Genomic DNA, 54,363 nt, shown 5'->3' on the forward strand with positions numbered 1-54,363 from the left:
AGGTCAAGGATGACAACCTCGGCGAAACCCGTGTAGGCTCCATACTGGTGCATCAGGACGAGATCATCCCGAACTAAAGCCCCAGCATCGCCCTTATCGTTTCGGGCGTCTCCCCGGCGTCCCGCAGCGCTGCAAGACCGGTGTCGCGTTGGCTTTTGGACAGCTTGCGGCCATCCGGCCCGGGCACCAGCCTGTGGTGGAAGTAGCTCGGCGCGGGCAGTCCCAGCGCCTCCTGCAGGAGACGCTGTACCGAGGTGGCGAAATAGAGATCCTTGCCACGCACGACGTGGCTGATGCCCTGCAGCGCGTCGTCGACCACCACCGACAGGTGATAGCTGGTGGGGATCTCCTTGCGGGCAATGATCACGTCGCCCCATTGCGCGGGCTCGGCCGCAATGTCCGCCGCTGCGGTCATCGCCTCGCTCGACCATTCGCGCCATGCCAGCTGATGTCCCAGTCGCTCGACTGCAGCCGTCGTGTCGAGCCGCCAGGCGAAGGGCACGCCGGCATCGATGCGTCGCTGGCGCTCGCGCTGCGACAGCGTCTTGTCCGTTCCGGGGTAGAGCGGCGCGCCGTCAGGGTCGCGCGGCCAGCTTTTTCCCTTTGCCTCATGCTCGACGATCACTGCCCGGATATCGCCGCGGCTCATGAAGGCGGGATAGACGAGTTCATCCTTTTTGAGGCGCTCGAGCGCTGCTTCATAGTCGCCGAAATGCTCCGACTGCCGGCGCACCGGCTCTTCCCAGCCAAACCCCAGCCAGGCCAGGTCGCGGAAAATGCCGGTTTCGTATTCGGGCGAACAGCGGGTGACGTCGATGTCCTCGATGCGCAGCAGCAACCGACCCCCGCTGCTTGCCGCCATAGACTGATTGGTCAGCGCGGAAAGCGCGTGGCCGAGATGCAGCTCGCCATTGGGGCTGGGCGCGAAACGAAAGACAGGAGCCGTCATGAGCGTTGCGGTTTCGGATTGAACGTTTGCTTTTCCGATTGCTACGTTGCCTGCCCGAAGCTCACAAGACATGCCATGCGCCGCATCTCCAACATCGACGACATCAACAGCGGTCTCGACGCCCTTGTCGCCCTCGATCCCCGGCTCGAGGCGGTGCGGGCCATCGCCGGCGAGGTGCCGCTCCGGCTGACCGAGCCAGGCTTCGCCAGCCTCGCCTCGATCATCGTTTCGCAGCAGGTGTCGACGGCGAGTGCAAAGGCGATCTTCGGCCGGTTCTCGACCCTGGTCGATCCGCTGACGCCGCAAGGCCTGCTTGCCGCAGGCGAGGGCGTGTTCCGTGAGGCCGGCCTGTCGCGCCCCAAGCAGAAGACCCTGCTTGCCGTCGCCAGGGCCGCCGCCGACGGGCTCGACCTCGACGACCTTTGCCGGCTCGACGCACGGGAGGCGATGGCAACCATGGTCGCCATATCAGGTATCGGGCCATGGACGGCCGAGGTCTATCTTCTGTTCGCCGCCGGCCACCCCGACATTTTCCCGGCTCGCGACGTGGCGCTGCAAAGCGCCGTCGGTCATGCGCTGGGCATCGATCCGCGCCCCGGCGAGAAGGCACTGATTCGGCTTGCCGAATCATGGGCGCCATGGCGGGGGGTCGCTTCGAGGCTGTTCTGGGCGTATTATCGGGAAACCCGGGGCCGGGATGCCGCGCCGCCGGCCGGAAATCCCGCCTGATTGCGCGAAATCGCGCATTTTTGACGGGCTTTGTGACCGACAAGCCGCTTCACATTCCTGTCACCTCGGGCTTACAGTATTCGTACCGTTAGGTTCGAGGACCAAGGAGGTAAACGAAGTGACGGTTGCCGTGTCTCCGGATGGGCTTCCAGCGCTGGTGCTGAACGCGGATTATCGCCCGCTCAGCTACTATCCCTTGTCGCTGTGGTCCTGGCAGGATGCGATCAAGGCGGTGTTCCTCGATCGGGTCAACATCGTTGCCGAATACGAGCACGCCGTTTCCTCGCCGACCTTCTCGATGAAGCTGCCCAGCGTGGTCAGCCTCAAGACCTATGTGAAGCCGTCGCGTTATCCGGCCTTCACCCGCTTCAACGTTTTCCTGCGCGACCGCTTTCAATGCCAATATTGCGGCACGCCAGAAGACCTGACTTTCGACCACGTCATCCCGCGCCACAGCGGCGGCGCTACGACGTGGGAAAATGTCGTCGCCGCCTGCTCGCCCTGCAATCTCAGGAAGGGCGGTATGATGCCGGCGCAGGCCAAGATGTGGCCGCTGCAGAAGCCGTTCCAGCCGACGGTGCACGACCTGCACAACAACGGCCGGCTGTTCCCGCCCAACCATCTGCACGAAAGCTGGATGGATTATCTCTACTGGGATGTCGAGCTGGAGCCGTAGAGTTCACCGACTATTCGCCGGATTGGCCGACTGACGCGGTTTTCTGCGCTTCCGGTGCTCAAGGACTTTATGTCCGCTGTGCTTCGGTTCTCGAAAACCATGCCATTCGACTCACCCTGTCGAATTCCTGGCGAACGCTGCGTCAGGTTTGTCTTGATCAAGCCTTCTTGAAAGCCGCACGTAGGGCCACCACCGCCAGAAACGCGCTGGCGAGCACGTTCCAGCCGGCGAAGGACAGGCCGAGCACGCGCAGGGCGGCGTCCTCGCAGCGAGGCGGCACGACGGTGTTGAGCACGTCAAGCAGGCCCTTGCCGCCGGTGTCGACGGTGCCCGAAACGGCCTGGCAGTCGGTCGGGCCGGCCCACCAGCGCCATTCGACACCGGCGTGGTAACCGCCAAGATAGAGGCCGTAGAGCATCAGCAAGCCGCCCAGCGCCAGCAGCGCGCGGGTCAGCCATGACGGCCAGTGCATCGCCGAGGACAGGGCCGCCAGCGCCATCAGCGGCACGCCGACATAGTAGGGCGTGCGCTGCTCGAGGCACAGCTTGCAGGGCATGTAGCCGCCGATGTGCTGGAAGCCGAGTGCGGTGCCGACGACGACTGCCATGGCGACGGCAAGGAAAAGCGCTGTCAGCGTCTGGCTGCGGCCGGTCGTTGAAGTGAGGGAGGTCATTCTTTGGTGCCCAGCTGTTGTTACAGGCAATTGCCGTTCAGTGGAGGTATCTGACGAGAAGATAGAGCAAAATGAGGGCAGCGGCAGCGATGCCGGCCAGCAGTCCCAGTCGCTTCTCGATGAATTCGCGGATCGGCTCGCCATAGGTCCTGAGCAGCCAGGCGAGGAACAGGAAGCGGGCGCCGCGGGCAATAATCGCCGAGACGATGAACCAGCCGAGCGGGAAGCTGACGACACCGGCGAGAATGGTCACCACCTTGATCGGCGGCAGATGCGACAGCCCCGACGTGACGAGCATCAACAGGATGATGCCGGCGCCTGATGACACCTTGAGCGCTTCGAATTCGTCATACTTGCCGTAGAATTCGAGCACGGGCTTGGCGACGGCCTCGAAGGCGTAGTGGCCGATGTACCAGCCGGCAATGCCGCCCAGCACCGAGGCGACCGTAGCGATAATGGCATAGCGGTATGCCTTGTCGGGCCGCGACAGAGCCATCGGCAGGTAAAGCACATCGGCTGGGACGAGGAAGACCGAGCTTTCGACGAAGGCGATGAAGGCCAGCCACCATTCGGCGGATTTCCTTGCCGCGAGTGACAAGGTCCAGTCGTAGAGTCGGCGAAGCATCTGGCCCCCTTGGATTACGCGCTGCCTGTTTAGGAAGAATTGCTGTAGCGCACAATGCGTGAGGCCTTCACGAATGCGAAACCGGCACAGCACGCACAATCTGTCGCACATTCACGCGTCGGGGCAGTTGACGGCAGGGTGCCTGACCGTATAGTCCGCCACCGTTCTGTCCATTTTAGGGCAGGCCCCTATGGCGGAATTGGTAGACGCGCTCGACTCAAAATCGAGTTCCGCAAGGAGTGCTGGTTCGATCCCGGCTAGGGGCACCATTTTATTCGCGGGAGGAGCGGAGACACTTGTCCATGCTCGAACGGCGCGACACCTACGACGCCCTCTATCGCGACTTCCACTGGCGTATCCCTGAGAAATTCAACATCGGCACCGCGGTTTCGGATCGCTGGGCCGCAGTCGATCCCGATCGTCCAGCGCTGCTCGGCTACCGCTCCGAGGGAACAGCCGACACACTGTCCTTCGGCGATCTCGCGCTCCGCTCCAACGCGCTGGCCCATGCCTTGAGGGCACGCGGCGTGCGCCGTGGCGACCGCGTCGCGCTGCTTTTGCCACAGAGCTTCGAGACGGCGATCGCCCATGTCGCCATCTATAAGCTCGGCGCCATCACTGTGCCGCTGGCACTGCTGTTCGGCGTTGAGGCGCTTGAATACCGGCTGCAGACTGCCGGTGTCCGGGCCATCGTCACCAACGGGGCGGGCTTTGCCAAGGTCGGCCTGATCAAGGGCCGCCTGCCGGAACTCGAAACCGTCGTCGTGGTCGACAGCGGCGATGCCAACGACTTCCATCGCCTCATTGCCGATCATTCGCCGGTCTTCGCCGCCGAGGACACGGGGCCCGACGATCCGGCGATGATGATCTTCACCTCGGGCACGACCGGACCGCCCAAGGGTGCGCTGCATGGCCACAGGGTGCTGCTCGGCCATCTGCCCGGCATCCAGATGGCGCAGGAGTTCTTCCCCCAGCCGGGCGACCTGACCTGGACACCCGCCGACTGGGCCTGGGCCGGCGGCCTGCTCAACCTGCTTTTGCCCAGCCTCTATTTCGGCTTGCCCGTGGTCGCTGCGCGTTTCGAAAAGTTCGATCCGGAGGCTGCCCTGTTGCTCGTCGAAAAGACGCGGGTTCGCAATGCCTTCATCCCGCCGACAGCACTGCGCATGCTCAAGACAGTGCCCGACATCCGCAGGCGCTTCCGTCTCGGCCTGCGCAGCATCGGCTCCGCCGGCGAGTCGCTCGGCCGCGAGACTTATGATTGGGCGGCTGCCGAACTCGGGCTCACGGTCAACGAGTTCTACGGCCAGACCGAATGCAACGCGGTGCTCGCCTCTTGCGCTGGCCTTGGCATCACCAAAGGCGGGGCCATCGGCAAGGCCGTGCCTGGCCACCGCGTCGCCATCATCGATGCCGAGGGCCGTCGTGTGCCAATGGGCGAACCCGGTCAGATCGCCATTGCCCGGCCCAACCCGGTGATGTTTCTCGAATATTGGCAGAACCCCGAGGCGACCGAGAAGAAGTTCATCGGCGAGTGGATGACGACGGGCGATCAGGGCATCGAGGACAGGGACGGCTACGTCACCTTCTTCGGTCGCGACGACGATGTCATCACCTCGGCCGGCTTCCGCATCGGCCCCGGCGAGATCGAGGATTGCCTGACCGGCCATCCGGCGGTGGCGCTCGCCGCTGCCGTCGGCAAGCCCGACGCGCTGCGCACCGAGATCGTCAAGGCTTATGTCGTGCTGAAGCCCGATGTCGAGCGCAGTGCTGCACTGGCCGAGGAGATCAAGCTCTGGGTGCGTGAGCGCCTGTCGGCGCACGAATATCCACGCGAGGTCGAGTTCGTCGATTCCATGCCGCTGACCACCACCGGCAAGGTCATCCGCCGGATCTTTCGCGAACGGGCAAAACGCGAGGCGAGGGACGGCGCGGCGCATCCTCTTGGACGCGCAAAGGACAGCGTCGCATCTTGATCTGGTGCATGGTCCTTTCCGAAAATCGAAGCCGATTTTCGGGGCCATGCACTAACGCCGCCTCAGCAGGCCGCGCATGCGGTCGCGCAGCTTGGCGGCGAGCCTGCGCGTCTGGCGATAGAGATGCAGTTGCGAGGCGGCCTGACGCGTGGCACGGTCGACGTCGGGCGTCAAACCGACCACGAAGGTGCCCATCGGCTTGCGCTCGCTCCACATCTTGCTGACCATCGGATGGTCGGGCACGGCGCAGGAATCGGTCATGACGATGTTGGGATCGTCGAGATGCTGGCCAGTCACGCCCATCATCAAGAGCACGCCCGGCGAAAAGGCCGACAGGCTTTCGTCATAGGCGATCTTCCAGGTGTAGGCGACGCCGGCCTCGATGAAGACCACCAGGCTCGCCACGGTGCGGCCATCCAGCGTCAGCGAGTGGACGCGGCAGAGGTCGAGCTCCGACATGCGGTGCACCGCCTCGCGCACAAAAGCGGCGCGATAGCGGTCGATCACCATAGCGGTGCGCTTGCGGCCCTTCCAGCCGGAGGCTTCCAGCGTCAGGAAGCGCTCGATGGCGTCGCGGACATCGTCTTCGCTGCGGGCGACCTGATGCTCGACCTCGCCCTGTTCGGCGAGGCGACGGCCGAGGCGGCGGAATTCCTTGAAGTGACGGTTGCCGAGCGAGGACTTGAGATAGTCGTCGCCCTCGAGGTCGCTTTCGAGGAACGGCCGCTCGAACGCGCCTGTCAGTACCAGCGGCAGGCCCCTGGTCTCGGCGACCGAGCGCAGCATGCGTGCGACCGCGCCGTCGAGGCGCATGTCGGGCAGCACGAACACCTTGGGCAGCTTGAGATGCGGTCGCGCCAGCATGGCGAAGAAATCCTCGATCACGCCTTCGGGGTCGTCGCGGTCGATCAGGGGCGTGCCTAGTGGCCCGAACGGGCTCGACCAGGTCCGCATGACCGGCACGCCCAGCGGGATCGCCGGTTTCTCGACCGAATAGGGCACCAGAAGGCGTAGCCGGCTGCGGTATTCGTTGCCGTCGCGGATGACGGCGAGCCTGACCTCGCGGTCCTCCAGCCTCGGCATGGCAGGTGCCAGGAAACGCGGGTTGAAGAAGACGTTGGGCTCGATGGTGCGGGCGCTGAGATGGTCCAGCTCTTCCACCAGGTCGAAGCCGGCAGAGGCCGGGTAGATGGCGAGCCGGCGCAGGGGCCTGTCGTTGGCGACCAGCTCCATATGGGCCGCATCGGACGCATTGGTGGCAGCACCGGCAAGGCCGGCAATCATGGTGCCGGCGGGGCCGCCGCTGGTCTCCTCGAGAAGCGGGATGGCAACCATCACACGGCCTCCGTCTTGTGCCTGGCGGGAATGAAGATGAGCATGACGATGCCGAGGCGGCGCCACACGGTAAATGACAGCGCGCTCGCTTCGAAGATCATCGCGGCCGACGTCGAGATCGCCGCACCCCAGAGGCCGAGCGTCGGGATCAGCACGACGTTGAGGCCGATGTTGATGGCGAGCGTTGCGGCATAGACGACGGCGCAGACATTCTGGTTGCCGCTCATGGTCAAAAGGCTTTCGCAGGGACCGACTGCCGAGCGCGCCACGACGGCTGCCACCAGCAGGAACAACAGCGGATAACCGGCGTCGAATTCCGGGCCGAACAGGAACAGCAGCGGCTTGCCGAGCAGCAGCACGAGAAGACCCATCAGCAGCGACGGCCAGAACGTCCACGACACGGTCTCGCGGGCGAAGCCAGCGAGCCTTGCCGTGTCGCCGTGGCTGAACTGGGCGTAACGCTGGGCAACGCCGGCCTTGACGGCGAAATAGACGAAATGAACCAGCGCCAGCGTCTTCACCGTGGCGAAGTAGACGGCCACCTTGTCCGGCTCCATGTAGAAGCCGACCATCAGCACGTCGGCATTGGTGAGCAGGAAGAAGAAGCTTTCGACCAGGAAGATCGGCAGCGAGATCTTCAGCCAGTAGCCCAGCTTGATGGTGCGTGGTCCGGCCGGGACACGCTTGTCGGTGCGGGCGGTGACGCGCACAAGCTGACTGACTGTTGTGATGTAGGAGGCGATGATCGAGGCGATCACAGCGTTGGCCGCGGTTGGCGCGTAGCCGAGCCAGATCATCATCGCCATGAACACAAGCATCAGTACCGGGCGAGTGATGTAGGTCGGCACCAGCGCGGCAAAGCCCCAGGAGTTGGCCCGCGCCAACCCTTGCAGCACGTCGGACAGCGCGATCATCGGCAGGCAGAACATGCCGAGCATGAAGGGGATGACATAGTAGCTCTCGATCATGCCCGAGGACAGCCAGACGCCGGCGATGCCGATCGCGGCGATGATGCTCGAGGCCACCAGTGTGAACAGGCGGCTGGCCAGAAGCACGCCGCGCAGTTCGGCCAGCATGCCTTTTTCACGGTATTCGGGGATGAAGCGGATGACGGAGGTGTGGAAGCCGAAGCAGGACAGCGAGCCGACGATCACCATCGCCACCCACACCAGCACGAAGATGCCGTATTCGAAGCTGCCCATCCAGCGCGCCAGGAGCACCTGGCTGACGAAGGCGATGGCGGCGCTGACGATGCGGACGGCGAAGGCAAACAGCGACATGCGTCCGGCTTCGCCGCGTTCGTCGGTGCTGAACAGCACCGCGTCGACACGGTGCAGGAGCGGCATTGCGCGCGAGGCAATCGGCCCCGGCAGCAACCGCTCCGCCGTCATCGCTGCGGAAAAACGCACTCCATACACTCCAGTTTCCGCTGTTTTCGCTGACGGGTCTAACCGAGAGCGATTAAGAAACGGTTGGGTGGAGCTGCGGGGGAGGGGCGGTTGATCTCGGAAGACGAACGCAAATCGATGCTGAGGGCCCATTCGATCGGTCCGACGATGATCCGCTATCTCGAGGAAATCGGCATCGAAAGACTGGCTGAGTTGCGCGGAGCCGATCCGCAGGAAATCGCCATGCGCATGAACATCGCGCTCGGCCGCCGGCATATCAACAGCATGGGTGTTGCGGCGCTGCGCAACCTGATCGAATTGGCCGACAGCGAGGCCGGCTGAGCCGCATGCCCAAAACAAAACGGCGGCCCAAGGGCCGCCGTCTCAAATCAGTGTCGTCGCTGCCGATCAGGCGAAGGTGCCGTGGCAGTGCTTGTACTTCTTGCCCGAACCGCAGGGGCAGGCCTCGTTGCGGCCGACGCGGCCCCAGGTCGAGGGATCGTTGGGGTTGCGGTCTTCGGCGGCGACCACGCGGCTGTCGGCAAGCACGGCCACCGAGCCTTCGCCGAAATCGTCCTCGCCGGTCGTGCCGTCGATGTGATGGCCGAACATCTCGGGCGCTTCCGGCGGCGGGGCGTCCGCGGCCTGGCGCACCAGTTCGACGCGCATCAACTGCTGGGTCACGGCCTGGCGGAGATTGCCGAGCATCGCCTGGAACAGCTCGAAGGCTTCGCCCTTGTACTCGTTCAGCGGGTCACGCTGGGCGTAGCCGCGGAAGCCGACGACCGAGCGCAGGTGGTCGAGATTGACCAGGTGCTCGCGCCACAGGTGGTCGAGCGTCTGCAGCACCACGGAGCGTTCGACATAGGTCATGACGTCGGGGCCGAAGCGCTCGGCGCGGTCGGCAGCTGCCTGGTTGGCGGCGGCGGTGATGCGCTCGTGCACCTCTTCCTCGGCGATGCCTTCTTCCTTGGCCCATTCGTCGACCGGCAGGTCGAGATTGAGGTTCTGAAGAACGCTTTCCTTGAGGCCGGCCACGTCCCACTGCTCGGCATAGGCGTTTTCGGGGATGTGCTTGGCGACCAGGTCGTCGATCACGTCGTTGCGCATTTCGGCAACGGTATCCGACAGGCTCGTCGCATCCATCAGCTCGATGCGCTGCTCGAACACCACCTTGCGCTGGTCGTTCTGCACGTCGTCATATTTGAGCAGGTTCTTGCGGATGTCGAAGTTGCGCGCCTCGACCTTCTTCTGGGCCTTTTCCAGTGCCTTGTTGATCCAGGGGTGGATGATGGCCTCGTCTTCCTTGAGGCCAAGTTTCTGCAGCATGCCGTCCATGCGCTCGGAGCCGAAGATGCGCATCAGGTCGTCCTGCAGAGACAGGAAGAACTTCGAGCGGCCCGGATCGCCCTGGCGGCCCGAACGGCCACGCAGCTGGTTGTCGATGCGGCGGCTTTCATGGCGTTCGGTGGCCAGCACGTAGAGGCCGCCTGCGGCCAGGGCCTTTTCCTTGAGACGGGCGACGTCTTCGCGGATCGCCTTTTCACGGGCGCTGCGCTCGGGGCCTTCAGGCAGGTCGGCGAGCTCCTCGGCGATGCGCATGTCGGCGTTGCCGCCGAGCTGGATGTCGGTGCCGCGGCCGGCCATGTTGGTGGCGATGGTGATCGCGCCGGGCTTGCCGGCCTGGGCGACGATCGAGGCTTCGCGCTCGTGGTGACGGGCGTTCAGCACCTCGAAGTTCTTGAAGCCGTCCTTGCGCAGGCGCTCGGCCAGCTGCTCGGACTTCTCGATCGAGGTGGTGCCGACGAGCGTCGGCTGGCCCTTGGCGTTGGCCTCGCGGATCTCGCGGACGATCGCCTTGTACTTCTCCTCGACGGTCCGGTAGACCTCGTCGTCCTCGTCGATACGGCTGACAGGCAGGTTGGTCGGAACCTCGGTCACGTCGAGATTGTAGATGTTGCCGAATTCTTCCGCTTCCGTCAGCGCCGTACCGGTCATGCCGGCGAGCTTTTCGTACATGCGGAAGTAGTTCTGGAAGGTAACCGAGGCCAGCGTCTGGTTTTCCGGCTGGATCGCCACGTGTTCCTTGGCTTCGAGTGCCTGGTGCAGGCCTTCCGAGAAACGGCGGCCCGGCATCATGCGGCCGGTGAACTCGTCGATGATGACGATTTCGCCGTCCTTGACGATGTAGTCCTTGTCCTTCTGGAACAGGCGATGGGCCTTCAGCGCGTTGTTGACGTGATGGACCATGGCGACGTTCTCGACGTCGTACAGCGACTCGCCCTTGAGCAGGCCGGCGGCGCGCAGCAGGTTCTCCATCTTCTCGGTGCCTTCTTCGGTGAAGATGGCAGTCTTCTGCTTCTCGTCGACCTCGTAGTCGGACGGAACCAGGTTGAGAAGGAAGGCGTCGACCGTGTTGTACATTTCCGAGCGGTCCTCGAGCGGACCGGAAATAATCAGCGGCGTGCGGGCCTCGTCGACCAGGATCGAGTCGACTTCGTCGACGATCGCAAAGAAGTGACCGCGCTGCACCATCTGGGCGCGCTCGTACTTCATGTTGTCGCGCAGGTAGTCGAAGCCGAGCTCGTTGTTGGTGGCGTAGGTGATGTCGCAGGCATAAGCTTCGCGGCGCTCCTCGTCGGACAGGCCGTGCACGATGATGCCGACCGACAGGCCGAGGAACTTGTAGAGACGGCCCATCCATTCGGCGTCGCGGCGGGCGAGGTAGTCGTTGACGGTGACGACGTGCACGCCCTTGCCGGTCAGGGCATTGAGGTAGACGGGCAGGGTGGCGACGAGCGTCTTGCCTTCACCGGTGCGCATCTCGGCGATGCCGCGGCCGTGCAACACCATGCCGCCGATCATCTGGACGTCGAAGGGACGCATGCCGAGCGCGCGCTTGGCGCCTTCGCGCACCGTGGCGAAGGCCGGGACCAGAAGGTCGTCGAGCGAGGCGCCGTTGGCGATGTCCTGGCGGAACTGCTCGGTCCGCGCCCGAAGCTGGTCGTCGGTCAGCGCCTGCAGTTCATTTTCCATTGCAGTGATCGCTTCCACCCGGGGCCGGGTCGACTTGACGCGGCGGTCGTTGGAGGAACCGAAAATCTTACGGGCGAGACCGCCGAGACTGACCATCAAGTGGTCCTTTCAATTCGAATGAAGCCGACTGTCCGCCGGCCGAACCTGCCTGGGAACATAGGGTGGCAGACTCAACACGAAAAGCGCCCGGAAAAACCCTTCTGGACGCGAAGACGATGGACAGATAAGAGGGGGCACAACTTATGTCAACGTTGCAGAGAGCCTGCCGGAGACGCCAAATTCCGCCACATTCGCGTTGATTTGGATGCGCGGTCATTACCCACCGGAGAGTCTAGATGTCTTTTTCGTTCCGTAGCGCCTCGCTTGCCCGTATCGGGCTCGCTGCCGGGCTCGTAGCGCTGTCGTCGCTTCCGCTCGCAGCGCAGGAGAGCGCTCCTGCTGCCCAGCCGGCGGCGCCTGCCGCGGCAGCGGTTGATCCGAACGCGGTCGTTGCGACCGTCAACGGCCAGCCGATCACCGAAGCCGACATCACGCTCGCCGAAGGCGACCTTGGCGCCCAGTTCGGCCGCCTGCCGCCCGAGCAGCGCCGTGCGGCGGCTCTTTCCTCGATCATCGAGATCCGCCTGATGGCAGCCCAGGCCGTCACCGAAGGCCTCGACAAGGCGCCTGAGTTCCAGCGTCAGATGGCGTTTCTGACCCAGCGCGCCCTGCATGGCGAACTGGTCGACAAGGATGTTGCCGGCAAGATCACCGACGAGGAGATCCGCGCACGCTACGACAAGGAAATCGCCGCCCAGACCCCGGTCAACGAGGTTCATGCCCGCCACATCCTGGTGAAGACCAAGGAAGAGGCCGACGCGATCATCAAGAAGCTGGACGGCGGCGAAGACTTCCAGAAGCTCGCCAACGAAAACACCACCGACCCCAGTGGCAAGACCTCGGGCGGCGATCTCGGCTTCTTCGGCCCTGGCCAGATGGTGCCGGAGTTCGAGAAGGCAGCGTTCGCTCTCGAAATCGGCGCCTACACCAAGGAGCCGGTGCAGAGCCAGTTCGGCTGGCACATCATCAAGGTCGAGGACAAGCGTACCCAGCAGCCGCCGGCATTCGAGGCGGTCAAGGAGCAGGTCAAGTCGCTGGTGATCCGCGAGAAGTATGTCGAGCTGGTCAAGAAGGTCCGCGGCGAAGCTAAGGTCGACGTCACCGACCCGGAACTCAAGAAGGCCATCGACGCCATCGACGCGCAGAAATAATCCAGCGTCGAACGGATTTCACAAAGGGCGGTGCCTCCGGGCGCCGCCCTTTTTCGTTGCGGGTTGCCGCAACTTGATCGGCCCGTCTGGCGTGTTCTCACCTTGCCGGTGGCCGAATGACCTCGGACATTGCCATTGGCAGAGTAAGCTTTCTCGGTTGTGCCGAGCCCGAACGCGCCGCTTGGAGGAATGTCGCATGCCGTCGGCCGAACTGATCCTCGCGTTCCTCGCCACCGCGGCGATCTTCGCCTTCATTCCCGGACCGGCGATGCTCTACGCCGCCGCCCAGACATTGGCTCGTGGACGACGCTCCGGCTTCATGGCGGCACTCGGCATCCATATCGGCGGCTATTTCCACGTCATTGCAGCTGCCGCCGGCCTGTCGTTCCTGTTCCATGCCGTTCCGTGGCTCTATCTGGCCGTCAAGCTCGCCGGTGCCGCCTATCTCGTCTGGCTGGGCATCTCGATGTTCCGTGGCCGCAAGCAGGGCGATTTCGATCCATCAGGCATCGGCCAGAAATCCGGTCGTCGCGCCTTCGTCGAAAGCGTCGCGGTCGAAGTGCTCAATCCCAAGACGGCCATCTTCTTCATGGCCTTCCTGCCGCAGTTCATCGACGCATCAGCCGCGTTCCCTGTCTGGGCTCAGTTCCTGATCTTCGGGATACTGGTCAACACCATGTTCACCGTCGCCGACATTGTCGGCGTGGTCTTGGCCGGCTTCCTGATAGGCCGCCTGCGGCGGTCGAGCCGGGCGCAAAGGCTGATGCAGCGCGCCGGCGGTGCCGTGCTCGTCGGCCTCGGCGTGCACGTCGCACTGCAACGGAGCTGACGCGCAGCCGGCAGGCCTCAGCGATATTTTGTCGAGGCCATGAAGTCCGCGTCGCTGCCGGCGGCCAACGCTCCGGCAAATTCCGGAACACGCAGCAGGACCATCATCGCCCAGAACAGTGGCCAGTCGGCCGGGCGGCAGAACTGGCTGCCCACCGCCTTGGCCGTCCGGCGGTTCTCGTTGAAGGATGCTGCCACCGCACTCAGCGCCGCGCTCAGCCTGTTGCGATCAGGCGCCTTGCGCAGCTTCATCCGCGCATGTTGGTAGCCCTTGTTGCGCCTGACGTCCCAGAGAAACGGCAGGCCCTCATAGGCATGGATCGACACGGCCCGGGCGTCCAGGTCCATAACGACGCCGTCGTGGATCATCGCATTCTGCCTCACATGAGCGCTGACGAATGGCCCGAGCTTGGCCTCGTATGGGTAACGCTCCAGCAGCGGCCGCTTGTAGAGTGCGCCATTGTTGCTGACATGGGCGATCCGGCCTTGCCCGTCCCGGCATTCGAGGAAGCCGCGGTCGAGCAGCGACATCACGCGCTTCATCATCGTCTCGTCGCCATAGGATGTGCGTCCGGAAATCGCCTCCACCTGGGGCCGTTGCACCAGTGACGTGTAGAGCGTGGCAAGCCAACCCGGTCTGGGCAGGCAGTCGGCCTCGACGACGGCGACGAGCTGATGGCTGCAGTGGCTAAGGCCTGCGTCCTTCAGCTGCGATGATTCATGGGAGTTGTGGGTGGCAATTGTGACGGACGTGCCCAGATGGCTGATCAGCGGGTCGTTTTCGATCCCGGATGCATGGCCGGTGGGTAGCATCACGACGATCTCTGCCGGGATGCCGTTCGCATCTCGTCCGTAGGCCCGAAACGCCCGTCGCAATTCGGCGTCGCCATCGTCGGTTAAATAGTCGGAAACGATGATCAGGCTGACAGGCAGCACGGGCGGCGTAAGCGATGTCATCTGGTCTCAGGCTTTGATGCCGTGCACGATCACGCGGATCGCCTTGCGCAGCGTGGCGTCGTCTTCGTCGAGGCGGCCGGTCAGGAGATGCACCCAGGCATAGGATGACACCATGTCGGCGATCTGGCTCGGCTCGATGTCGGCGGCCACTTCGCCACGCGCCTTGGCGCGCTCGATCAGCTTGCCGGTGTGGGCGCGGCGGCCGGCGGAGTATTCGGCGAGGGCCTCGGCGGCCGCAGGGTCCTGCTGGGCCTCGGCCACGAGCGAGCGGAAGATGTTGCCGGCTGGTGTGTCGCGCCACTGCGAAAACAGGCTTTTGGCGAAGATGAACAGGTCTTCCTCGATGGCGCCGGTGTCCGAATAGGTGATGTCGCGCTTCTGGCGCTGGTAGACCTCGAGCAGAAGCGCGGTCTTGCTCGACCACCAGCGATAGATCGTCGGCTTGCCGGCCCGGGCGCGGCGGGCGACGGCCTCGATGGAAAAGCCTGAATAGCCGTTTTCGATCAGCACCGCCTCTGCCGCCTCGAGGATGGCTTCGGCGCTTTCAAGGCTGCGGCGCGCGCCGATCGATTTCCGCGTGGCTTCCGGTTCAGTGGCCATCTGGGTCTCCGTTCGAGGACAATCCTTACACCACCTCTTGACGAAACGAAACGGCCCGTTTTATTTAACGAAACGTTTCGTTCCGATGGAGTTTGAAATGACCGCTTCCGCAACACGCTTCTCCCGTCCGCGCTTCGCCCTCATGGTGCTGCTCGGCGTCTATCCGCTGATCACGGCACTTCTCTACCTCGTCATGCCGCTGACCGAGGGCTGGTCGATCTGGCAGCGTACGCTCGTCATCGCGCCGATCATGGTCGGTTCAATGATCTGGGGCCTGATCCCCAGCGTCCAGCGCCTGTTCCGCCGCTTTCTCAATCCGGCGGTGAATTGAGGCTTGGACCACGTCTTCGTGAGGCAAAACGCCTTGCGAAGCCTCGCGCTATCGGGCAAACGGTGCCGATCTCAACCGTTTCCCGAGCCCGCAGAGGTTCCCTGATGTCGACAGCCGTTTCCCCGCTCGCCCCCAAGAAATACCCCAAGATGCCCGCCATCGAAGGCGTGCGCATCGCCACTGCCGAGGCGGGGATCAAGTACAAGGGCCGCACCGACGTGCTGGCCATGGTGTTCGACGAGGGCACGGCTGCTGCCGGCGTCTTCACCCGCTCCAAGTGCCCGTCGGCGCCTGTCGACTTCTGCCGCCAGAACCTCGCGGGCGGCAAGGCGCGCATCCTGGTGGTCAATTCCGGCAACGCCAATGCCTTCACCGGCAAGAAGGGCCGCGAAACGACCTCTCTGACCGGCCAGGCCGCGGCAAAGGCCGCCGGCTGCACCCCAGGTGATGTCTTCCTCGCTTCCACCGGCGTCATCGGCGAGCCGCTCGATGCCGGCAAGTTCAGCCACCTGCTGTCGGGCATGGTCAAGGATGCCAGGCCTGACCAGTGGACCGAGGCCGCCAAGGCGATCATGACCACCGACACCTATCCCAAAGTGGTCACCGCAACCGTCAAGCTTGGCGATGCCGACGTCACCATCAACGGCATCGCCAAGGGCGCCGGCATGATCGCGCCCGACATGGCGACCATGCTGTCCTTCGTCGCCACCGACGCGCCGATCGCGGCAGAGGTGCTGCAGGACATGCTGTCGCGCGGCACCGCCAAGACCTTCAATGCGGTCACCGTCGACAGCGACACCTCGACCTCCGACACGCTGATGCTGTTTGCCACCGGGGCTGCGGCCAAGCGCGGCGCGCCCAAGATCACCGATCCCAAGGATGCCCGCCTCGGCGCCTTCCGTCGGGCGCTCAACAAGATGCTGAAGACGCTCGCCATCCAGGTGGTGCGCGACGGCGAAGGCGCGCGCAAGCAGATCGAAGTCACTGTTACCGGCGCCAAGTCGGCACGCTCGGCCAAGCGCATTGCGCTGTCCATAGCCAATTCGCCGCTGGTCAAGACCGCCGTTGCCGGCGAGGATGCCAATTGGGGCCGCGTCGTCATGGCCGTCGGCAAGGCCGGCGAGCCGGCCGACCGCGATCTGCTGTCGATCTGGTTCGGCGACAACCGCCTCGCCCACAATGGCGAGCGCGACACGAACTATTCGGAAGAGGCGACATCGGCCTATATGAAGGGCGACAACGTCGTCATCCGTGCCGACATCGGTATCGGCCGTGGCAAGGCGACCGTGTGGACCTGCGACCTGACCAAGGAATATGTCGCCATCAATGGCGACTACCGGAGCTGACGTGAACCAGAACCACCCGTCGCACGAACTGGCGATCGTCCGCCGCTACGAGGCGGCGGGCTTCCGCGCCTGGCCGGCGGCGGCCGTCCACTATGACGGCACCTGGCTTGTGCGGCTGACGGCAGGCCACCCGGCCAAGCGGCTCAACTCCGTCAATCCGCTCGATCCGGCCGACATCCGCAACATTCCCGACCGCATTGCGCGCGCCGCCAGGCGCTTCGAGGCCTATGGCCGGCCGCTGACCTTCCGCATGTCGCCTTTGTCGGGGCCGATGATCGCTGCCCATCTCGACCGCGAGCGCTGGAGCGTATTTGCCGAATCCATGGTGATGCGCCTGTCGCTCGACGACGGTCTTGTCGACGGCGCCATGGACCAGATCCCGCTCAAGGACATCGGCCGCTTCGTCACGGCCTCGATGGCGGTCCACGGCCTTGATGCATCGCTCCGTCCCGGCCTGTCCGAGATCATCGGCGCCATCCAGCCGGAAGCCGGCATGTTCGTGCTCGAGCAGAACGAACAGCCGGTGACGTCGGCCATCTGCGTGCACGACAACGATCTGGCCGGCTTGTTCGAGATCGCCACGACAGAGGCCGAGCGCGGCAAGGGTTTTGGCCGCAGGCTCATCCTGTCGGCGCTGAAATGGGCCCGTCTGCGCGGCGCCCGCCAGGCCTGGCTGCAGGTCGAGGCTTCCAACGCGGAAGCGCTGCGCCTCTACACCAAGATGGGCTTCAAGGAAGTCTATCGCTATCACTATCGCCGCCCGCCGGAGGCCTGAAGTGTCTTACAAGCCAAAACGCATGCTGCTGGTCGCCGCCTGCGCGCTCGTCGATGCCGACGGCCGCGTGCTGCTGGCGCAGCGTCCCGAGGGCAAGCAGCTCGCTGGCCTGTGGGAATTTCCCGGTGGCAAGGTTGAACCGGGCGAGACGCCCGAAGAGACGATCATCCGTGAATTGCACGAAGAGATCGGCATCGAGACCAAGGCCGCCTGCCTCGCACCGCTGACCTTTGCCAGCCACAGCTATGACGACTTTCATCTGCTGATGCCGCTCTATGTCTGCCGGCGTTTCACCGGCACGCCCGAGCCCAGGGAAGGGCAGGCGTTGAAGTGGGTCAGGCCCAAGCAGATGCGCGACTATCCGATGCCGCCGGCCGACGAACCGCTGATCCCGTTCCTGATCGACCTGCTGTGAAACCGGCATATTAGCCAGCGTTAAGGCAAAGTTTATCCAATCGTGAAAAATTGAAGCGTGGCCGCTTGTCTCGGCTGCGCGTCGACATTCTTTCGCGGGGACTTTGCCGATGCAGGCCGATGAGGAGTGGGATCTGATCCGGCCCGAGCGCCAGTCCACTGCGGTCAGGGCGACTGCCGGCATCCTGCGCGTCACCTTGCTGTTCGGCTTTGTCGCCGTTGCAATGGCGCTCATCGTCACGCCGCTGCTCGAGGGCAGGACGCGGCCGCAGATCGGCCAGGCCCGCTTCGACGGCCTCGACTTCACCGCCACAGGCGCGATTGCCCGTTCGTCGAACTATACCTTGCGCCGCAGCGTCCTTCAGCAGTCGCCGCAGGCGCTGTGCGTCATCTACGAAAACGGCAGGCGTTCCGGCCAGTGCGGCTAGGCTTCTTGAATCGGACAGATGGCCTTCATCGCCCGTTAAGCCTGTGTCGTTAACCTTCCTTAATCAGTGGCCGCTATGGTCCAATAGCAACGAGACGGGTGGACGCGACCGATGATCTGGCGATTCCTGAAAGACGAGCGCGGTGCTACGGCCATCGAATATGGCTTGATCGCAAGCCTGATCGGTCTGGCGATCGTCGGCAGCTTTTCGCAGCTGGCCGATCAGCTCCAGGCGCTTTGGGGCGACAACAACGGGGAAATCCAGAAGGGCCTGAACAAGTACTAGGTCACTTGTTCCCGTCTTCGCCCAGCGCCTTGGCGAGCGACACCTGCGCCGATCCGGGCTTGAGCGGCTTCTGCTGCGACGGGTCGGGCGCCCAGCCCGAAAGCCACACAAAGGAAAAGCTCGCCCGCACCCGTCCGTCGGGGTCGGAAAAGCGCTCGGCATAGATCTCAGCCGCCCGATGGAACAGCCGCCGTGTCGAGGGCCTGCGCGGCCGGTCGGCGAGCGCGCTGGTCGCCCCCATTGCCCGGAGATCGGCCATCAGCCCGAACATGGTGTCGTAGCGCACAGTCACCGTCTCGACATCGGCGACAGGCAGGGCAAACCCCGCTCTCTGCAGCAGGCCGCCGGCATCGCGCACATCGGTGAAGGGGATGACGCGCGGGCTCGCACCGCCGGTCAGTTCGGTTTCTGCCGCAAGCAGGCTCTCGCGCAGCTCCACGAGTGTGCCCGCGCCGGCCAGGACACCGAGAAACAGCCCGTCCGGTTTCAGCGCACGCCGGATCTGGATCAGCTGGCCGGGAATGTCGTTGGCTTCCTGCAGCGCCAGCAGCGAAACCGCCAGATCGATGCTCGCCGGTTCGAGCGCAATCGTCTCAGGATCGGAAATTACGCCCGGGCCGCCGCCGAGAAACGCCGCGTCCGCCTCGACGCGCTGCACGTCCGCCACCTTGCCACTCGCGGCCAGAACGGCCGTCGCCGCCGGGCTGACGCCGAAGATCGCGGCCCCATGCTCGAACTTGCGCTCGACGGTCGCCAGCCTGTCGGCGAGGTCTTCCGCCGCGCGCGCCACCAGGAAGTCGGCACCGGCAACAGGGTGCGCCAGCGCCCGTCGGCGGTGCGCGATCACGAGACTGGCGTCGAAGATGGCTTGCACGTGCTGTCGTCCTTCGTTGCCGGTTTGCCGTCATGGCCGACCGGACTGCCGCGCATGCCTCCGGAGCCGGAATCGACTTTCGGATGGGATCATGCGCAAATTCAGCTGTCGCGCCCTTGCATCGAGGCGCGGCATTGCAGGTGAAGTGGCCGATCCTATGCCGGAGATCAAGAGCCTCGCCCACGCTGTCGCTGCCTGGCCGGCGCGGATGCTGTTTCCGCCGGTCTGTGCCGGCTGCCGTCGCCAGATCATCCAGCCCGGCGCGTTGTGCGGCGCCTGTTGGCCCAGCCTGCGTTTCCTCGAAAAGCCGTGGTGCGAGGTCATGGGAACGCCTTTTGCTCATGATTTCGGTGTCGGCTTCCTCTCCGCCGAGGCTATCGCCAACCCGCCGCCCTTCGCCCGCGCCCGTGCGGCGGTCGCCTATACCGGCGTCGCACGGCGCATGGTCCAGGGCCTCAAATTCCACGACCGCACCGATCTCGGGCCGTGGATGGCGCGCTGGATGGTGCGCTCAGGCGCTGAACTCGTCGCCGATGCCGAAGTCGTCGTGCCGGTGCCGCTGCACTGGCGCCGCTTTCTGTGGCGGCAGTTCAACCAGTCGGCGGAACTCGCCCGCAACGTCGCCAAGCTTGCCGGCCTGCCGTTCGCGCCGACTGCGGTCCGCCGGATCAGGCGCACGCGCCAGCAGGTCGGTCTCGGGCACCGCGAGCGTGAAGACAACGTGCGCGCTGCCTTTGTCGTTCCCTCCGAGGCCGAGATCGACGTCAGGGGGCGGCGGGTGCTGCTCGTCGACGACGTCTACACGACGGGCGCTACGGTGGCCGCAGTGACACGGGCTTTGAAGAAAAGCGGGGCGAGTGCCGTCGACGTGCTGACGTTTGCCCGCGTCCTGCCTGGGGACTTCCGGCCCGACGATCAGGACACTATATAGTCGACCAAGGACAACAGGGTTCTGCCATGGTCGACGTCACCATCTATACCCGCATGATGTGCGGCTACTGCACGGCGGCAAAGCGCCTTCTCGAACGGAAGGGCGTTGCATTCACCGAACATGACGCTAGCTTCTCGCCCGAGCTTCGGCAGGAAATGGTGACGCGCGCCAAGGGGCGGGCGACCTTTCCGCAGATTTTCGTGGGCAATGTGCATGTCGGCGGTTGCGACGACCTGCACGATCTCGACGCAGAGGGCCGTCTCGACGGACTTCTTGCAACCGGTTCGCTAGGCTGAGGACGAACGATGACGATTTTCAAGGCGGCTGCGGTTCAGATGCGTTCCGGCAAGGAGCCGGCGCGTAATGTCCGCGATTTCGAAGCGCTGGTGCGCGAGGCAGCAGGCCAGGGTGCGACCTATGTCCAGACGCCGGAGATGACAGGCGCCATCGTCGGCGACAAGGATGCCCGTGCCGCGGCGTTCACGTCGGAGGACAAGGACCTCGTCGTCGCCTCGGGCCGCAAGCTTGCGGCCGAACTTGGCATCCATCTCCATGTCGGCTCGACCGCGATCGTGCGTGCCGACGGCAAGCTCGCCAACCGCGCCTTCCTGTTCGGTCCTGACGGTGCGACGGTCGCCGTCTACGATAAGATCCACATGTTCGACGTCGATCTCGACAATGGCGAGAGCTGGCGTGAATCCTCGGCCTATGAGCCAGGCAGGGAAGCCGTCGTCGCCGACACGGCACTCGGCAAGTTCGGCTTCGCCATCTGCTACGATCTGCGCTTCCCGCAGCTGTTCCGCGCCGAGGCGCTGGCCGGCGCCGAAGTGCTGACTGCTCCTGCGGCCTTCACCCGCCAGACCGGCCTTGCCCATTGGCATGTGCTGCTGCGCGCACGGGCCATCGAAAACGGCGCTTTCGTCATAGCCTCCGCCCAAGGCGGCAAGCACGAGGACGGCCGCGAGACCTTCGGCCATTCGCTGATCATCGATCCCTGGGGGCGTATCCTCGCCGAGGCCGCGCATGACGAACCCGGTGTCATCATTGCCGAGATCGACACGCGCCATTCCTCCGATGCGCGCAAGAAGATCCCCAATCTCAAGAACGCGCGCGAATTCGGCGTGGCGCTCCGTCAGGCAGGTGAGGGGGCTTTGAGAGGCGCCGCATCTTGATCCGCTTTTCCCTTCATTGCGACCATGCACATGACTTCGAAGGATGGTTCCGCAGCAACGACGACTTCGAGACCCAGCTCAAGCGCGGCTTCGTCTCTTGCCCGGAATGTGGTTCGCAGAAGGTCGAAAAGGCGCTGATGGCGCCTGCGGTCTCGACTTCGCGCAAGCAGGAGAAGATCGCACTCGCTCTGGGCGACGAACAGCGCAAGGCGATGGCGGCCCTGAAGGAGCTGTCCGAAAAGGTGCGCCAGAACGCCGAGAATGTCGGCGACAAGTTTGCCGAGGAGGCGCGCAAGATTCATTTCGGCGAGACCGAAGCCCGCGGCATCTACGGTGCTGCAACGCTCGACGAGGCAAGGGGCCTCGCCGAAGACGGCATCGACTTCATGCCGCTGCCGGTTTTTCCCGACGACCGGAACTAAGCCTTCTCCCCTTGTGGGAGAAGGTGCCGCGCAGGGGCGGATGAGGGTGCTGGACGGAGCGCGGCCTTCCACGTTCAGAAATACCGTATTGCAGACTATCCTTACCCCTTCATACCAATTGCTAACTCGAGATGATGCTGGAGGGTACAAAGCCCTTAGCTATTTTCGCACACGAACGCGTCGAGGGTTCGAGAAGTGCGATGCGCTGGCCGGTTGCAGGAGCCCAACTCGCGCCGGGAATTCGCGACCTCACCCACCCGCCAGATCAAACGCCTTGCGCAATGTGATCGGCGCCGAGTTGCGCCAGGCGGTCGTCAATGCGCTGCGCAACGTCTTCTCGTCGGTCTCGGCCAGCATCACCCGCGTCCAGCCCTGCTTGCCCCAACCGCCGTCCACCGGCCGGAAGATTGCCGGTTCGGCCGCGCACATCATCTCCTGCTGGTCGCGCGTCAGCTTGATCACCGCGTTGCCGTCCTCGGGCAGGGTGGCGAAGACGCGGTCGCGGACGCGGAAGTCGGGCTTGTCGAAATGCGATTTCTCGGCCGCCCCGGGCAGTTCCAGGGCGATCCGTCTGACATCCTGAAATGTCATGGCTATCGATCCGGTCATGGCAACCCTAATGTTGAGGATCGCAGTGGGCGACGCAAGTCGGCGCGGCCCATCTGCCGTTACACCCGCGACCAAGGCGCGGCACAAAAACTAGATATCAGTCGCGTTCGCCCGCAGGATCAAGCTGCGGATGGCGGCGGCGATGGGTGGCGGCGGCGCGCGCTGCTTGCTCGTAGATGCCTGTCACAAGTTCCAACGTGTGCGCTGCGTCCGCCAGCTTGGCAGCCAGGTCGGGCACGCGGGTCACCGCATCGATGAGCAGGACCGAGCGGATGTCAGCATAGCGTTCTGTGACGCGATGGCCGAGCGGGGTTACCTCATAAGTGACGCCGGTCCGACCGCTGCCGGTGCGCTTGACGAAGCCGCCCTTGATCAGCTTGCGCAGGCTGTACTGGATGTTGGGAATGTCCTCGCGATTGGTCATATGGGCGAGGTCGTGGATTGTCTTGGGCCGGTCGTTCATCCTGATGACGTGCAGCAAGGCATTCTCCGCGCCGGTCGCCGAGAATTCGATCACGGTGGCAAGGCATTCCGCCTGCCAGCGGCCGAACGCCTCGTAGGAACGCATCAGCGCATATTCCACTTCGGTGACGTCGATTTCGAGCGGCGTCCGGGCAAGGTGCCAGCCGCGGTCGAGCAGCTCGGAGCCCGGCGCCGGTTTGTTTTCCTTGCTCATCCATCCCCTCCCGAACGCTCGGACCATGCCTCGGCGCGGCGCATTGCGTCCACATGAATTTATGATAGACTTTCTATCATAAAGTTCATTTTATGGGGAGGAGACCCAAATATGAGCATGCTCAGTGCCACTGCAGCTGCAGTGCAACCCTTCTTTCTCGGCACCTTCGCGTCTAATTGTTCCAGCGGCATGACCGTCACCCGGATCCCGGATCGCTGGGACAATTCCTGGGGCAACAATCTGCGCCTCGCAAAACTTCTCGACGATGCCGGCATCGACTTCATGCTGCCGATCGCCCGCTGGATCGGTTATGGCGGGAGGACCAACTTCCACGGCAATGTGCTGGAGACGATGACCTGGGCGACCGGTCTTCTTGCCCATACGCGCAACATCACCGTCTTTGCCACCATCCACACCGTCGCCAATCATCCTGTGGTCGTTGCCAAGCAACTGGCAACGATCGACCAGATCAGCGGCGGACGTGTCGGCCTCAACATCGTCGCGGGCTGGAATAAGCCTGAATACGAGGCGCTTGGCCTAAATCTACCCGACGATCATCTCACCCGATATGGCTATGCCCAGGAATGGTTCGACGTGGTCAGGGCATTGTGGAGCCGCACCGAGGCCTTCGATTGGGACGGCACCTATTTCAAGCTCAAGCAGGTCCTTGGCGATCCCAGGCCTTCGACGCGCCTGCCGATCCTCAACGCCGCCGGTTCCGATCATGGCCGCAAGTTCGCGATCCAGAATGCCGATTTCCTCTTCACCCCGGCGATCGATCTTGCCCGCTCGAAAGACGAGATCGCCGCGCTGAAGGCGCAGTCCAAGGAGGCCGGCCGCGCCGTCGATGTGCTGACCTTCTCGCATGTCGTCTGCCGCCCGACCGAAAAGGAAGCGCTGGACTTCCTCAACTATTCGGCCCGCGAAAATGCCGATTGGGACGCCGTCGACAATCTGGTAAAGCTCCAGTTTGCGCACGCCCAGTCCTTCCCGCACGATCTGCTTGCGCTCATTCGCGATCGCATGGCCGCCGGTCATGGCGGTTTCCCACTCGTCGGCACGCCCGAGCAGGTGGCGGACGGCATCACCGAGCTTCATGAAACAGGCTTCCGCGGAACCACCCTGTCGTTTGTCGATTACGCCGAGGAGTTCCCCTATTTCCGCGATAACGTCCTGCCGATCCTCGAGGCTCGGGGCGTGCGTATCGCGCCTGCGGCGCAGCGTTCGGCTGCCTGAACGGAGACGAGATCATGACGACACCCGTCTCCGTACCCCCCGTTCCCGTGGGGGCTGCCGATTTCCGCGCCGCCATGCGTCTCATCGTCGGCAATGTCAGCGTCATCACGGCCGGTACTGGCGATGACCGATCCGGACTGGTGGTGATTTCCGTCGTTTCGCTGTCGGCCGAACCGCCCAAGGTCATCGCCTGTGTCAACCGGTCGTCGTCGACCTGGTCAGTCATCGAGCGTCATGGCCATTTCGCCGTCAATTCGCTCGGGCCGCAGCACCAGAAAGTCGCCGAGCGCTTCTCCGGCTTCGGCGGCATCAAGGGCAATGAACGTTACGAAGGTGCTGACTGGCTCACGCTGAAGACCGGAGCCTCGGTGCTGTCGGATGCGGTCGCCGCTTTCGACTGCAGCCTCGACGAGATGATCGATCGCGGCACGCATTCGATCATCATCGGCTCCGTCGAGGCGGTCAGGACGCAGGATGCCGGTCAGGCGCTGCTCTACTGGCGCGGCGGCTACCGGCCGCTTGACGCCTGATATCGGACTGACGGGAAAGGCGGCCTCAGGCCGCCTTTTCTGCCAGCACCATGTAGTTGACGTCCATGTCGCGCGATTTCTGCCAGCGGTCGGCCAGCGGATTGTAGATCACGCCGGTGCGGTCGATGGTCGAAAGGCCGGCGCCGACAAGTGCCTTGTCCAGCTCCTCGGGGCGGACCAGCTTGCCATACTGGTGGGTGCCGCGCGGCAGCCAGCGCAACACATATTCGGCGCCGACAATGGCAAGTCCCAGCGCCTTGAAGGTACGGTTGATGGTGGCGACGAACATGATGCCGCCGGGCTTCACCATCTCGCCACACTTCTTCACGAACAGCTCGACGTCGGCGACGTGCTCGACCACCTCCATGTTGAGGATGACGTCGAATTTTTCGCCCGCATCCGCAAGGTCTTCGGCTGTCGTGGCGCGGTAGTCCACCTTCACGCCAGATTCAGCCGCGTGCAGCTTCGCCACCTCGATATTGGTCACCGAGGCGTCGGCGCCGACCACGTCCGCGCCGAGGCGCGACATCGGCTCGCACAAAAGGCCGCCGCCGCAGCCGATATCGAGAATGCGCAGGCCCTCGAAGGGGCGTGCCGCATGAGTGTCGCGGCCGAAGCGCTGGGCGACCTGGTCGCGGACATAGCCCAGGCGCACGGGATTGAACTTGTGCAGCGGGCGGAACTTGCCGTTCGGGTTCCACCATTCGGCTGAGAGCGCCGAGAACCGCTCGACTTCTCCGGCATCGATTGTCGATGGGCGGGGATCTGGCATTGCTGTGGTCTCCTTCGAGCGCAAGGAAGTCGGGTCTTGGGCCCGGATTGTCAAGGCAAGTTTTCGGCGCGGCCCGTTCTCGGAGCCTTGCTGAAACCGCCGGCAGATGGTCTGCCGGCGGCCCGTCGATCCGGATTTTCCGCTGGGTTCGCTCTTCAGGCCGTGACGGCGACAGCCGCGTGCGACATGTCGATGCTGGCGGGGTCTATCTCCTGCATCGCCGCGCAGTCGCCGATTTCGCCCAGCAATCGGTCGGCGGCGGCAATCGCCTGCGCACGGCTTTGCCAGCGCACAAGGTCTATCCGGCTGCCGTCGCCATTGACGGCAAGCTGGCGGCCAACAAAACCGGGCTGCCGCTTCAGCCACTCGCTGACCTCCGCGTTCGCTGCGGCAAAGCCAGCCTCCTTGCCAACTTCAGTCTGAATCCGACGATTTCCAGTGCTTCGCTCATGTCCATACTCCTGATTGAGACGGGCAGGCGCTGTTCATCGCATGATTGCGCAGCAAAACCTGTCAGGAGAGTTTGCACGTCGGCAAAGCAGGCGCGGTGATTTGTCTGGCAAGGCGTCCTTGCGGAAACCGCATGTTTTGGATATTGAGGCCGCGCATTCTGCACCGCACCATCTTGCGGTGTTTTCATTCATTTTCCGGCCTTTCCGGGGTCGGCGCATAGGCAAGGGCATTTCGCTTCCATGGCGCGCATCGTGATGAAGTTCGGCGGGACGTCCGTCGCCGACCTTGACCGCATCCACAACGTGGCGCGGCACGTCAAACGCGAGGTCGATGCCGGCCATGAGGTCGCCGTCGTGGTTTCGGCCATGTCGGGCAAGACCAACGAGCTCGTCGGCTGGGTGCAGGGCATGCCCAAGGCAACCGGCGCCAACAGCCCGTTCTTCGACGCGCGCGAATACGATGCCATCGTCGCCTCGGGCGAACAGGTGACATCGGGCCTGCTGGCGATCGCCCTGCAGTCGATCGGCGTCAACGCCCGCTCCTGGCAGGGCTGGCAGATCCCGATCAAGACCGACGGCGCGCATGGCGCGGCTCGTATCCTCGACATCGATGGCTCGTTCCTGATCAAGCGCTTCCAGGAAGGCCAGGTCGCCGTCATCGCCGGCTTCCAGGGTATCGCGCCCGACAACCGCATCGCCACGCTCGGCCGCGGCGGCTCCGACACCAGTGCTGTGGCGATTGCCGCTGCCGTGAAGGCTGACCGCTGCGACATCTACACCGATGTCGACGGCGTCTACACTACCGATCCGCGCATCGAGCCCAAGGCGCGCCGGCTGTCCAAGATTTCCTTCGAGGAAATGCTTGAGATGGCCTCGCTTGGTGCCAAGGTATTGCAGGTGCGTTCGGTCGAACTCGCCATGGTGCACAAGGTCCGCACCTTCGTGCGCTCTTCCTTCGAGGATCCGGATGCGCCCGGCATGGGCGATTTCCTCAACCCGCCTGGTACTCTCATTTGTGACGAGGATGAAATCGTGGAACAGCAGGTCGTCACCGGAATCGCCTACGCCAAGGACGAAGCCCAGGTTTCGCTGCGCCGGGTCGCCGACCGGCCGGGCGTGGCAGGCGGCATCTTCGGACCACTGGCTGAGGCCAACATCAACGTCGACATGATCGTCCAGAACATCTCCGAGGACGGCAAGTTCACCGACATGACCTTTACGGTGCCGTCGGGCGACGTCACTAAGGCGCTGGCCGTGCTCGAGAAGATCCGCCCCGACATCGGCTATGACGCTGTCCAGCACGACGAGGGCATGTCCAAGGTGTCGGTTATCGGCGTCGGCATGCGCAGCCATGCGGGCGTTGCGGCAACTGCTTTCCAGGCGCTCGCCTCCAAGGGCATCAACATCCGCGCCATCACGACCTCCGAGATCAAGATTTCGATATTGATCGACGGCCCGTACACCGAACTTGCTGTTCGGACTTTGCATTCCGTCTACGGTCTCGATAAGCAGTAGTACAAGGAATCGAGCGTCACCGCGTTGCCGGCGTGCAGCATGTGCCGCGCCGGTTCCAAAGCATTGGAGACGGTGAATGATGCGTGACATGGCCGCAGGGCCTCGCGTGCTTCTGAAACGGCTCCGCGAGTTGATGGCGGAGCCCCTCGAGCCACAGGAACGGCTCGACAGGATCGTGCGCGATATTGCCGCCAACATGGTGGCCGAAGTCTGCTCGCTCTACGTGCTTCGCGCCGACTCCGTCCTCGAACTCTATGCCACCGTCGGTCTGAACCCCAATGCGGTTCACCTGGCCCAGCTGCGTCTCGGACAGGGTCTGGTCGGTACCATCGCTGCGAGCGCGCGTGCGCTCAACCTGTCCAACGCGCAGGAACACCCTGCTTTCGCTTACCTGCCGGAAACGGGTGAGGAGATTTATCACTCCTTCCTCGGCGTGCCGGTGCTCAGAGCAGGGCGCACGCTTGGCGTTCTGGTCGTGCAAAACAAGACCATGCGCCACTATCGCGACGACGAGGTCGAGGCGCTCGAAACCACCGCGATGGTCATTGCCGAGATGATCGCGTCCGGCGACATCGCCCGGCTCAGCCGACCCGGCCTCGAACTCGATCTGACGCGCCCAGCGTCGTTCACCGGCAGTTCCTTCAACGAAGGTGTCGGCCTCGGCCATGTCGTGCTGCACGAGCCGCGCATCGTCGTCACCAATCTGTTCAACGAGGACAGCGACGAGGAACTGCGCCGGCTCGAGGATTCGCTCGGTTCGCTCCGGCTCTCCATTGACGACATGCTGTCGCGCCGCGACGTCGCCTTCGAGGGCGAGCATCGCGAGGTTCTCGAAGCCTACCGGATGTTTGCCAACGATCGCGGCTGGGTGCGCCGCCTTGAAGAGGCGATCCGCAACGGCCTGACGGCGGAAGCAGCGGTCGAGAAGGTGCAGAGCGATATGCGCGCGCGCATGCTGCACATGACCGACCCCTATCTGCGCGAGCGGATGAGCGATTTCGACGATCTCGCCAACCGTCTGCTGCGCCAGCTCATGGGCCGCGGCCCCGAGACCATCGCCGCCTCGCTTCCCAAGGATGCCATCATCGTCGCCCGCTCGATGGGGGCTGCCGAACTGCTCGACTATCCGCGTGACCGCCTGCGCGGCCTTATCCTTGAGGAAGGCGCGCCTACCAGCCACGTGGTCATCGTGGCGCGCGCCATGGGCATTCCCGTCGCCGGCCAGATGAAGGGTGCCGTTTCCATGTCGGAAAACGGCGATCCGATCATCGTCGACGGCGATGAGGGGACGATCCATCTCAGACCTCAGCCCGACCTCGAAGCTGCCTATGCCGAGAAGGTGCGTTTCCGTGCCCGCAGGCAGGAGCTCTACCGCGAGCTGCGCAAGAAGCCGTCGCAGACCAGGGACGGCATCAAGGTCGACCTGTTGATGAATGCCGGCCTCGCCGTCGACCTGCCGCAGCTTGCCGAAGCGGGTGCCGCCGGCATCGGCCTGTTCCGCACCGAGCTGCAGTTCATGGTGGCGTCGACCTTCCCGCGCGCCGAAGCGCAGGAGAAGCTCTATCGCGACGTGCTCGACACGGCCAAGGGCCGTCCCGTCACCTTCCGCACCATCGATATCGGCGGCGACAAGGTGCTGCCCTATTTCAAGGGCTCGGCGCAGGAAGAAGAGAACCCCGCGCTCGGCTGGCGCGCCATCCGCCTGACGCTCGACCGTCCCGGCCTGCTGCGCACCCAGGTCCGCGCGCTGCTCAAGGCTGCCGGCGGGCGTGAGCTCAAGGTCATGCTGCCGATGGTCACCGAACTCTCGGAGATCGCCCAGGCGCGCGAAATCATCGACCGCGAGGTGCGCCACCTGTCGCGCTTCGCCCACCATCTGCCGACCAGCCTGAAGCTCGGCGCCATGATCGAGGTGCCGGCGCTGCTGTGGCAGCTCGACGAGCTGATGCAGACGGTCGACTTCGTCTCGGTCGGCTCCAATGATCTGTTCCAGTTCGTCATGGCTGCCGACCGCGGCAACACCCAGCTCGCCGACCGCTTCGACCCACTGTCGGTGCCGTTCATGCGGGTGCTCAAGCAGATTGCGGACGCAGGCGTGCGCAACCACACGCCCGTCACGCTGTGCGGCGAACTCGCCGGCAAGCCGATTTCGGCCATGGCCCTGCTCGGCCTCGGGTTCCGCTCCATTTCCATGTCGCCGGCCTCCATCGGCCCGGTCAAGGCGATGCTCACCGAACTCCCGCTTGGGGAACTCAAGTCGTTCCTCGACGATAATCTTTCCGGACCTGCGGCCAACCTGCCGATGCGCGCGTTGCTCCAGGCCTTTGCGGACGACCGTTCCATACCCCTATGATCAGCCTGCCTCGCGACCGAATGGACCAAGTCGTCAAGCGCTTCGACATGCTCGAAGCCCAGATGGCTGTCGGCCCCGACCCTGACGCCTATGTGAAGATGGCGTCCGAATATTCCGACCTCCAGGACCTCGTCGGCAAGATCCGCGCCCTGCGCGGCGCCGAGCAGGAGCTGGCCGACCTCGACGTCATGCTCAATGACAAGAGCACTGACGCCGAGATGCGGGCGCTTGCCGAAACGGACAAGCCCGAGGTCGAGGAACGAATCGAGCAACTGCAGCACGACATCCAGATCCTGCTGCTGCCCAAGGACGCTGCCGACGACAAGAACGCCATCCTCGAAATCCGCGCCGGCACCGGCGGCGACGAGGCGGCCCTTTTTGCCGGCGACCTCTACCGCATGTACGAACGCTACGCCGCCTCGCGCGGCTGGCGCTTCGAGGTGGTCTCGGCCAGCGACGGCGATGCCGGCGGCTTCAAGGAAATCATCGCCGGCGTCTCCGGCAAGGGCGTGTTCGCGCATCTGAAATTTGAATCGGGCGTGCACCGCGTCCAGCGCGTGCCGGCAACCGAGGGCAGCGGTCGCATCCACACGTCAGCCGCAACCGTCGCCGTGTTGCCGGAGGCCGAGGAAGTCGACATCGAAATCCGTGCCGAAGATATCCGCATCGACACCATGCGCGCCTCGGGTTCGGGCGGGCAGCACGTCAACACCACAGACTCTGCCGTGCGCATCACCCACCTGCCCACCGGCATCATGGTGGTGCAGGCCGAGAAGTCGCAGCACCAGAACCGGGCGCGGGCCATGCAGATCCTGCGCGCCCGCCTCTACGACATGGAGCGCAGCCGCGCCGACGAGGAGCGTTCGTCGTCGCGCAAGTCGCAGGTCGGCTCGGGCGATCGTTCCGAGCGCATCCGCACCTACAATTTCCCGCAAGGGCGGCTGACCGACCACCGCATCAACCTGACGCTCTACAAGCTCGACCGCGTCATGATGGGCGAACTCGACGAGGTCGTCGATGCGCTGATATCCGACCACCAGTCGAAGCTCCTGGCCGACATGGGCTCGGATGCCTGAGGCGGCACGGCCGCTCGGTGAGTTGCTGCGCCATGCGCGGGCGCGGCTTGCGGGTGCTGGCATAACGGACGCCGCATTCGACGCCCGGCTGATCGTCGAGCATTTCTCCGGCACCACGCGCACGGACGCGATTTCCACGCCCGACCGGATCGTCACGCAGTTGGCCGAGATCGAGGCCGCGCTCGACCGTCGTATATCGGGCGAACCGGTGCACCGCATCCTTGGTTTCCGCGAGTTCTATGGCATGCGGCTAGGTCTCTCGGCCGAGACGCTCGAACCGCGCCCCGACACAGAAACGCTGGTCGACGCCGTCCTGCCTTTTGTGCGCGAGACGGCTGCGCGCGTGGGCACCTGCCGCATCCTCGACCTCGGCACCGGCACCGGCGCAATCGCGCTTTCCTTCCTGGTACAGGAGCCGCTTGCGGTGGCAACCGGCGTCGATGTCTCCGACGACGCGCTGGCAACCGCTGCGGCCAATGCCGCCGACCTTGGGGTTTCGAACCGTTTTTCGGCAAAAAAATCCGACTGGTTCGCGGAAATTACTGGCCGCTACCATTTAATCGTCTCAAATCCACCCTATATTGCCTCATCAGAGATCGAGGATTTGCAGGACGAGGTTCGCAACTTTGATCCGCGGCGCGCGCTGGACGGCGGCCCGGACGGTCTCGGAGCATACAGAGCCATAGCATCGGACGCCGCGCCCCACCTCGAACAAGGTGGGCTCGTCGGTCTGGAAATAGGACATGACCAGCGGCGCGACGTGACCGAGCTATTCGAGCAAGCCGGCTACAGGTTGATCACCCAGCATAAGGATCTGGGTGGAAACGACCGTGCGCTCGTGTTCGGAAAGTGACTTGCGGACGGGATGTCCGGGCCTTTTCGGCAGCGCAAAAAACCGCTTGGCAAGGAAAGTGAATGCCGCTAGGTTCCGGCAACCGGATGAGACGAAGCAGGCAGTACTGTAAACGTTCGGTTTCCCTAGGAAACTTGCTGCCTTCTTGCGTAGACGACGCTCTAGCTTCGTGCGGGGATCGTTCGGCAGACATGTAACCGACAAAGGACGGCATGTGGCGCCAGCGCAATTATTGCGGGCGAACACCAGCGGAAGAACACGGATCGACCTGCTCGTGAGGGGCAGCGGTCCTGAGCAAGATTTCAACACGAAGAGAATCTGATGAGGCCACAACAGCAGAACAGGCGCATGCGCGGTCGGAATAACAACAATAATAATAACAATAACAACAATAATAATAATAACAACAACCGCAAGGGTCCCAACCCGCTGACGCGCAACTACGAGAGCAATGGTCCGGATGTGAAGATCCGGGGCTCCGCGCAGCAGATCGCCGAAAAATATGCCACGCTTGCCCGCGACGCACAAAGCTCAGGCGACCGCGTTATGGCCGAGAACTATCTGCAGCATGCAGAGCACTATAACCGCATCATTGCCGCCGCCCTGGCGCAGATGCCCATCCAGCACCAGCAACAGGCCCGCGACGATCTCGACGCCGATATGGACGACGAGCGCGACGAGGATTCGGTCGGCAACGCCGAAACGCAGCCGGTTCACCAGCACGCGCAGCCGCAGCCGGTCGTCAATGGCACCGGCCCGCAGCCAGAGATCGAAGGCACGCCGGCCGAAGTCGCGCTGAACCCGGAAGCCGCAGGCGAAGGCCAGCCGCGCGAGGGTCGCCGCGAGCGCGGTCGTGGCCGTCACGAAGGTCGTCGCGAGCGCCGTCCTGCCGAACAGCAGGCCGAAGCGCCTCAGGCCGAGGCTCCGCAGGTCGAGGCCGCTGTCGTCGAGCAGCCGCAGGCGGTCGCAGTCGAGGCGGCACCTGCTGCCGAAGCCGCCGAGGGCGAAGTCGCTGCGGCACCGCGCCGTGGCCGTCGTCCGCGTCGTGGCGAGCGCGCCGCGACCGAGGCGCAGGGCGAAGGCGAAACGCCGGCAGCCGAGCCTGCGGTCGTCGAGGGCTGATCGCCTTCCACGAACAGGGCTTTGAAGCCATTTCAAACGGCGGGATAAAATCTCGCCGTTTTTGTTTTTTGACTTCGGTGACGCGCATCGGCCCGAAAATCGGAATTGATTTTCGGAAAGCACGATGCGCAGACTCAGGAAATGCCGGAGCGTCCTTTGCGCGTCAAAAAATGACGCGCGGCGCTCCAGGCTCCTTGAGGGATATCGTCCTACTACCCATATCACGCCCAACAGGGTCCGGCCCAAACGGGCGGACTCGTCACCTTGGACCAGACCGGTGCCGCAAAGCGGGCCGGCGACGGAGTGGAGACAGATATGAATCTTGAGAAGTATTCCGAACGCGTACGCGGCTTCATCCAGTCCGCGCAGACTTACGCCCTTTCCAACAATCACCAGCAGTTCACGCCCGAGCACATCCTCAAGGTGCTGATCGACGACGACGAGGGGCTTGCCTCTTCGCTGATCGAGCGCGCCGGCGGCAATGCCCGCGATGTCAGGCTCGCTGTCGAGGCGGCGCTCAAGGCCATGCCCAAGGTCGAGGGCGCCAACGGCCAGCTTTACCTGGCGCAGCCGCTCGCCAAGGTCTTGTCGACCGCCGAGGAACTGGCCAAGAAGGCCGGCGACAGTTTCGTCACGGTCGAGCGCCTTTTGACGGCGCTTGCCGTCGAGAAGTCGGCCAAGACCTCCGAAATCCTGGCCAAGGCCGGTGTCACCGCGCAGGGCCTCAACAAGGCCATCAACGAAATCCGCAAGGGCCGCACCGCAGATTCGGCGAGTGCGGAGCAGGGCTACGACGCATTGAAGAAATACGCACGCGACCTCACGGCTGATGCCCGTGCCGGCAAGCTCGATCCGGTCATCGGCCGCGACGACGAAATCCGCCGCACCATCCAGGTGCTGTCGCGGCGCACCAAGAACAATCCGGTGCTGATCGGCGAGCCCGGCGTCGGCAAGACGGCCATCGCCGAAGGCCTTGCACTGCGCATCGTCAATGGCGACGTGCCCGAGAGCCTCAAGGACAAGCAACTGATGGCGCTCGACATGGGCGCGCTGATTGCGGGTGCCAAGTATCGCGGCGAGTTCGAGGAGCGGCTGAAGGCCGTTCTGTCCGAGGTTACCGCGGCTGCCGGCGGCATCATCCTGTTCATCGATGAAATGCACACGCTCGTCGGCGCCGGCAAGGCCGATGGCGCGATGGATGCCTCCAACCTGCTCAAGCCGGCGCTCGCCCGCGGTGAGCTTCATTGCGTCGGCGCCACCACGCTCGACGAGTACCGCAAACATGTCGAAAAGGATGCGGCCCTTGCCCGCCGCTTCCAGCCGGTCTTCGTTTCCGAGCCGACCGTCGAGGACACCATCTCGATCCTGCGCGGCCTGAAGGAGAAGTACGAGCAGCACCACAAGGTGCGCATTTCGGACTCCGCACTGGTGGCGGCTGCGACGCTGTCGAATCGCTACATCACCGACCGCTTCCTGCCCGACAAGGCCATCGACCTGGTCGACGAGGCCGGCTCGCGGCTGCGCATGCAGATCGATTCCAAGCCCGAAGCCCTCGACGAGATCGACCGCCGCATCATGCAGCTCAAGATCGAGCGCGAGGCGCTGAAGCTGGAAACCGACGACGCCTCGCGCGACCGTCTCGAAAGGCTCGAGAAGGAGCTGGCCGGGCTCGAGGAAGAGTCGACCCGGGTGACCAGCCAGTGGATGGCCGAGAAGGAAAAGCTCGGCCTTGCCGCCGACCTCAAGGGCCAGCTCGAAGAAGCCCGCAACGAACTCGCCATCGCCCAGCGCAAGGGCGAGTTCCAGAAGGCGGGCGAGCTCGCCTATGGCCGCATCCCCGAACTCGAAAAGAAGCTCGTCGAGGCCGAGGCCCAGGAAAGCCGGGGCTCGATGGTCGAGGAAACCGTCACGCCTGATCACGTCGCCCATGTCGTCGAGCGCTGGACCGGCATTCCGGTCGACAAGATGCTCGAAGGCCAGCGCGAGAAGCTGTTGCGCATGGAAGACGAACTCGGTGTCCGCGTCGTCGGCCAGGGCGAGGCCGTGCAGGCCGTGTCCAAGGCCGTCAGGCGCGCCCGCGCCGGTCTGCAGGATCCGAACCGGCCGATCGGCTCGTTCATGTTTCTGGGCCCGACCGGCGTTGGCAAGACCGAGCTCACCAAGGCGCTCGCCGACTACCTGTTCGACGACGAGCATGCGCTGGTCCGCATCGACATGTCCGAGTTCATGGAGAAGCACTCCGTGGCCCGGCTGATCGGCGCGCCTCCCGGCTATGTCGGCTACGAGGAAGGCGGCACACTGACCGAAGCCGTGCGGCGCCGGCCCTATCAGGTCGTGCTGTTCGACGAGGTCGAGAAGGCTCATCCGGACGTCTTCAACGTGCTCCTGCAGGTGCTGGACGATGGCCGCCTGACCGATGGTCAGGGCCGCACCGTCGACTTCCGCAACACGCTGATCATCATGACGTCCAACCTCGGCGCCGAATATCTGGTGGCGCTGGGCGAGAACGAGGATGTCGACCAGGTCCGCGACGACGTCATGGGCGCGGTCAAGGCGGCGTTCCGGCCGGAGTTCCTGAACCGCATCGATGAGATCGTCCTGTTCCACCGGCTGCGCCAGCAGGACATGGGCAAGATCGTGGCGATCCAGCTCAAGCGACTCGAAAAGCTGCTCGCCGACCGCAAGATTACGCTCGACCTCGCGCCCGACGCGATCGAGTGGCTGGCGCATAAGGGCTACGACCCCGCCTATGGCGCCCGTCCGCTCAAGCGCGTCATGCAGAAGGAACTGCAGGATCCGCTGGCCGAGCGCATCCTCGGCGGCGAGATCCTCGACGGCTCGACCGTCAAGATCACCGCAGGCTCGGATCGGCTCAACTTCCGGTCCAAGCAGGGCGTGGTGAGCGAGGAAGCGGCGGCGTAATCGCAACTGCTGTCCGTTGCATGGACAAAAGTGCCCCGTCATCGACGGGGCATTCTTTTTACCGATCTCTACCAGGACTTTTCTGGTTGGCGTTGTTCAAGCCTGACGGACGATGACGCCGATGGCATTGACGAGAAGACGCGCCGCGGTGGCGGCCGTCAGGCCGTCGATGTCGGCGGGCGGATAAAATTCGACCAGGTCGAAACCTACGATCCTCGCCCGCTTGCCGACGCCGGCGATCAGGTCGATCGTTTGCGTGTAGGTGAGGCCACCGGGTGTACGCGCCGCGACTCCCGGCATGATGCTTGGATCGAGGCCGTCGCAGTCGAGCGTGATGACGACCTGCGCGCCCTCGGGGATATGCCGGAGGGCAGCCTCGACGCCTTCGGCATGAACCTCGCGAGCGGTGACCAAGTGGCTGCCGTAGTGCTGTGCTGCCTCGATCTCGGCGAGGCGCGCGCTGCCGACGCTGCGGATCCCGACCTGCACGATGCCGGCGACATGCGCCATCTCGCTCGCCCGCCGCATCGGGTTCGAATAGCCGTAGCGTTCGCCAAGCACCTCGTCGCGCCAGTCGATATGGGCATCGATCTGCAGGACCCATATCGGGCCGTGACCGGCGAAGCCGGCGATAAAGGGAATGGGTACCGAATCGTCGCCGCCGAGCAGGATCGGCACGGCCAACAGCGCCAGCACCTCGCGCGTCTTCTCCTCGATACGGGCCCGGTTGTCTGTATTGGCATGCATCGTGGTGGAGATGTCGCCGGCGTCGATGCAGCAGACCGGCTTGCCGTCGAACAAGGGGCCGCCGAGATCGAAATCCCAATGGCCTACCAGCGGGGCGTCGTCCTGGCTCGCGGCGCGGATGGCGTCGGCAGCGAGGGCGTAGCCGCTGCTGTCCTTGCCAGGATAGGTGGTGCCGTGGCCGGCACCGAAGATCACAACACGCGGGTTACGGCCATCTGCAAGGCGATCAGGAAGGCCAAGAAAGCGGGGCGAGGCGGTCATGTGTCGAGGCCTTGTCAGGTTTAGAGGGGCGCGGGTCCATGTGCGTGGAGCGGGGAAATCCTACGCAGAGCCTGCCGGCTTGCAAGGCCGTCTGTCCCGAAGTCTTCGGAACTATTTGGCAGGGCCCACGCGGGTGCAGGCGCTCAATGCGCCGGTTGGGATTTCCTGTCATGTGGAGTACAGGTTCAGTGATTTGCGACGGAACGTTCCCCATGACGCTCGACGAATACAACGGCTTTTGCGCCTCGCTGCCGCATACGACCCATGTCGTGCAGTGGGGCGGGGCGCATGTCTGGAAGGTCGGCGGCAAGGTCTTTGCCATTGGCGGCTGGAACGAAGGGGCGGGGCTCTCCGTCACCTTCAAGGTTTCCGATATGGCCTTCGACATCCTCAAGGAGCAACCCGGGTTGAGGCCCGCGCCCTATCTCGCTTCGCGCGGCATGAAGTGGATTCAGCGCATTTCGGGCGAGACCATGGACGCCGGAGGCTTGCGCGACTACATCCGCGAAAGCCACAGGCTGATCGCAGCCAAGCTCACCAGGGCCGTGCGCAAAGACCTGGGCCTGCCCGCATAGGCTGCGGCCATTTTCATGCCCTGTTCATGTTGGAAGGGTTAGCAGTTGGTTGATTTCGCCGGGCGTAATGTGCCCGGATCGCCATGGGGGCGATCGACCCGATATCGGAGAAGACTGGCGACCATGCTGCGCAGGATCATCGTGCTTTCGGCTTTGGCCACCGGCCTGTCCGTATTGCAGGCGGCGGCTGCGGTCGGGCCTGGCGACAGCCAGGCCGGACAGCGCCCTGTTCAGCCGGACAAGCTGATCCGCCTCGCGCAGGACAGCGACGTGGAGATCTTTTACGATGGCCGTGGCAACCGCGTGCTGGTCGATCCCTACACCGGCAAGGTCATCGCCGTTCAGCCGCCGGGAACCAGTTCCAACCGCCAGGCGCTTCGCCGTGAACTGCGCCGCCAGGAGCTGCGCCGCGAGTACCGCCAGGGTGATGTCCTGCTCGGCCCGGCCGACAATGGCGACTATTATTCCGACGACTATCCTGCCCAGCCGTCCGACCCCTATGACGACGGTTATGGCAACGATCCCAATGCGTTCCCCAGCGCGCCCGGCCAGCGCTCGGTGACGCGTGAACCCATACCAGGCCCGGACGACCAGGTCGCCGTCGGTGAGACCACGCCGACCATCGTCGAAAAGCCGTTGGAGCCATCGATCGCGGTCAAAGGCCGTGAGGATGTCGCTGGCCTGCAGATTCTGCTCGACCGCGCCGGCGCCTCGCCCGGTGTCATCGATGGCCGTTTCGGCTCCAATGTCGACAAGGCGCTGGCCGCCTATCACGAGATCACCGGCACCAGCCTGAAGTCGACCGACGCCGAAGGCATCAAGAAGGCGCTGGCCGAGACGGGTGGCGATGCGTTCGCCAACTACGTCATCACATCAGAGGACGCCGCCGGCCCCTACATCGCCTCGGTTCCGACCGATTACAGCGAAAAGGCGCAGCTCGAGCGCATGTCCTTCACCTCGGTCACCGAGATGCTGGCCGAGCGTTTCCACATGGATGAGGCCTATCTCAAGGCGCTCAATCCTGAAGCCAATTTCAACCGTCCCGGCACCATCGTCAGGGTCGCCAATTTCGGCAAGCAGATCACCACGCCCGTGGCCCGCATCATCGCCGACAAGGGGCTGAAGCAGGTCCGCGCTTATGACGAGGCCGGCAAGCTGGTCGTCGCCTATCCGGCGACCATCGGTTCGACCGACACGCCGTCGCCGACCGGCATCCATGCGGTGTCGCGGATCGCGCTCGACCCCAACTACACCTACAATCCAAATCTCAACTTCAAGCAGGGCAACAACGACAAGATCCTGACCATTCCGCCGGGGCCGAACGGTCCTGTTGGTTCGGTGTGGATCGCGCTCGACAAGCCCACCTATGGCATCCACGGCACGCCCGATCCGTCCAAGATCGGCAAGACCGAGAGCCATGGCTGTGTACGCCTGACCAATTGGGATGCGCGCGAACTGGCCAAGCTGGTCAAACCCGGCGTGCCGGTCGAGTTCATCGAGTAAAACAGGCCTGCGACCGTGGATTGTCGTCCACGGGCGCAACTTCATTGCCCGCTGCTGCGGGCATTCACGCCGGTTTTTTCGGCAGCGCCATCACAAACACCAGGCTGACCGCCACGCCTGCCGCGGCGAGCCAGAAGGCCACCTGGATGCCGTCGGTCACGGCCAGCTTCAGCGTATCGCCGGACACGTCGCCGACATGGCTGTTGGCAACCGCGATGAGCGCTGCCATGCCGATGGCGTTGCCGACATTGAGCGTCGTCGAAGCCATGCCCGAAGCGACGCCCTGTTCGTCGTGGTGGACGCCGGAGGCGGCCGCGATCCACATCGCCGTCCAGACGATGCCCTGTCCGATGCCGGAGACAACAAGGCCCGGTGCAATCGAGAGATAGCTGCTGTCGGCGGTGGTGCCGAGCGCCATAAATGCAGTGCCGACAGCGCCGATGATCATGCCGGTGACCAGCGTCGAGCGGGTCGAGAAACGTGTAGCCAGCCGCTCGCCGACCTGCGTGCCGGTAGCGATGGCTATCGAGGGGACGAGGAAGGCGAGGCCGGTCTGCAGCGCGGTGAAGCCATACACCGTCTGCAACAGCACGGTAAGGAAGTAGGGCAGCGCCCCGAAGGTGGCCATGAACATGAAGGTGATCGTCATGCTGCTGACCAGGCTGCGGTTGCGGAACAGGCGCAGCGGCATCAGCGGATCGGCGCTGCGGGCTTCGATCACGCCAAAGGCGATCAGGAAGATGGCCGCCAGGGCCGTGCTCGCGACAATCGGCGTCGAGCTCCAGCCATATTCGGGTCCCTGCACCAGCGCGAAAACCAGAAGCGTCGCACCCGCGGTCACCGTCAGCGCGCCCGGCAGGTCGAAGCTGCGTTTTGCCTGCGGCTTGGGATCACGCGGAATGACGGCGAAGGCGGCGATGATGGCGAGCCCGGCCAAGAGCACGTTGACGTAGAACACCGATGGCCAGCCGAAGGCACTGGTCAGAAAACCACCGGCCAGCGAGCCGAGCGTCAGGCCGCTGGCGCCGGCGCCGCCCCAGACGGCGAGCGCCCGGTTACGTTCCTGCCCCTCGGCAAACAGCCGATTGATCAGCGACAGCGTTGCCGGAAACAGGAAGGCGCCGCCGATGCCCTGTACCGCGCGTGCCGCGATGATGACTTCCGGTGACCAGGCAAGACCGCCGACAACCGACGACAGCGCATAGAGCCAGAGCGCGAAGATGAAGACGCGGCGCTGGCCGATCAGGTCCGCCGCGCGGCCGCCGAACAACAGGAAACCGCCGGTGAAGACGGTGTAGGCGCTGACCACCCACTGCAATGTCTGGCCGGAAAAGCCGAGGCTCGTGCCGATCTCCGGCAGCGCCACGAAAACGATGTTGAGGTCGAGGGCGATGATCAACTGCGCGAAGGCCAGCAACGCCAGCGTGGCGCCGCGCTTTGTGCCGGTGCCTCCTGCCATCGTTGCCGCTCCGAGCGGCGGCGCCTCCTGGTCGATTGAACTCATGCTGTTCTCCATAATGTTGATTCTTTGTTGATCAGCAAAGAATTGAGATTTGCAATCCGGAGTCAAGCGTATTATTTGTTGACCGATAAAGAATGGAGGCTGCGATGGCGGGAAGGCCGCGGGAGTTCGATCGCGACAAGGCGCTGGCAAATGCGCGCGACGCCTTTTGGGCACGCGGTTATGAAGGCACGTCGATGGCCGATCTGGTCGCAGCCCTCGGCATCGCTTCGGCGCGAATCTACGCCGCCTTCGGCTCCAAGCGGGATCTGTTTCGGGAGGCGGTCGGCCTCTATCAGGCCGGCGACGGCGGCGTCGCCACGCGAGCCCTGGGCGAGGCGCAGACGGCCCGGCAGGCGATCGAAAAGATGCTGTTCGAAGCCATAGAAAACTGCACCAGGCCGGGGCGACCACAGGGCTGCATGATTGTTTCCGCTGCCACCAATTGCACCGCCGAAAATGACGAAGTGCTGGACTGGCTGGCCGAGCGCCGCATGGAGCAGACCGAGCGCATCATCGCGCGGCTGGAGCAGGGCGTCGCCGAGGGGGAACTGAAACCGGACACCGACACGCAGATGCTGGGCGACTATTTCGCCACCATCATGCGCGGCCTCTCGGTGCAGGCGCGCGACGGCGTGGCGAGCGCGCGGCTGCTGGGGTTCGTCCCCGTGGCGATGCAGGCGGTCGAAGCTGCACTTGCCAGCCAGCCGGCTGCGACCGGCAAAGCGTGATGATCCGGCCGGCATCCAGGGAAATCGCCGAGGCACTGGGCCAGCCCGAACTCCTTTCCGCAACCGTCATCGACGGCGGGCAGAACAACAGCATCCTCGACACGGGCAAGCTCATCGTACGGATACCCCGGCATGACGAGGCGCGGTCCGACCTTGTCCGCGAAGCGGCCGTCCTGGCCGTTCTGGCGCAAAGGCTGCCTTTGCCGGTGCCCGCGCCGGAACTGCGAGATGTCGGTCCGCTTGTCGTGGCCGTCCACCGCAAGCTGCCGGGCGAGCCGCTGCTGTCGCTCGATGGAATGGATGACGCGCAAAGCCGGGAACTGGCCCGTGACCTTGCGCTGTTCCTGCGCGCCCTTCATGCGCTGCCGGGCGAAATCCTGCCGGTGCCCGCGCCTGATGACCCCATGGCCGAATGGCGCGATCTCCTAGGGCAGGTCGAGGCGAGGGTTTTCCCGTTGGTGCCGCACGATGTTGGCGCATCAATCGCAGCGCAATTCGGCCGGTTTTTCGCCAACGGCCCTTATCCACGCACCGTCATCCATGGCGATTTCGGCACAGGCAACATCCTGGTGCATGACGACAGGGCATCCGGGGTCATCGACTTCTCGGGATGCGGCATCGGCGATCCGGCCTATGATCTTGCCAGCCTGTCCGCCGGTCTTGGCGACGGCTTTCTCGACCTGATGCGTGACTATCCCGGCATCGCCGGCATGGCGGGGCGCATCCAGTTCTATCGCAGTACCTTCCCGCTGCTCGACGTGCTGTTCGGGCTGGCGCATGGCGATGCGCATGCGCTCGAAGCCGGTTTGCAGGCATTGCGGCACCAGCCGCGCCGCTGACGGCGGCCTTCAAAGGTTGCGATGGCCTGCCATACGGGGCATGTGTGCGCCCGATAAGCACATTGCCACGAGTGAGTTCCAGAGATGCCCCATCAAGAAGCCCGCAAACACTGGTCGATCGTCGAGTACCTGGCCGAAACGGTCAAGAACCCGAACATTCATATCCGCGGCCGCAACAGCTATTACAGCAATGCCTGGACCGGCTCATTCGAGGACAGCGTTGTCCGTTATCTCTATGGCGACGAGTACAGCTTGGCTGCGTGGGAATCCCAGTGGCCGGTCGATCAGCTCCATATCGGCGACTATGTCTGCATCGGCGCCGAAGCCGTGATCCTGATGGGCGGCAACCACACCCACCGGACCGACTGGTTCAGCCTCTACCCCTTCGTCGAAACCATCGCCGAGGCCTATGTCGGCAAGGGCGACACCGTCATTGGCGACGGCGCCTGGATCGGCATGCGCGCCATGATCATGCCCGGCCTGACCATCGGCGAAGGCGCTGTCATCGCGTCGGGCGCCATCGTCACCAAGGATGTAGCGCCCTACACCATCGTCGCCGGCAACCCGGCGAAGCCGGTCCGGCAGCGCTTTCCCTCGGCGACCGTCGAAGCCGTGCTCGCGCTTGAGATCTACCAGTGGGACAAGGCCAAGTTCGACGCGCTCAAACCGCAATTGTGCGGCGACGATTTCGATGCGCTGGCCACTGCCGCACGGCAATACGACGCCCGCTGAGCAGTCATCTTCAGGTCTATGAAGCTCGCCCTCCGGTTCTGTCGGAGGGCGTTTTCATTGGCTGCGGCCGGCAGTGCGACCGGCCTTTTTCGCATTTGCCCGCATTTCCGCTGAGACAACTGGTTCGCCTGGAAAGCAAACTTTAACCATATTTGTCCATCCTTTGGAGGTCACTCGGTCAAGTTGGGGACAATCCGGAAGTCGTGAAGCTTTGGTCGCCTGTCGACCCGAGGCCCTTTGCTGGCTTGCTGGTTTGGTATGCGTTTTGAGTAAAATCGTTCCTGCACGTAAATTGCGCCGCCTGTTGCGTCCATTGCTGATCACCTCCCTGGGCACCGCTTTTGCGGGCGCTGCGGTATGGTCGGTGGCAGGCATGGTGGCACTGGGCAGCACCACGGCCTTCGTGCCCGGCCAGCTCGCGCCCAAGCCTCATCCGCAGACGCTGAAGCAGGCCGCAGTGCACGCGCCGGTCGCCTATGTCAGCACCGACAAGAGCGCCCGCCCGGTCATCTCCAGGCTGGCTCCCGTCGTTTCCGCCAGCATTACCGGCAGCATCGGGAAATCCGCACGCCACGCCCAGGTCGCTGCCGTGGTCGCCAAGCCGACGCGTTTCGACACCGTCGTCAAGCAGGCTGCGCTCACGCCCGAAAAGCTCGCGAGCCTGTTCCAGCAAACCGATCCCGCCAGATCGCAGGACGTGGCCGCCGCCGGTCCGGCGCAGCCAGCCCAGCACCAGACCTTGCTCGCCTATGCCGATCCGACGCCCGGTGGCGCAAGCGATGCGGCGGGTACCGCGCTGTCGACGCTTCTGGTTGGCCCGCATGGCGAAGACCTGACCGCCCCGGCCCCTGAGGTCGAGGTCAATTCCGCCGCGATCGTTCCCGTTCCCGATTTCGAAGACACGCCGTCGGCAGCGCCGCTGCCGCAGCTGCGGCCAAGCGTCGAGCAGGCCGAAGCGAAGCCGGAGGCCCCTGTGGAAGCCAAGTCGGAGCCCGCCAAGGTAGAAGAGGTCGTGCCGGCCAAGCCACAGGTCGTCGCCTATGCCCGACCGGATACGCCTGCCGAAAAGAAGAGCAGCGGCACCATCGGCCAGACCCTACGCAACCTGTTCGGCGGCAACAGCGGCGGCACTGTTCGCGCCGGTGGCGGCGTCGCCGTCTACGACATCTCTGCGGCCAAGGTCTACATGCCCGACGGCAGTGTGCTCGAGGCGCATTCGGGCATCGGCAACATGGCCGACAACCCCCGCTACGTGAACGTCAAGATGAACGGCCCGACCCCGCCGCACACCTATAATCTCAAGATGCGCGAAAGCCGTTTTCACGGCGTCGAGGCCATCCGCATGCTGCCGGTCGACGGCAAGAACAAATATGGCCGCGACGGCTTCCTCACCCACAGCTACCTGCTGCGCGGCGGCCGCGAGGAGTCGCATGGCTGTGTCGCCTTCGCCGACTACCCGCGCTTCCTCGCCGCCTTCAAGGCCGGCAAGGTCAAGCAGATGGTGGTCGTGCCGAGCGGCGGGCGCGAAACCTTCCGCCTGGCATCCAACGGCAAGACGATCTGATCTCGCCGCCGGTTCGCGGGCGGTGACTGTACTCCGACCCTAGCCAGCCGCCGCCCCTTGCCGCTATGAGGCAGGGGCAAATGCATTCCGGCCGGGGATTTCAAGTGAACACCGCCTTCCGATCGATCCTGCTCGCATCCTGCCTCGCCACCGTCCCTGCGCATGCCCAATGGAAGCCGGTCGAGAAGATCGAGGCCTATGCGGTCTCCGGCACGTCGGGGCCTGAGCTCTATGCATCGATCGGCGAGCGCGGGCCCCAGGCCTCCACCGGCACACGCGCCATTGCCCATACCGACTTCAAGCTCACCTGGCAGCGCAAATACGAGCCGCAGCCCGACGGCGCCTGCACGCTGGTGTCGGCCAAGCCCAAGCTCATCATCACCTACAGGCTGCCCAAGCCGGCGGGCAAGCTGCCGCCCCACATCAAGCAGAACTGGGATGTCTTCGCCGCGGGCGTCGAAAAGCACGAGCGCGTTCATGGCGACCACATCGTCGACATGGTCAAGGCCATCGAGGCGCTCAGCGTCGGCTTTTCGGCGCCGGCTGATCCGAAATGCCAGAAGGTGCGTACCGAACTGACCAAGCGGCTCGCCGAACTGTCGCTGGCCCAGCGCCAGAAAAGCCGCGACTTCGACCGCGTCGAACTGAGCGACGGTGGCAACGTCCACCAGCTGATCCTCAACCTTGTCAACGGCGGCTGACGCCTCGCACTCCAGCAGCGGTTCGCCATGCACAGCTTCGACGGCCAGGAGCCGTCTTTGCGCGTGGCATCAGCGGCCTTCCTGCACTAACATTCCCTTGCGTCGCGCCCATTGCGCGCAACAACGTGTCGGATGCTGCGGAGGAATATGATGGAAGAAGCCGATCGGTGGCGCCACATGGCCAGTGCGCCGAGGGACGGCAGCCGCATCCTGGTGACGGTGAGGCCGGTGGAGCAGGGGCCGGCCGAAGTCGACGTGGCCTACTGGGCCCGCGCCGACCAGTTCGGCATCGAAGGCTGGCGCGCCGGCGATTCCTATCCCGGCTGCATCATCGGCTACGCCGAGCCGGAGTTGAAAAGCTGGATGCCGCTGCCACAGGCCAATCTCGGCAAGAAGCCCTCAGGCCCCGAATTGCCGGTGCCGTGGGAAGGCGACGAGATCGAGCTCGACGGCTCGGGCATCTGATCCCTCGTTCGTTCCGTTCGCTTGGCTTCCCCTGCGTCAGGTTGTAGCCTGAGCACCGGCGATCGGAATGGAGGGCGGGCCATGCATCTTCCTGCGAACCGTTGCAGCCGGCTTGCTCGGGCATTGCTGCTTGCCCCTGTGGTCGCGCTGGCTCCGGAGACTGGTGCGGCGCAAACTCTCGAGCCCGAACAGGTCACAGCGGCCCTGCCCGGGCTCGAGCAGATGGCTGAAAAGATCGTCGCCGAGGGCGGTGTGCCGGGGCTGGCCATAGGCGTCGTGCACGACGACAAGGTCGTTTACCTCAAGGGCTTCGGCCACCGCGTCGCGGGCAAGCCCGAAACCGTCGACGCCGATACGGTGTTCCAGATTGCCTCGCTGTCCAAGCCGGTGTCGTCGACCGTCGTCGCGGCACTGGTAAGCGAGGGGCTCGTGTCCTGGGATTCCAGGATCGCCGATATCGATCCGGCGTTCCGCCTCTCTCAGGCCTATCCGAGTGCCGAACTCACCGTCCGCGACCTGTTTGCGCATCGCAGCGGCCTGCCGGGCACCGCCGGCGACGACCTTGAGGATATCGGCTACGACCGCACGGAGATACTGAAGCGCCTGCGCTTCGTTTCGCCGTCGTCCAGTTTCCGTGCCGGCTACTCCTACAGCAATTTCGGGCTCACCGAAGGCGGTGTCGCCGCTGCCCGGGCGGCAGGGCTCGGCTGGGAGAATGCTGCCGAGCAAAAGCTCTACCGGCCGCTCGGCATGACCTCGACAAGTTCCAGGCATGCCGATTTCCTCGCTCATGCCAACCGCGCCTCGCTGCATGTGAGGATCGGTGGCAGCTGGACCGCGGCAGTCGAACGCAACCCCGATGCCCAGGCGCCCGCCGGCGGCGTCAGCGCGACAGTGGGCGATCTCGCGCAATGGATGCGCCTCGAACTCGGCAACGGCGTCTATCAGGGCAAGACATTGATTGCGCCGGAGGTGTTGGCGCAGACGCATGTACCGCTGATGGCGCGCGGGCGTAACCCGGTGACAGGGGCAGCGTCCTTTTATGGGCTTGGCTGGAATGTCGAATTTGGCCGCCACGGTCTGAGTTGGGGCCACGCCGGCGCTTTCAGCGTCGGTGCGCGCAGCTTGGTGACGCTGTATCCAGATGCCGGGCTTGGCATCGTCATCCTCGCCAACGCCTTCCCCACCGGCGTGCCCGAAGGTCTGTCCGACAGCTTCGCCGACCTCGTCTTCGACAAAAAGGCCGGAAAGGAGTGGCTTCAGCCGTGGAACGCTGCCTATTCCGGCATGTTCGATCCGGCCATCGAGGCAGCCAAGGCGACCTATGCGACGCCGCCATCTCCCGCGTCGCCGGCACGACCGGACGACGCGTATGCGGGAAACTACGCCAATGATTTCGTCGGCGACGCGGTTGTCTCGACCGATGATGGTGGCCTAGTCCTCAAGCTTGGCCCCAATGGCAAGCGCGCCTATCCCTTGCGCCATTTCGATCGGGACCTGTTTCTCACCAACCCGTCTCCCGAATTGCCCGACATGCCTGTTGCGGTGAGGTTCGTCATCGGCGCCGACGGCAAGGCCAGCGCGATGACGGTCGGCTTCCTCGACGATCACGGGCTTGGCACGCTGACGCGCAAGGCCGATTGAGCCGCGCCGATTGAGCTGTTCGGCGCTCAGTGTATCCCGGCGAATTCACGCGCCATCATTTCGACCAGCCGGTCGAAGCCTTCGCCGGTGCCGGCGATGCGGGCGGCCATGGCGTCGGCGCTGCCCAGGAACGCCAGTTGCTCGGTGAACTTCATCCGGGTCGCCTTGCCATCGGCGAGGAATTCGACCGTCGCCAGCGAGGCCGAGATGCGTTGTCCGCCCATGCTCATCTCGAAGCCGTAGATGATGCGCCTTGCCGCCTCGATGTCGAAATAGTCTGCGCGGAAGGTCAGTTCGTTGCCATCGGGCATGCGCCAGCGCTTGGCCTCGATGCCGCCGACGCGGAAGTCGAAGGCATCCTCAAGCACGATCCAATCGAGGTGGCAGTCGTTCCAGGCGCGCTTGAGCTCCTTGTCCGACCAGAAGCGGAAGGCATGTTTCGGGCTTGCCGGCAGGTCGCGCTCGATGACGAAGGTGGTGTGCTGGACCGCGTTCATTCCTGGTCGTCCTCTTCAGGCAGTGCCGACATCGCTTGCGCCAGCCGATCAAAGGCGGCATTCATCGCAGTCTTGCGCGCCCGCACCCATTCGTCCATGTCCCTGAAGGCGTCGGGCAAAATGGAATAGGTGCGAATGCGCCCGACCTTGCTCGAGACGACGATGCCGCCGTCCTCGAGCACCCGCAGATGCTTGAGCGCCGAAGGCAGTCCCATGCCCCTGGGGTTGGCCAGTTGTTTCACCGTCGCCGGTCCACGGCTCAGCCGCTCCACCATGTCACGACGCCCGGCATCGGCAAGGGCCACGAACATCCGGTCGAGCCGTTGCGCTTCCATCATCATGTTGCAACCTCGTCGTGGAGAAATCGCTCGGGCATCGCCTCGCGATAGGGGAAGAACGAGAAGTAAGGCCTGGCCTCGGCCAATGTCCGACGCACTGACGGCCGCGCCATCAGGCGCTCGAAATAGGCTTTTAGATTGTGCTGGTCGGAACCGAAAGGATGCACGATCGAAGCGTAGAACAGCGCTGGCGTTGCCGAACATTCCGATATGCCGAAGGCGTCTCCCATGGCCCATGTGCGACCGGCCAGCCTTGCCTCGATCACCGCATAGGCGGTGTCGAGCGTGCGGTGCGCGTCTGCCACCCCGACCGGGTCGTTGCCGCCCTCGGGCCGTATCCTGTCGGTCACGATCTTCTGGGTGGGAACGTTGACATAGAGGTCGAAAAAGCGCTCCCACAGCCGCGCATCGAGCCGCAGCTCCTCGTCGGCAGGCAGCATCGGCGCCGGCCCAGGGTAATGCTGCTGCACATATTCGATGATGATGCTCGTCTCCGGCACCACGCGGTCACGCCTTTCGTCATGCAGCACGGGGATCTTGCAAAGCGGCCATTTGGCCGTCAACGCCGCCCTTTCGCCCGGATCGCCGAGGTTCACGTTCACGGCGCGAAAGTCGGTGCCGTTCTCGTAAAACGCGATCAGCACCTTGTGGCAAAAGGAGGAGAGGGGGTGGAGGTACAGCGTCAGCGACATGATTGGGCCTGCCTTGATAGTTTCTGCATGCGGAAACTATGTTGGCGCGAAGCGGTTGGCAAGAAAAAGTTTCCGAAAACGGAAAGTGTTTTGGCGCAGGCCGTGCCCGGCTGAGCAGAAGGGGGTGCGAAGGAATGAGACGCTGATGATTGGCCTTCCTTGTTCGGCCCGAAATCATCCACCCCGCGGAGAAATTCAGCCCTTCTCCACACCCTCAAAACCCGCCGTATCATTGTCCTGGCGATCTTCCACGGGCCCCTAGGCACGACCAACTCCCACTGGCTTCGCCAAAATCGTCATGCTGGTCGCTTCACCTTGGGGCAGGGGGCACATAGGCTCATCATCATGAATCAGCCAGCCGCCGCTCCGGTTCCAGTCTTCTGCCCACCCGATGCACGTCGCTATGTGCTGGTGTCGGCGATCCTCGCCTCCAGCATGGGGTTCATCGACGGCTCGGTGGTGTCGCTGGCCATGCCGATTATTCGCGAGGATCTCGGCGCCTCGCTTGTCGATGCGCAGTGGATCTCCAACTCCTACATGCTGTTTCTCTCCGCGCTCGTGCTGCTCGGCGGTGCCGCCGGCGACGTGTTCGGGGTGCGCAACATCTTTGCCGCTGGCATCGCGCTGTTCATGGTCACCTCGGCGGCCTGCGCGCTCGCCGTCGATGCCGACATGCTGATCGTCATGCGTGCGGCGCAAGGCATCGGTGCGGCGCTGATGGTGCCCGGCAGCCTGGCAATCATCGCCAAATCCTACCCCAATGAGACGCGCGGCAAGGCGATCGGCCAGTGGGCCGCCTTCTCGTCGCTGACCACGGCGATGGGACCTTTCATCGGCGGCATGGTGCTGTCATTCGGCGCGGAGTGGATGTGGCGGCTGATCTTCGCCATTAACGTGCCGATCGGCTTCGTGGCGCTGTATATGCTGTTTTCCAGGGTGCCGCAGGACCGGCCGTCGTCGAGCCGGCGGCTCGATCTCGGCGGTGCGGTGCTCGCCACCGGCGGCCTCGGCCTGATGGCGTGGGGGCTGACTGCCTTTGGCCTGCCGGCGGACATGCGTGCGGTGTCGCCCTGGATCTGGATCTTTGCAGGTGCAGTTCTTTTCGCCGGCTTCATCGTCTGGGAGAAATGGGCGCGGGCGCCCATGGTCAAGCTCAAGCTGTTCCGCTCGCGCGCCTTCGCGGGTGCCAATCTCTATACGCTGACCCTGTTCTTCGCCTTCAATGCGGTGCTGTTCTTTCTGCCGATGACGGTGATTTCGGGCTGGGGCGCCAAGGAGTGGGAAGCGAGTCTGCTGTTCGTGCCGCTGTCGCTGTTCATAGCGCTGCTGTCGAGCTATTCCGGCCGGCTGGCGGACGCGATCGGCCCGCGCTTGCCGCTGACTGTTGGTGCTGCGCTGGTCGGCATTTCATACGCCGGGCTCGCGCTTACCATGCCGCTGATGATGTTGTGGCAGGTGACGTTCCCGATCCTGCTGCTCAAGGGGCTCGGCATGGCGATCGTCGTCTCGCCGGTGTCGGCAGCGGTGATGCGGGCGACGCCGGAGGAGGACACGGGGCTGGCCTCTGGCATCAATAATGCGCTCGCCCGCGCCGCAGGCCTGATGGCGGTGGCGGCCCTTGGCGCAGTCGCCGGCATCGTCTTCGCCAGCGTGCTCGGCAATGCCGCGCCAGGCGCTGAATTCGGCGGGCTTTCCACTGCACCGCTCGATGCCGCCGCAGAGGCGCTGCGGGTGGCTGCGACCAACAACGCCTTTTCGGCAATCGCATGGATTGCGGCGGTCATGTGCTTCCTTTCGGCGCTGGTCGCCTGGATCACCCAGCCATCCTGGAAGCGGTCGGATGAAAAGGCTGGGACAAGCACGCCGGCAATCGTCGAATGATACAATTGTATGCGATGCGCTAGAACCCTGTTAGGGGTTTGGCGTGCTCTGTCGGTGCCAGAACAAGGCGGGAATCATGTCGGCATCCGATCTGCGTCGGCTTTCAGGCGAGACGGCCGGGACGCCGTGGAGCGAGTTCATCTGGCGAGGATACATGCCCTACGCAATCTGGCTGGTGATCGGTGTCGTGCTCTATGCCATCGACACGCAACTCGACATGTTCGAGCGTATCTACGAGCTTACCCGCACCTATGAAGAATGGCAGCTGGACGAGGCGATCTCGCTGCTTTTGTGGGCCGGCATCATCGGGCTCGTCATGCTGGTCATCCGTACCCGGCAGCTGAACCGCGAGATTGCACGCCGCGAGGCTGCGGAAAAGCTCGCCCATGATACGGCCCGCCATGACCCGCTCACCGGACTTGCCAATCGCCGCCGCTTCCGCGAGGCGATTCAGGCTTCGGTCGCTCGTTCGGAAAATGCCCTGGCGACCTGCGCCGTGATCTATATCGACCTTGACGGTTTCAAGCCGGTCAACGACCGCCACGGCCATGCTGCCGGCGACATCGTGCTGATCGAGGTGGCCGAGCGCATTGCCTATGCCGCGCCCAATGGGGCGACGGTCGCCCGGCTCGGTGGCGACGAGTTTGGCCTCGTCCTGTCCGATATCGGCAATCCCGAGGCGCTCGTGTTCCTCAGCCAGCGTCTGCAGCGCGACATCGCCAAGCCAATCACGTCTGACGAGGTGAAGCTGATCGTCGGCGCTACGGTCGGCATCGCGGTCTTCCCGGAGGATGGCGGCGACCCCGAGGCGTTGATCGCAGCCGCTGACCGGGCGATGTACATCGCCAAGCGCGCCAAATACGACGCCGCTGTTGGCGAGAGCTTGGCCCGGGCAAGCGTCGCGGGCTGATTTTTCCACGAAGTTTTCGGCTCGCAGCCGGTCCGGGCCGGGGTTAGCCGCTGACCTTGGTGCTGCTGGCGACCTTCAGGCCGTCCTTGTTCTCGTCCTTCAGCAGGTCGTCGATGCGCTCGCGCTCGCGCTTGAACGCGGTCAGCTCCTCGCCGCTCAGCACACGGCCCGTGGGCAGGCGGACGCGCATCGGGTCGACCTTGGTGCCGTTGACGATCAGCTCGTAGTGCAGATGCGCACCGGTCGACAGGCCGGTGGTGCCGACATAGCCGATGACCTGGCCCTGGCGGACGCGGGCGCCGGGCACGACATTGGGCGCGATACGGCTCTGGTGGTTGTACGACGTCTCGTAGCCGTTGGTGTGGCGCAGGATGGTCTGCTTGCCGTAGCCGCCAGCCCAGCCGGCCTTTTCGACGATGGCGTTACCGGCCGCGATGATCGGCGTGCCCGTGGGCGCCGACCAGTCGACGCCGGTGTGCATGCGCACATATCCGAGGATCGGATGTTTGCGGCCACCGAAGCCTGAGCGGAACTTGCCGTTGGGCAGAGGATTGCGCAGCAGGAACTGGCGCGAGCTGCGGCCGTCCTCGTCGAAATAGTCGACCGCACCATCGCCCATCTGGAAGCGATAGAAATTGCGCGTGGTGCCGCCGAAGGTGGCGGCGACATAGAGCAGTTCCGACTTGTCTGAGGCCTTGTCGTCGCCGTCCGGCTGCGAGAAGAACACCTCGATGCGGTCGGACGGGTTGAGGCGCGACTGGAAGTCGACGTCCGACGACAATAGTCTGACCAGCTTCTTGGTCATGTCCTGGGACATGCCGTAGGAATAGGCGGCGCGATAGATGCCGTCATAGACGGTGGGCAACGCGCCGCGCGAGGTCGTGGGAACTGCCGGCGTATCCTCGAAGGCGGTCGCGATCTCGGGATTGGGCTCCGGCTCGTCGCCGGGCACGAACTGGCCACGGTCGTCGAGTGCTATGGTCAATATGTGCTGGGTGCGGTCGTAGACGCTGGTGCGCACGATCTTGCCGACATCGCCGCGCACCTCGAGCCCGACACGCAGGACGGTGCCGGCCTTGAGCGCGGTCGCGTTGAGAAGACGCGAAATCGCGCTCGACATGCCCTTGGCATCGTCGCCCTCATAGCCGGAGGCCGCCAGCGCGTCGACGATCTTGCGGTCCTTGTCGAAGGCGATGATGTCTTCGGCATAAGACAAGGTCTCCGGGTCGACATCGGCGCGCGAAGTCACCGACACGTTTTCAGGTACGATCTTGATGCCGTAGGAACCGGCCAGCGCCTGATCGGCGAATGCGTCGCCGAAGCGCTGCGGGTCGATGTAATGGAGGGAGGCGACCTGGACGTCGCCTTCGGTCAGGTCGCCGCCGGCATCGCGGACCACCTTCTCGACCTCGTTGGCCGACAGTGCCGAGGTCTCGTCGAAGGCGGCCGTGTCGGTCGGGAAGTCGATGGTCTTCAGGCTCATCTCGCTCTCGACCTTGACGCCGTAGATCTGCCCGGCCGTGGCAGCACCCGCCGCCGGCTCAGGCGGGCCATCCTCGGCAAAGACCGTCAGTGGATCGAAGGCCGGATAGTTACGCGTCGTCGGATGGCTGGCGGCCAGCGCCATCTTGATCTGGACAAACGGCATTGTCTTGATCACGTCGCGGTCGCCCTGCTTGGTGACCATCGACACTTCCATGCGCCGCCGGTCCTTGGCCTTGGCGATCTGGCGCAGAGGCGCGAGGCGGGTGGTCTTGGCCTTCTGGCCGGAGTCGCCGCCATCCTGGGTGGCAAGCTCGGCGATTTCGGGCGGGGTGGCGAGTTTTTCGCGACCGTCGAGGGCGGCAAACAGTGCCACGCCCATCAGCACGCTCGAGGTGACACCGGTCAGGAATGTACCAGAGAGCCAACGCGCCGAAACCTCGCGGCGGTCCGGGGGACCAGCGCGACCGTCCGCGATAAGCGGCGGCTCATTGCCGAGCTCGGCTATGGTCTGGTCCGTATCCTGCATCCAGTACGGCTTAAGTCCCCGACGCTTTGCGCCCGCATGTTTTGTGGCCACGACATTTGCCTGTCATGGCGGCTCAAGTCAACGAAGCGGCGTGCTCGCTACGCCGACCTGTCCCGTTCTCTCCACTATGAAAGGCCGGATGGACTCACCTGGCGCCAGGGACGTTCCGACACATCTTCCTGCAATTGGGCGGGAATAGGGCTTGGTTCGGAGGCCGCGTTTTTGTCCCCTATATAGGCACGCGCGCGTGCGCGACGCGCAGGTCCGAAGAGACGTCTGCAGGGCGCGCTCTTGCCTGCCGGCCTTGAGGGGAGGGCGGCAGGCGTTTGAGCGTGGTCGCTTGCTTGGAGTGAGGAGAATCCTGCCGTGAATCACGGGTGAATCTCTTTTCGCGCGTCTGACTGCCAGCCTGGTCGAAGATTACTGGCCCCGGCTAATTGTTTTTCTGGTGGGACGCGCTGATTTCGTCAGGATTGCTGTGACGTTAAGGGCAGTTTCGCGCGTGGATTGCAGCTCGGCTGGCGGGGTCTGCGTTATGTGTGTTTGTCTTACGCAGGGTTTTGTTGGGGTTTGGGTTATTGTCGCAAAAAATTCGCAAAAGTTGGAATTAGGTCGTTGACAGTTTGAAGGGGTGGCGACTATATACGCCTCAACA

The 54,363-nt window shown here is 64.2% G+C and carries 54 protein-coding genes and 1 tRNA gene; 37 read left to right on the forward strand and 18 right to left on the reverse strand.

Annotated elements, in window-relative coordinates; translation table 11 throughout:
- Window positions 1-73 precede the first annotated feature (73 nt).
- On the reverse strand, window positions 74-949 hold the full coding sequence (gene gluQRS / locus NDO48_RS02235) for a tRNA glutamyl-Q(34) synthetase GluQRS (protein ID WP_267320773.1): 876 nt from the start codon (window positions 947-949) through the stop codon (window positions 74-76).
- 75 nt (window positions 950-1,024) lie between these two features.
- Here gluQRS and NDO48_RS02240 point away from each other — a divergent pair, with 75 nt between their 5' ends.
- Together NDO48_RS02240 and NDO48_RS02245 are read left to right on the forward strand one after the other, a co-directional pair.
- Window positions 1,025-1,678, forward strand: a complete 654-nt coding sequence (locus NDO48_RS02240; RefSeq protein WP_267320774.1) for a DNA-3-methyladenine glycosylase family protein — start codon at window positions 1,025-1,027, stop codon at window positions 1,676-1,678.
- Between the two features lie 118 nt (window positions 1,679-1,796).
- Window positions 1,797-2,354: an HNH endonuclease gene (locus NDO48_RS02245; RefSeq protein ID WP_026227550.1), complete on the forward strand. Its 558-nt coding sequence runs from the start codon at window positions 1,797-1,799 to the stop codon at window positions 2,352-2,354.
- A 157-nt stretch (window positions 2,355-2,511) separates the two neighbouring features.
- Here the strand turns inward: NDO48_RS02245 and NDO48_RS02250 are convergent, their stop codons facing one another.
- Window positions 2,512-3,027, reverse strand: a complete 516-nt coding sequence (locus tag NDO48_RS02250; protein ID WP_018429656.1) for a disulfide bond formation protein B — start codon at window positions 3,025-3,027, stop codon at window positions 2,512-2,514.
- 37 nt (window positions 3,028-3,064) lie between these two features.
- Complete coding sequence (locus NDO48_RS02255) at window positions 3,065-3,652, reverse strand: YqaA family protein (protein WP_018429655.1); 588 nt, start codon at window positions 3,650-3,652, stop codon at window positions 3,065-3,067.
- A gap of 184 nt (window positions 3,653-3,836) precedes the next feature.
- On the opposite strand from NDO48_RS02255, the gene NDO48_RS02260 reads away from it, so the two are divergent.
- Both NDO48_RS02260 and NDO48_RS02265 read left to right on the forward strand, forming a co-directional pair.
- Window positions 3,837-3,921, forward strand: a tRNA-Leu gene (locus tag NDO48_RS02260).
- 33 nt (window positions 3,922-3,954) lie between these two features.
- On the forward strand, window positions 3,955-5,628 hold the full coding sequence (locus NDO48_RS02265) for an AMP-binding protein (RefSeq protein ID WP_267320802.1): 1,674 nt from the start codon (window positions 3,955-3,957) through the stop codon (window positions 5,626-5,628).
- A 51-nt stretch (window positions 5,629-5,679) separates the two neighbouring features.
- Here NDO48_RS02265 and NDO48_RS02270 read toward each other — a convergent pair whose 3' ends face one another.
- Window positions 5,680-6,963 carry a GNAT family N-acetyltransferase gene (locus tag NDO48_RS02270; protein WP_267320775.1) on the reverse strand — a complete coding sequence of 428 codons (1,284 nt, stop codon included), beginning with the start codon at window positions 6,961-6,963 and terminating at the stop codon, window positions 5,680-5,682.
- Window positions 6,963-8,372: a lipopolysaccharide biosynthesis protein gene (locus tag NDO48_RS02275; RefSeq protein WP_267320776.1), complete on the reverse strand. Its 1,410-nt coding sequence runs from the start codon at window positions 8,370-8,372 to the stop codon at window positions 6,963-6,965. Before NDO48_RS02275 ends, NDO48_RS02270 begins: the two co-directional genes overlap by 1 nt.
- Before the next feature lie 90 nt (window positions 8,373-8,462).
- Between NDO48_RS02275 and NDO48_RS02280 the strand changes: the two genes are divergently transcribed.
- A complete protein-coding gene (locus NDO48_RS02280; protein ID WP_018429556.1) occupies window positions 8,463-8,693 on the forward strand; it encodes a hypothetical protein in 231 nt (76 codons plus the stop codon).
- Between the two features lie 66 nt (window positions 8,694-8,759).
- On the opposite strand, the gene secA is transcribed toward NDO48_RS02280, so the two are convergent.
- Window positions 8,760-11,483 carry a preprotein translocase subunit SecA gene (gene secA, locus NDO48_RS02285; protein WP_018429555.1) on the reverse strand — a complete coding sequence of 908 codons (2,724 nt, stop codon included), beginning with the start codon at window positions 11,481-11,483 and terminating at the stop codon, window positions 8,760-8,762.
- 239 nt (window positions 11,484-11,722) lie between these two features.
- Between secA and NDO48_RS02290 the strand changes: the two genes are divergently transcribed.
- Window positions 11,723-12,637 carry a peptidylprolyl isomerase gene (locus NDO48_RS02290; protein WP_018429554.1) on the forward strand — a complete coding sequence of 305 codons (915 nt, stop codon included), beginning with the start codon at window positions 11,723-11,725 and terminating at the stop codon, window positions 12,635-12,637.
- 196 nt (window positions 12,638-12,833) lie between these two features.
- A complete protein-coding gene (locus NDO48_RS02295; protein ID WP_267320777.1) occupies window positions 12,834-13,466 on the forward strand; it encodes a LysE family translocator in 633 nt (210 codons plus the stop codon).
- 17 nt (window positions 13,467-13,483) lie between these two features.
- Here the strand turns inward: NDO48_RS02295 and NDO48_RS02300 are convergent, their stop codons facing one another.
- Complete coding sequence (locus tag NDO48_RS02300; RefSeq protein ID WP_267320778.1) at window positions 13,484-14,422, reverse strand: glycosyltransferase family A protein; 939 nt, start codon at window positions 14,420-14,422, stop codon at window positions 13,484-13,486.
- Window positions 14,423-14,428: 6 nt separating this feature from the next.
- A complete protein-coding gene (locus tag NDO48_RS02305) occupies window positions 14,429-15,022 on the reverse strand; it encodes a TetR/AcrR family transcriptional regulator (protein WP_018429551.1) in 594 nt (197 codons plus the stop codon).
- A gap of 97 nt (window positions 15,023-15,119) precedes the next feature.
- On the opposite strand from NDO48_RS02305, the gene NDO48_RS02310 reads away from it, so the two are divergent.
- The 6 genes from NDO48_RS02310 to NDO48_RS02335 all read left to right on the forward strand — a co-directional run bounded on the left by NDO48_RS02310 (window position 15,120) and on the right by NDO48_RS02335 (window position 18,601).
- Complete coding sequence (locus tag NDO48_RS02310) at window positions 15,120-15,353, forward strand: hypothetical protein (RefSeq protein WP_040456968.1); 234 nt, start codon at window positions 15,120-15,122, stop codon at window positions 15,351-15,353.
- A 104-nt stretch (window positions 15,354-15,457) separates the two neighbouring features.
- Window positions 15,458-16,699 (forward strand): bifunctional glutamate N-acetyltransferase/amino-acid acetyltransferase ArgJ, encoded by a 1,242-nt coding sequence (gene argJ / locus NDO48_RS02315; protein WP_018429549.1) that lies wholly within the window; start codon window positions 15,458-15,460, stop codon window positions 16,697-16,699.
- Window positions 16,680-17,474, forward strand: coding sequence for a GNAT family N-acetyltransferase (locus NDO48_RS02320; RefSeq protein WP_018429548.1), 795 nt, complete (start codon window positions 16,680-16,682; stop codon window positions 17,472-17,474). The genes argJ and NDO48_RS02320 overlap by 20 nt, the downstream gene beginning before the upstream one ends.
- Before the next feature lie 22 nt (window positions 17,475-17,496).
- On the forward strand, window positions 17,497-17,889 hold the full coding sequence (gene mutT, locus NDO48_RS02325) for an 8-oxo-dGTP diphosphatase MutT (protein WP_267320803.1): 393 nt from the start codon (window positions 17,497-17,499) through the stop codon (window positions 17,887-17,889).
- Window positions 17,890-17,998: 109 nt separating this feature from the next.
- Complete coding sequence (locus NDO48_RS02330; RefSeq protein WP_018429546.1) at window positions 17,999-18,316, forward strand: hypothetical protein; 318 nt, start codon at window positions 17,999-18,001, stop codon at window positions 18,314-18,316.
- 111 nt (window positions 18,317-18,427) lie between these two features.
- Window positions 18,428-18,601, forward strand: coding sequence for a Flp family type IVb pilin (locus NDO48_RS02335; protein WP_018429545.1), 174 nt, complete (start codon window positions 18,428-18,430; stop codon window positions 18,599-18,601).
- 1 nt (window position 18,602) lies between these two features.
- Here NDO48_RS02335 and NDO48_RS02340 read toward each other — a convergent pair whose 3' ends face one another.
- Window positions 18,603-19,475 (reverse strand): methyltransferase domain-containing protein, encoded by an 873-nt coding sequence (locus NDO48_RS02340; RefSeq protein WP_267320779.1) that lies wholly within the window; start codon window positions 19,473-19,475, stop codon window positions 18,603-18,605.
- Window positions 19,476-19,620: 145 nt separating this feature from the next.
- Between NDO48_RS02340 and NDO48_RS02345 the strand changes: the two genes are divergently transcribed.
- The 4 genes from NDO48_RS02345 to NDO48_RS02360 are packed head-to-tail and all read left to right on the forward strand — an operon-like array spanning window position 19,621 to window position 22,000.
- The gene (locus NDO48_RS02345; RefSeq protein WP_267320804.1) at window positions 19,621-20,406 is read left to right on the forward strand and encodes a ComF family protein; all 786 of its coding nucleotides are present in this window, start codon (window positions 19,621-19,623) and stop codon (window positions 20,404-20,406) included.
- A gap of 26 nt (window positions 20,407-20,432) precedes the next feature.
- Complete coding sequence (grxC, locus tag NDO48_RS02350) at window positions 20,433-20,702, forward strand: glutaredoxin 3 (protein WP_018429542.1); 270 nt, start codon at window positions 20,433-20,435, stop codon at window positions 20,700-20,702.
- Between the two features lie 9 nt (window positions 20,703-20,711).
- A complete protein-coding gene (locus tag NDO48_RS02355; protein ID WP_018429541.1) occupies window positions 20,712-21,578 on the forward strand; it encodes a carbon-nitrogen hydrolase family protein in 867 nt (288 codons plus the stop codon).
- Window positions 21,575-22,000 carry a DUF1178 family protein gene (locus tag NDO48_RS02360; protein WP_267320780.1) on the forward strand — a complete coding sequence of 142 codons (426 nt, stop codon included), beginning with the start codon at window positions 21,575-21,577 and terminating at the stop codon, window positions 21,998-22,000. Before NDO48_RS02355 ends, NDO48_RS02360 begins: the two co-directional genes overlap by 4 nt.
- Before the next feature lie 249 nt (window positions 22,001-22,249).
- Here the strand turns inward: NDO48_RS02360 and NDO48_RS02365 are convergent, their stop codons facing one another.
- Both NDO48_RS02365 and NDO48_RS02370 read right to left on the reverse strand, forming a co-directional pair.
- Window positions 22,250-22,591 (reverse strand): MmcQ/YjbR family DNA-binding protein, encoded by a 342-nt coding sequence (locus tag NDO48_RS02365; protein WP_267320781.1) that lies wholly within the window; start codon window positions 22,589-22,591, stop codon window positions 22,250-22,252.
- A 115-nt stretch (window positions 22,592-22,706) separates the two neighbouring features.
- A complete protein-coding gene (locus tag NDO48_RS02370; RefSeq protein ID WP_267320782.1) occupies window positions 22,707-23,285 on the reverse strand; it encodes a winged helix DNA-binding protein in 579 nt (192 codons plus the stop codon).
- 111 nt (window positions 23,286-23,396) lie between these two features.
- On the opposite strand from NDO48_RS02370, the gene NDO48_RS02375 reads away from it, so the two are divergent.
- Both NDO48_RS02375 and NDO48_RS02380 read left to right on the forward strand, forming a co-directional pair.
- Window positions 23,397-24,521 carry an LLM class flavin-dependent oxidoreductase gene (locus tag NDO48_RS02375; RefSeq protein ID WP_267320783.1) on the forward strand — a complete coding sequence of 375 codons (1,125 nt, stop codon included), beginning with the start codon at window positions 23,397-23,399 and terminating at the stop codon, window positions 24,519-24,521.
- A 14-nt stretch (window positions 24,522-24,535) separates the two neighbouring features.
- Window positions 24,536-25,051, forward strand: a complete 516-nt coding sequence (locus NDO48_RS02380) for a flavin reductase family protein (protein WP_267320784.1) — start codon at window positions 24,536-24,538, stop codon at window positions 25,049-25,051.
- Between the two features lie 25 nt (window positions 25,052-25,076).
- Here NDO48_RS02380 and ubiG read toward each other — a convergent pair whose 3' ends face one another.
- On the reverse strand, window positions 25,077-25,823 hold the full coding sequence (ubiG, locus tag NDO48_RS02385) for a bifunctional 2-polyprenyl-6-hydroxyphenol methylase/3-demethylubiquinol 3-O-methyltransferase UbiG (RefSeq protein ID WP_267320785.1): 747 nt from the start codon (window positions 25,821-25,823) through the stop codon (window positions 25,077-25,079).
- A 179-nt stretch (window positions 25,824-26,002) separates the two neighbouring features.
- On the opposite strand from ubiG, the gene NDO48_RS02390 reads away from it, so the two are divergent.
- The 7 genes from NDO48_RS02390 to clpB all read left to right on the forward strand — a co-directional run bounded on the left by NDO48_RS02390 (window position 26,003) and on the right by clpB (window position 36,116).
- The gene (locus NDO48_RS02390; protein ID WP_267320786.1) at window positions 26,003-26,374 is read left to right on the forward strand and encodes a hypothetical protein; all 372 of its coding nucleotides are present in this window, start codon (window positions 26,003-26,005) and stop codon (window positions 26,372-26,374) included.
- A gap of 141 nt (window positions 26,375-26,515) precedes the next feature.
- Window positions 26,516-27,790 carry an aspartate kinase gene (locus NDO48_RS02395; RefSeq protein ID WP_018429535.1) on the forward strand — a complete coding sequence of 425 codons (1,275 nt, stop codon included), beginning with the start codon at window positions 26,516-26,518 and terminating at the stop codon, window positions 27,788-27,790.
- A gap of 79 nt (window positions 27,791-27,869) precedes the next feature.
- Window positions 27,870-30,143 (forward strand): phosphoenolpyruvate--protein phosphotransferase, encoded by a 2,274-nt coding sequence (gene ptsP / locus NDO48_RS02400; protein WP_026227525.1) that lies wholly within the window; start codon window positions 27,870-27,872, stop codon window positions 30,141-30,143.
- Entirely contained in the window at window positions 30,140-31,219 is a 1,080-nt protein-coding gene (gene prfA, locus NDO48_RS02405) for a peptide chain release factor 1 (RefSeq protein WP_267320787.1), read from the forward strand. Before ptsP ends, prfA begins: the two co-directional genes overlap by 4 nt.
- The gene (gene prmC, locus NDO48_RS02410; RefSeq protein WP_267320788.1) at window positions 31,212-32,072 is read left to right on the forward strand and encodes a peptide chain release factor N(5)-glutamine methyltransferase; all 861 of its coding nucleotides are present in this window, start codon (window positions 31,212-31,214) and stop codon (window positions 32,070-32,072) included. Before prfA ends, prmC begins: the two co-directional genes overlap by 8 nt.
- A gap of 321 nt (window positions 32,073-32,393) precedes the next feature.
- Window positions 32,394-33,194 carry a DUF4167 domain-containing protein gene (locus NDO48_RS02415; RefSeq protein ID WP_267320789.1) on the forward strand — a complete coding sequence of 267 codons (801 nt, stop codon included), beginning with the start codon at window positions 32,394-32,396 and terminating at the stop codon, window positions 33,192-33,194.
- Window positions 33,195-33,509: 315 nt separating this feature from the next.
- Window positions 33,510-36,116, forward strand: a complete 2,607-nt coding sequence (gene clpB / locus NDO48_RS02420; protein WP_267320790.1) for an ATP-dependent chaperone ClpB — start codon at window positions 33,510-33,512, stop codon at window positions 36,114-36,116.
- A 96-nt stretch (window positions 36,117-36,212) separates the two neighbouring features.
- Here the strand turns inward: clpB and NDO48_RS02425 are convergent, their stop codons facing one another.
- Window positions 36,213-37,124, reverse strand: coding sequence for an agmatinase (locus tag NDO48_RS02425; protein WP_267320791.1), 912 nt, complete (start codon window positions 37,122-37,124; stop codon window positions 36,213-36,215).
- A 212-nt stretch (window positions 37,125-37,336) separates the two neighbouring features.
- Between NDO48_RS02425 and NDO48_RS02430 the strand changes: the two genes are divergently transcribed.
- Window positions 37,337-37,699 carry an MmcQ/YjbR family DNA-binding protein gene (locus NDO48_RS02430; RefSeq protein ID WP_267320792.1) on the forward strand — a complete coding sequence of 121 codons (363 nt, stop codon included), beginning with the start codon at window positions 37,337-37,339 and terminating at the stop codon, window positions 37,697-37,699.
- Between the two features lie 123 nt (window positions 37,700-37,822).
- Window positions 37,823-39,202, forward strand: a complete 1,380-nt coding sequence (locus tag NDO48_RS02435; protein ID WP_267320793.1) for a L,D-transpeptidase family protein — start codon at window positions 37,823-37,825, stop codon at window positions 39,200-39,202.
- A 64-nt stretch (window positions 39,203-39,266) separates the two neighbouring features.
- On the opposite strand, the gene NDO48_RS02440 is transcribed toward NDO48_RS02435, so the two are convergent.
- Window positions 39,267-40,706 (reverse strand): MFS transporter, encoded by a 1,440-nt coding sequence (locus NDO48_RS02440; protein WP_267320794.1) that lies wholly within the window; start codon window positions 40,704-40,706, stop codon window positions 39,267-39,269.
- A gap of 104 nt (window positions 40,707-40,810) precedes the next feature.
- Here NDO48_RS02440 and NDO48_RS02445 point away from each other — a divergent pair, with 104 nt between their 5' ends.
- The 7 genes from NDO48_RS02445 to NDO48_RS02475 all read left to right on the forward strand — a co-directional run bounded on the left by NDO48_RS02445 (window position 40,811) and on the right by NDO48_RS02475 (window position 47,379).
- Complete coding sequence (locus NDO48_RS02445; protein ID WP_026227521.1) at window positions 40,811-41,434, forward strand: TetR/AcrR family transcriptional regulator; 624 nt, start codon at window positions 40,811-40,813, stop codon at window positions 41,432-41,434.
- A complete protein-coding gene (locus NDO48_RS02450; protein ID WP_267320795.1) occupies window positions 41,434-42,273 on the forward strand; it encodes an aminoglycoside phosphotransferase family protein in 840 nt (279 codons plus the stop codon). Before NDO48_RS02445 ends, NDO48_RS02450 begins: the two co-directional genes overlap by 1 nt.
- An 84-nt stretch (window positions 42,274-42,357) precedes the next feature.
- Window positions 42,358-43,005: a CatB-related O-acetyltransferase gene (locus NDO48_RS02455; RefSeq protein ID WP_267320796.1), complete on the forward strand. Its 648-nt coding sequence runs from the start codon at window positions 42,358-42,360 to the stop codon at window positions 43,003-43,005.
- Between the two features lie 313 nt (window positions 43,006-43,318).
- Entirely contained in the window at window positions 43,319-44,569 is a 1,251-nt protein-coding gene (locus NDO48_RS02460; protein WP_018429522.1) for a DUF2778 domain-containing protein, read from the forward strand.
- An 80-nt stretch (window positions 44,570-44,649) separates the two neighbouring features.
- Window positions 44,650-45,270 carry a DUF922 domain-containing Zn-dependent protease gene (locus tag NDO48_RS02465; protein ID WP_051091917.1) on the forward strand — a complete coding sequence of 207 codons (621 nt, stop codon included), beginning with the start codon at window positions 44,650-44,652 and terminating at the stop codon, window positions 45,268-45,270.
- Window positions 45,271-45,420: 150 nt separating this feature from the next.
- Window positions 45,421-45,735 (forward strand): hypothetical protein, encoded by a 315-nt coding sequence (locus tag NDO48_RS02470; RefSeq protein WP_026227520.1) that lies wholly within the window; start codon window positions 45,421-45,423, stop codon window positions 45,733-45,735.
- Window positions 45,736-45,816: 81 nt separating this feature from the next.
- Window positions 45,817-47,379, forward strand: coding sequence for a serine hydrolase (locus NDO48_RS02475; protein WP_051091916.1), 1,563 nt, complete (start codon window positions 45,817-45,819; stop codon window positions 47,377-47,379).
- Window positions 47,380-47,405: 26 nt separating this feature from the next.
- On the opposite strand, the gene NDO48_RS02480 is transcribed toward NDO48_RS02475, so the two are convergent.
- Genes NDO48_RS02480 through NDO48_RS02490 form a run of 3 tightly spaced genes read right to left on the reverse strand, consistent with a single transcriptional unit; the run spans window position 47,406 to window position 48,906 of the window.
- Complete coding sequence (locus tag NDO48_RS02480) at window positions 47,406-47,876, reverse strand: SRPBCC family protein (RefSeq protein WP_018429518.1); 471 nt, start codon at window positions 47,874-47,876, stop codon at window positions 47,406-47,408.
- Window positions 47,873-48,217, reverse strand: coding sequence for an ArsR/SmtB family transcription factor (locus NDO48_RS02485; RefSeq protein WP_018429517.1), 345 nt, complete (start codon window positions 48,215-48,217; stop codon window positions 47,873-47,875). Before NDO48_RS02485 ends, NDO48_RS02480 begins: the two co-directional genes overlap by 4 nt.
- Window positions 48,214-48,906, reverse strand: coding sequence for a glutathione S-transferase family protein (locus NDO48_RS02490; RefSeq protein WP_018429516.1), 693 nt, complete (start codon window positions 48,904-48,906; stop codon window positions 48,214-48,216). Before NDO48_RS02490 ends, NDO48_RS02485 begins: the two co-directional genes overlap by 4 nt.
- Before the next feature lie 345 nt (window positions 48,907-49,251).
- On the opposite strand from NDO48_RS02490, the gene NDO48_RS02495 reads away from it, so the two are divergent.
- Both NDO48_RS02495 and NDO48_RS02500 read left to right on the forward strand, forming a co-directional pair.
- Window positions 49,252-50,787, forward strand: coding sequence for an MFS transporter (locus NDO48_RS02495; RefSeq protein WP_267320797.1), 1,536 nt, complete (start codon window positions 49,252-49,254; stop codon window positions 50,785-50,787).
- Between the two features lie 76 nt (window positions 50,788-50,863).
- The gene (locus NDO48_RS02500; RefSeq protein ID WP_018429514.1) at window positions 50,864-51,697 is read left to right on the forward strand and encodes a GGDEF domain-containing protein; all 834 of its coding nucleotides are present in this window, start codon (window positions 50,864-50,866) and stop codon (window positions 51,695-51,697) included.
- A gap of 43 nt (window positions 51,698-51,740) precedes the next feature.
- On the opposite strand, the gene NDO48_RS02505 is transcribed toward NDO48_RS02500, so the two are convergent.
- Window positions 51,741-53,708, reverse strand: a complete 1,968-nt coding sequence (locus NDO48_RS02505; protein WP_018429513.1) for a M23 family metallopeptidase — start codon at window positions 53,706-53,708, stop codon at window positions 51,741-51,743.
- Between the last annotated feature and the right edge of the window lie 655 nt (window positions 53,709-54,363).

Origin of the sequence: Aminobacter sp. MET-1, from assembly GCF_026521175.1 — a bacterium.
Lineage (GTDB): Bacteria > Pseudomonadota > Alphaproteobacteria > Rhizobiales > Rhizobiaceae > Aminobacter.

Bases quoted from the DNA above. Each gene is read 5' to 3' on its own strand.
- NDO48_RS02290 (WP_018429554.1), top strand. From the start codon at position 11,723: ATGTCTTTTTCGTTCCGTAGCGCCTCGCTTGCCCGTATCGGGCTCGCT.
- NDO48_RS02380 (WP_267320784.1), top strand. From the start codon at position 24,536: ATGACGACACCCGTCTCCGTACCCCCCGTTCCCGTGGGGGCTGCCGAT.
- NDO48_RS02310 (WP_040456968.1), top strand. From the start codon at position 15,120: ATGACCGCTTCCGCAACACGCTTCTCCCGTCCGCGCTTCGCCCTCATG.
- NDO48_RS02415 (WP_267320789.1), top strand. From the start codon at position 32,394: ATGAGGCCACAACAGCAGAACAGGCGCATGCGCGGTCGGAATAACAAC.
- NDO48_RS02370 (WP_267320782.1), bottom strand. From the start codon at position 23,285: ATGAGCAAGGAAAACAAACCGGCGCCGGGCTCCGAGCTGCTCGACCGC.
- ubiG (WP_267320785.1), bottom strand. From the start codon at position 25,823: ATGCCAGATCCCCGCCCATCGACAATCGATGCCGGAGAAGTCGAGCGG.
- NDO48_RS02430 (WP_267320792.1), top strand. From the start codon at position 37,337: ATGACGCTCGACGAATACAACGGCTTTTGCGCCTCGCTGCCGCATACG.
- argJ (WP_018429549.1), top strand. From the start codon at position 15,458: ATGTCGACAGCCGTTTCCCCGCTCGCCCCCAAGAAATACCCCAAGATG.
- NDO48_RS02455 (WP_267320796.1), top strand. From the start codon at position 42,358: ATGCCCCATCAAGAAGCCCGCAAACACTGGTCGATCGTCGAGTACCTG.
- NDO48_RS02480 (WP_018429518.1), bottom strand. From the start codon at position 47,876: ATGAACGCGGTCCAGCACACCACCTTCGTCATCGAGCGCGACCTGCCG.
- NDO48_RS02365 (WP_267320781.1), bottom strand. From the start codon at position 22,591: ATGACATTTCAGGATGTCAGACGGATCGCCCTGGAACTGCCCGGGGCG.
- NDO48_RS02300 (WP_267320778.1), bottom strand. From the start codon at position 14,422: ATGACATCGCTTACGCCGCCCGTGCTGCCTGTCAGCCTGATCATCGTT.
- NDO48_RS02395 (WP_018429535.1), top strand. From the start codon at position 26,516: ATGGCGCGCATCGTGATGAAGTTCGGCGGGACGTCCGTCGCCGACCTT.
- NDO48_RS02240 (WP_267320774.1), top strand. From the start codon at position 1,025: ATGCGCCGCATCTCCAACATCGACGACATCAACAGCGGTCTCGACGCC.
- NDO48_RS02450 (WP_267320795.1), top strand. From the start codon at position 41,434: ATGATCCGGCCGGCATCCAGGGAAATCGCCGAGGCACTGGGCCAGCCC.
- secA (WP_018429555.1), bottom strand. From the start codon at position 11,483: ATGGTCAGTCTCGGCGGTCTCGCCCGTAAGATTTTCGGTTCCTCCAAC.
- NDO48_RS02255 (WP_018429655.1), bottom strand. From the start codon at position 3,652: ATGCTTCGCCGACTCTACGACTGGACCTTGTCACTCGCGGCAAGGAAA.
- NDO48_RS02470 (WP_026227520.1), top strand. From the start codon at position 45,421: ATGGAAGAAGCCGATCGGTGGCGCCACATGGCCAGTGCGCCGAGGGAC.
- NDO48_RS02440 (WP_267320794.1), bottom strand. From the start codon at position 40,706: ATGAGTTCAATCGACCAGGAGGCGCCGCCGCTCGGAGCGGCAACGATG.
- NDO48_RS02485 (WP_018429517.1), bottom strand. From the start codon at position 48,217: ATGATGATGGAAGCGCAACGGCTCGACCGGATGTTCGTGGCCCTTGCC.
- NDO48_RS02330 (WP_018429546.1), top strand. From the start codon at position 17,999: ATGCAGGCCGATGAGGAGTGGGATCTGATCCGGCCCGAGCGCCAGTCC.
- gluQRS (WP_267320773.1), bottom strand. From the start codon at position 949: ATGACGGCTCCTGTCTTTCGTTTCGCGCCCAGCCCCAATGGCGAGCTG.
- NDO48_RS02505 (WP_018429513.1), bottom strand. From the start codon at position 53,708: ATGCAGGATACGGACCAGACCATAGCCGAGCTCGGCAATGAGCCGCCG.
- NDO48_RS02425 (WP_267320791.1), bottom strand. From the start codon at position 37,124: ATGACCGCCTCGCCCCGCTTTCTTGGCCTTCCTGATCGCCTTGCAGAT.
- NDO48_RS02355 (WP_018429541.1), top strand. From the start codon at position 20,712: ATGACGATTTTCAAGGCGGCTGCGGTTCAGATGCGTTCCGGCAAGGAG.
- grxC (WP_018429542.1), top strand. From the start codon at position 20,433: ATGGTCGACGTCACCATCTATACCCGCATGATGTGCGGCTACTGCACG.
- mutT (WP_267320803.1), top strand. From the start codon at position 17,497: ATGCTGCTGGTCGCCGCCTGCGCGCTCGTCGATGCCGACGGCCGCGTG.
- NDO48_RS02465 (WP_051091917.1), top strand. From the start codon at position 44,650: ATGCATTCCGGCCGGGGATTTCAAGTGAACACCGCCTTCCGATCGATC.
- NDO48_RS02295 (WP_267320777.1), top strand. From the start codon at position 12,834: ATGCCGTCGGCCGAACTGATCCTCGCGTTCCTCGCCACCGCGGCGATC.
- clpB (WP_267320790.1), top strand. From the start codon at position 33,510: ATGAATCTTGAGAAGTATTCCGAACGCGTACGCGGCTTCATCCAGTCC.
- NDO48_RS02495 (WP_267320797.1), top strand. From the start codon at position 49,252: ATGAATCAGCCAGCCGCCGCTCCGGTTCCAGTCTTCTGCCCACCCGAT.
- NDO48_RS02475 (WP_051091916.1), top strand. From the start codon at position 45,817: ATGCATCTTCCTGCGAACCGTTGCAGCCGGCTTGCTCGGGCATTGCTG.
- NDO48_RS02320 (WP_018429548.1), top strand. From the start codon at position 16,680: ATGGCGACTACCGGAGCTGACGTGAACCAGAACCACCCGTCGCACGAA.
- NDO48_RS02265 (WP_267320802.1), top strand. From the start codon at position 3,955: ATGCTCGAACGGCGCGACACCTACGACGCCCTCTATCGCGACTTCCAC.
- NDO48_RS02250 (WP_018429656.1), bottom strand. From the start codon at position 3,027: ATGACCTCCCTCACTTCAACGACCGGCCGCAGCCAGACGCTGACAGCG.
- NDO48_RS02335 (WP_018429545.1), top strand. From the start codon at position 18,428: ATGATCTGGCGATTCCTGAAAGACGAGCGCGGTGCTACGGCCATCGAA.
- NDO48_RS02270 (WP_267320775.1), bottom strand. From the start codon at position 6,963: ATGGTTGCCATCCCGCTTCTCGAGGAGACCAGCGGCGGCCCCGCCGGC.
- NDO48_RS02305 (WP_018429551.1), bottom strand. From the start codon at position 15,022: ATGGCCACTGAACCGGAAGCCACGCGGAAATCGATCGGCGCGCGCCGC.
- NDO48_RS02500 (WP_018429514.1), top strand. From the start codon at position 50,864: ATGTCGGCATCCGATCTGCGTCGGCTTTCAGGCGAGACGGCCGGGACG.
- ptsP (WP_026227525.1), top strand. From the start codon at position 27,870: ATGCGTGACATGGCCGCAGGGCCTCGCGTGCTTCTGAAACGGCTCCGC.
- NDO48_RS02375 (WP_267320783.1), top strand. From the start codon at position 23,397: ATGAGCATGCTCAGTGCCACTGCAGCTGCAGTGCAACCCTTCTTTCTC.
- NDO48_RS02490 (WP_018429516.1), bottom strand. From the start codon at position 48,906: ATGTCGCTGACGCTGTACCTCCACCCCCTCTCCTCCTTTTGCCACAAG.
- NDO48_RS02445 (WP_026227521.1), top strand. From the start codon at position 40,811: ATGGCGGGAAGGCCGCGGGAGTTCGATCGCGACAAGGCGCTGGCAAAT.
- prfA (WP_267320787.1), top strand. From the start codon at position 30,140: ATGATCAGCCTGCCTCGCGACCGAATGGACCAAGTCGTCAAGCGCTTC.
- prmC (WP_267320788.1), top strand. From the start codon at position 31,212: ATGCCTGAGGCGGCACGGCCGCTCGGTGAGTTGCTGCGCCATGCGCGG.
- NDO48_RS02435 (WP_267320793.1), top strand. From the start codon at position 37,823: ATGCTGCGCAGGATCATCGTGCTTTCGGCTTTGGCCACCGGCCTGTCC.